This window comes from Gemmobacter megaterium (assembly GCF_900156815.1).
Taxonomy (GTDB): domain Bacteria; phylum Pseudomonadota; class Alphaproteobacteria; order Rhodobacterales; family Rhodobacteraceae; genus Wagnerdoeblera; species Wagnerdoeblera megaterium.
Genome location: NZ_FTOT01000013.1, coordinates 1 through 49120, shown reverse-complemented (window position 1 = coordinate 49120; position 49120 = coordinate 1). Strand labels below are relative to the sequence as shown.

At 63.8% G+C, this 49120-nt stretch carries 50 protein-coding genes; 31 read left to right on the top strand and 19 right to left on the bottom strand.

Annotated features, from left to right (window positions below):
* The first annotated feature begins 214 nt into the window (after positions 1-214).
* Positions 215-463, top strand: coding sequence for a hypothetical protein (locus BW970_RS18385; protein WP_076534192.1), 249 nt, complete (start codon positions 215-217; stop codon positions 461-463).
* 123 nt (positions 464-586) lie between these two features.
* Here the strand turns inward: BW970_RS18385 and BW970_RS18380 are convergent, their stop codons facing one another.
* The 7 genes from BW970_RS18380 to BW970_RS18350 all read right to left on the bottom strand — a co-directional run bounded on the left by BW970_RS18380 (position 587) and on the right by BW970_RS18350 (position 5402).
* Positions 587-1312 carry a ferric reductase-like transmembrane domain-containing protein gene (locus BW970_RS18380; RefSeq protein WP_159441477.1) on the bottom strand — a complete coding sequence of 242 codons (726 nt, stop codon included), beginning with the start codon at positions 1310-1312 and terminating at the stop codon, positions 587-589.
* Positions 1309-1764, bottom strand: a complete 456-nt coding sequence (locus tag BW970_RS20635; protein WP_076534177.1) for a hypothetical protein — start codon at positions 1762-1764, stop codon at positions 1309-1311. Before BW970_RS20635 ends, BW970_RS18380 begins: the two co-directional genes overlap by 4 nt.
* A 9-nt stretch (positions 1765-1773) precedes the next feature.
* Positions 1774-2169: a hypothetical protein gene (locus tag BW970_RS18370; RefSeq protein WP_159441476.1), complete on the bottom strand. Its 396-nt coding sequence runs from the start codon at positions 2167-2169 to the stop codon at positions 1774-1776.
* A 25-nt stretch (positions 2170-2194) separates the two neighbouring features.
* Positions 2195-2788, bottom strand: a complete 594-nt coding sequence (locus tag BW970_RS18365) for a L,D-transpeptidase (protein WP_076534173.1) — start codon at positions 2786-2788, stop codon at positions 2195-2197.
* Positions 2789-2845: 57 nt separating this feature from the next.
* A complete protein-coding gene (locus tag BW970_RS18360; protein ID WP_076534171.1) occupies positions 2846-3301 on the bottom strand; it encodes a c-type cytochrome in 456 nt (151 codons plus the stop codon).
* A gap of 78 nt (positions 3302-3379) precedes the next feature.
* Positions 3380-4891: a multicopper oxidase family protein gene (locus BW970_RS18355; protein ID WP_076534169.1), complete on the bottom strand. Its 1512-nt coding sequence runs from the start codon at positions 4889-4891 to the stop codon at positions 3380-3382.
* A 73-nt stretch (positions 4892-4964) separates the two neighbouring features.
* Complete coding sequence (locus BW970_RS18350; RefSeq protein ID WP_144039022.1) at positions 4965-5402, bottom strand: hypothetical protein; 438 nt, start codon at positions 5400-5402, stop codon at positions 4965-4967.
* Between the two features lie 807 nt (positions 5403-6209).
* Between BW970_RS18350 and BW970_RS18345 the strand changes: the two genes are divergently transcribed.
* From BW970_RS18345 to BW970_RS18300, 10 genes are all read left to right on the top strand, one after another.
* A complete protein-coding gene (locus BW970_RS18345; protein ID WP_076534166.1) occupies positions 6210-6953 on the top strand; it encodes a cupredoxin domain-containing protein in 744 nt (247 codons plus the stop codon).
* Complete coding sequence (locus BW970_RS18340) at positions 6950-8593, top strand: cbb3-type cytochrome c oxidase subunit I (protein ID WP_076534164.1); 1644 nt, start codon at positions 6950-6952, stop codon at positions 8591-8593. Before BW970_RS18345 ends, BW970_RS18340 begins: the two co-directional genes overlap by 4 nt.
* Positions 8594-8609: 16 nt before the next feature.
* Positions 8610-8807: a hypothetical protein gene (locus BW970_RS20960; protein WP_076534163.1), complete on the top strand. Its 198-nt coding sequence runs from the start codon at positions 8610-8612 to the stop codon at positions 8805-8807.
* On the top strand, positions 8804-11083 hold the full coding sequence (locus BW970_RS18330) for a heavy metal translocating P-type ATPase (RefSeq protein ID WP_076534161.1): 2280 nt from the start codon (positions 8804-8806) through the stop codon (positions 11081-11083). The genes BW970_RS20960 and BW970_RS18330 overlap by 4 nt, the downstream gene beginning before the upstream one ends.
* A complete protein-coding gene (locus tag BW970_RS18325) occupies positions 11080-11307 on the top strand; it encodes a DUF2933 domain-containing protein (protein WP_076534160.1) in 228 nt (75 codons plus the stop codon). The genes BW970_RS18330 and BW970_RS18325 overlap by 4 nt, the downstream gene beginning before the upstream one ends.
* Before the next feature lie 38 nt (positions 11308-11345).
* Entirely contained in the window at positions 11346-12254 is a 909-nt protein-coding gene (locus BW970_RS18320) for a WD40/YVTN/BNR-like repeat-containing protein (protein ID WP_083701373.1), read from the top strand.
* A 67-nt stretch (positions 12255-12321) separates the two neighbouring features.
* On the top strand, positions 12322-12948 hold the full coding sequence (locus tag BW970_RS18315) for a hypothetical protein (RefSeq protein ID WP_076534158.1): 627 nt from the start codon (positions 12322-12324) through the stop codon (positions 12946-12948).
* A 172-nt stretch (positions 12949-13120) separates the two neighbouring features.
* Entirely contained in the window at positions 13121-13507 is a 387-nt protein-coding gene (locus BW970_RS18310) for a DUF302 domain-containing protein (protein WP_076534156.1), read from the top strand.
* The gene (locus BW970_RS18305) at positions 13507-14031 is read left to right on the top strand and encodes a hypothetical protein (RefSeq protein WP_144039021.1); all 525 of its coding nucleotides are present in this window, start codon (positions 13507-13509) and stop codon (positions 14029-14031) included. Before BW970_RS18310 ends, BW970_RS18305 begins: the two co-directional genes overlap by 1 nt.
* Positions 14028-14498 carry a DUF6789 family protein gene (locus BW970_RS18300; RefSeq protein ID WP_076534153.1) on the top strand — a complete coding sequence of 157 codons (471 nt, stop codon included), beginning with the start codon at positions 14028-14030 and terminating at the stop codon, positions 14496-14498. Before BW970_RS18305 ends, BW970_RS18300 begins: the two co-directional genes overlap by 4 nt.
* Before the next feature lie 31 nt (positions 14499-14529).
* Here BW970_RS18300 and BW970_RS18295 read toward each other — a convergent pair whose 3' ends face one another.
* The 4 genes from BW970_RS18295 to BW970_RS18280 all read right to left on the bottom strand — a co-directional run bounded on the left by BW970_RS18295 (position 14530) and on the right by BW970_RS18280 (position 16314).
* Positions 14530-15189, bottom strand: coding sequence for a hypothetical protein (locus tag BW970_RS18295; protein WP_083701372.1), 660 nt, complete (start codon positions 15187-15189; stop codon positions 14530-14532).
* 51 nt (positions 15190-15240) lie between these two features.
* Positions 15241-15648: a c-type cytochrome gene (locus BW970_RS18290; RefSeq protein ID WP_083701371.1), complete on the bottom strand. Its 408-nt coding sequence runs from the start codon at positions 15646-15648 to the stop codon at positions 15241-15243.
* A gap of 46 nt (positions 15649-15694) precedes the next feature.
* A complete protein-coding gene (gene copM / locus BW970_RS18285; RefSeq protein ID WP_443093465.1) occupies positions 15695-16033 on the bottom strand; it encodes a CopM family metallochaperone in 339 nt (112 codons plus the stop codon).
* A gap of 86 nt (positions 16034-16119) precedes the next feature.
* Positions 16120-16314 (bottom strand): heavy-metal-associated domain-containing protein, encoded by a 195-nt coding sequence (locus BW970_RS18280; protein WP_076534148.1) that lies wholly within the window; start codon positions 16312-16314, stop codon positions 16120-16122.
* Positions 16315-16482: 168 nt separating this feature from the next.
* Between BW970_RS18280 and BW970_RS18275 the strand changes: the two genes are divergently transcribed.
* From BW970_RS18275 to chrA, 4 genes are all read left to right on the top strand, one after another.
* On the top strand, positions 16483-18954 hold the full coding sequence (locus tag BW970_RS18275; protein WP_076534146.1) for a heavy metal translocating P-type ATPase: 2472 nt from the start codon (positions 16483-16485) through the stop codon (positions 18952-18954).
* The gene (gene cueR / locus BW970_RS18270) at positions 18951-19433 is read left to right on the top strand and encodes a Cu(I)-responsive transcriptional regulator (protein WP_076534144.1); all 483 of its coding nucleotides are present in this window, start codon (positions 18951-18953) and stop codon (positions 19431-19433) included. The genes BW970_RS18275 and cueR overlap by 4 nt, the downstream gene beginning before the upstream one ends.
* A gap of 196 nt (positions 19434-19629) precedes the next feature.
* On the top strand, positions 19630-20451 hold the full coding sequence (locus BW970_RS18265) for a chromate resistance protein ChrB domain-containing protein (protein ID WP_076534142.1): 822 nt from the start codon (positions 19630-19632) through the stop codon (positions 20449-20451).
* Complete coding sequence (chrA, locus tag BW970_RS18260; protein ID WP_076534140.1) at positions 20451-21818, top strand: chromate efflux transporter; 1368 nt, start codon at positions 20451-20453, stop codon at positions 21816-21818. The genes BW970_RS18265 and chrA overlap by 1 nt, the downstream gene beginning before the upstream one ends.
* 96 nt (positions 21819-21914) lie before the next feature.
* Here the strand turns inward: chrA and BW970_RS18255 are convergent, their stop codons facing one another.
* Entirely contained in the window at positions 21915-22235 is a 321-nt protein-coding gene (locus BW970_RS18255; protein WP_076534138.1) for an H-NS histone family protein, read from the bottom strand.
* A gap of 425 nt (positions 22236-22660) precedes the next feature.
* Here BW970_RS18255 and BW970_RS18250 point away from each other — a divergent pair, with 425 nt between their 5' ends.
* The 3 genes from BW970_RS18250 to BW970_RS18240 all read left to right on the top strand — a co-directional run bounded on the left by BW970_RS18250 (position 22661) and on the right by BW970_RS18240 (position 24993).
* A complete protein-coding gene (locus BW970_RS18250; protein WP_076534136.1) occupies positions 22661-23065 on the top strand; it encodes a single-stranded DNA-binding protein in 405 nt (134 codons plus the stop codon).
* Positions 23066-23259: 194 nt separating this feature from the next.
* Entirely contained in the window at positions 23260-23913 is a 654-nt protein-coding gene (locus tag BW970_RS18245) for a hypothetical protein (protein WP_076534134.1), read from the top strand.
* A gap of 237 nt (positions 23914-24150) precedes the next feature.
* Complete coding sequence (locus BW970_RS18240; RefSeq protein WP_076534131.1) at positions 24151-24993, top strand: hypothetical protein; 843 nt, start codon at positions 24151-24153, stop codon at positions 24991-24993.
* Positions 24994-25559: 566 nt separating this feature from the next.
* Here the strand turns inward: BW970_RS18240 and BW970_RS18235 are convergent.
* Both BW970_RS18235 and BW970_RS18230 read right to left on the bottom strand, forming a co-directional pair.
* A complete protein-coding gene (locus BW970_RS18235) occupies positions 25560-26576 on the bottom strand; it encodes an IS110 family RNA-guided transposase (protein ID WP_076534129.1) in 1017 nt (338 codons plus the stop codon).
* A 97-nt stretch (positions 26577-26673) separates the two neighbouring features.
* A complete protein-coding gene (locus BW970_RS18230; RefSeq protein WP_076534126.1) occupies positions 26674-27138 on the bottom strand; it encodes an excisionase family DNA-binding protein in 465 nt (154 codons plus the stop codon).
* 403 nt (positions 27139-27541) lie between these two features.
* Between BW970_RS18230 and BW970_RS18225 the strand changes: the two genes are divergently transcribed.
* The 3 genes from BW970_RS18225 to BW970_RS18215 all read left to right on the top strand — a co-directional run bounded on the left by BW970_RS18225 (position 27542) and on the right by BW970_RS18215 (position 29468).
* Positions 27542-28744 (top strand): Fic family protein, encoded by a 1203-nt coding sequence (locus tag BW970_RS18225; protein ID WP_076534124.1) that lies wholly within the window; start codon positions 27542-27544, stop codon positions 28742-28744.
* Positions 28745-28914: 170 nt separating this feature from the next.
* On the top strand, positions 28915-29172 hold the full coding sequence (locus BW970_RS18220; protein WP_076534122.1) for a type II toxin-antitoxin system ParD family antitoxin: 258 nt from the start codon (positions 28915-28917) through the stop codon (positions 29170-29172).
* Positions 29169-29468 carry a type II toxin-antitoxin system RelE/ParE family toxin gene (locus BW970_RS18215; RefSeq protein WP_076534120.1) on the top strand — a complete coding sequence of 100 codons (300 nt, stop codon included), beginning with the start codon at positions 29169-29171 and terminating at the stop codon, positions 29466-29468. The genes BW970_RS18220 and BW970_RS18215 overlap by 4 nt, the downstream gene beginning before the upstream one ends.
* Positions 29469-29485: 17 nt before the next feature.
* On the opposite strand, the gene BW970_RS18210 is transcribed toward BW970_RS18215, so the two are convergent.
* Positions 29486-30553 (bottom strand): hypothetical protein, encoded by a 1068-nt coding sequence (locus BW970_RS18210; protein WP_076534118.1) that lies wholly within the window; start codon positions 30551-30553, stop codon positions 29486-29488.
* Between the two features lie 226 nt (positions 30554-30779).
* Between BW970_RS18210 and BW970_RS18205 the strand changes: the two genes are divergently transcribed.
* The 4 genes from BW970_RS18205 (at position 30780) to BW970_RS18190 (ending at position 35417) form a co-directional block, all read left to right on the top strand.
* Positions 30780-31664 carry a recombinase family protein gene (locus tag BW970_RS18205; RefSeq protein ID WP_076534116.1) on the top strand — a complete coding sequence of 295 codons (885 nt, stop codon included), beginning with the start codon at positions 30780-30782 and terminating at the stop codon, positions 31662-31664.
* 291 nt (positions 31665-31955) lie between these two features.
* The gene (gene repA / locus BW970_RS18200; RefSeq protein ID WP_159441474.1) at positions 31956-33101 is read left to right on the top strand and encodes a plasmid partitioning protein RepA; all 1146 of its coding nucleotides are present in this window, start codon (positions 31956-31958) and stop codon (positions 33099-33101) included.
* A complete protein-coding gene (locus BW970_RS18195) occupies positions 33091-34020 on the top strand; it encodes a ParB/RepB/Spo0J family partition protein (protein ID WP_076534111.1) in 930 nt (309 codons plus the stop codon). Before repA ends, BW970_RS18195 begins: the two co-directional genes overlap by 11 nt.
* A gap of 203 nt (positions 34021-34223) precedes the next feature.
* Positions 34224-35417, top strand: coding sequence for a helix-turn-helix domain-containing protein (locus BW970_RS18190; RefSeq protein WP_076534109.1), 1194 nt, complete (start codon positions 34224-34226; stop codon positions 35415-35417).
* Here BW970_RS18190 and BW970_RS20365 read toward each other — a convergent pair.
* Positions 35348-36117 (bottom strand): IS5 family transposase gene (locus BW970_RS20365; protein ID WP_234978505.1). Its coding sequence is split into 2 segments (ribosomal slippage): positions 35348-35781 and positions 35781-36117, totalling 771 coding nucleotides; the frame shifts between segments, so codons are not numbered across the junction. The genes BW970_RS18190 and BW970_RS20365 overlap by 70 nt on opposite strands.
* 212 nt (positions 36118-36329) lie before the next feature.
* Here BW970_RS20365 and BW970_RS18175 point away from each other — a divergent pair.
* The 5 genes from BW970_RS18175 (at position 36330) to BW970_RS18160 (ending at position 42975) form a co-directional block, all read left to right on the top strand.
* Positions 36330-38501 (top strand): ParB/RepB/Spo0J family partition protein, encoded by a 2172-nt coding sequence (locus BW970_RS18175; protein WP_076534181.1) that lies wholly within the window; start codon positions 36330-36332, stop codon positions 38499-38501.
* Between the two features lie 100 nt (positions 38502-38601).
* Positions 38602-39075: a hypothetical protein gene (locus BW970_RS18170; RefSeq protein WP_076534104.1), complete on the top strand. Its 474-nt coding sequence runs from the start codon at positions 38602-38604 to the stop codon at positions 39073-39075.
* Between the two features lie 392 nt (positions 39076-39467).
* The gene (locus tag BW970_RS20955) at positions 39468-39632 is read left to right on the top strand and encodes a hypothetical protein (protein WP_007803240.1); all 165 of its coding nucleotides are present in this window, start codon (positions 39468-39470) and stop codon (positions 39630-39632) included.
* Positions 39633-39821: 189 nt separating this feature from the next.
* Entirely contained in the window at positions 39822-40154 is a 333-nt protein-coding gene (locus BW970_RS18165) for a hypothetical protein (RefSeq protein ID WP_076534101.1), read from the top strand.
* A gap of 91 nt (positions 40155-40245) precedes the next feature.
* Complete coding sequence (locus BW970_RS18160; protein ID WP_076534099.1) at positions 40246-42975, top strand: cation-transporting P-type ATPase; 2730 nt, start codon at positions 40246-40248, stop codon at positions 42973-42975.
* A gap of 45 nt (positions 42976-43020) precedes the next feature.
* Here BW970_RS18160 and BW970_RS18155 read toward each other — a convergent pair whose 3' ends face one another.
* On the bottom strand, positions 43021-44850 hold the full coding sequence (locus BW970_RS18155; RefSeq protein ID WP_076534097.1) for an SLC13 family permease: 1830 nt from the start codon (positions 44848-44850) through the stop codon (positions 43021-43023).
* 56 nt (positions 44851-44906) lie between these two features.
* On the bottom strand, positions 44907-45761 hold the full coding sequence (locus BW970_RS18150) for a universal stress protein (RefSeq protein WP_076534095.1): 855 nt from the start codon (positions 45759-45761) through the stop codon (positions 44907-44909).
* A 397-nt stretch (positions 45762-46158) separates the two neighbouring features.
* Here BW970_RS18150 and BW970_RS18145 point away from each other — a divergent pair, with 397 nt between their 5' ends.
* A complete protein-coding gene (locus tag BW970_RS18145; RefSeq protein WP_076534093.1) occupies positions 46159-48654 on the top strand; it encodes a cation:proton antiporter in 2496 nt (831 codons plus the stop codon).
* A 28-nt stretch (positions 48655-48682) separates the two neighbouring features.
* Here BW970_RS18145 and BW970_RS18140 read toward each other — a convergent pair whose 3' ends face one another.
* The gene (locus BW970_RS18140) at positions 48683-49003 is read right to left on the bottom strand and encodes an H-NS histone family protein (protein ID WP_076534091.1); all 321 of its coding nucleotides are present in this window, start codon (positions 49001-49003) and stop codon (positions 48683-48685) included.
* Positions 49004-49120: the final 117 nt, after the last annotated feature.

Genomic DNA, 49120 nt, shown 5'->3' with positions numbered 1-49120 from the left:
TTCAGTCCTTTCCTGCCTGGGGTGCAGCATCGGCCCGCGGGGTCGTAACACCGCGGTCGATACGAGACAACATGAACGATAGCAAGGCAATAATACCGACTTGACGAAAATCGCCTTGCTCTGATAACGGTGCTACAGGACGAGATTGCAACATTAAAGGCGCAAAAGGAGTTTTGCCCTGCACATGTCATGTGCACGCAACGCTATTCTTGCGATGATGATCGTGGCGACACCGGCGCAAGCCGCTGTGGCTGCACCCTGTCTTGCCCCCGAACGCCCCTTCCTGCCGCAATCACGCGAAGACATGCGCCGCTACGCCGATCTGCTCCGCGCGGACTTCGAGACCTACATCGCTGAGGTCCAGACCTATTTCCGCTGCCTTGACGAGGAACGCGCAAGGGCGTTTGTTGAAGCACGAGAGGTTACTGAACAGTACGGGCAGTTCCAGCGCGCCCAGGAATAGCGTCCGAAATCCGCACGCGTCTGGTGCGGGGATTGCGTGGGCAAAGCCAATTCGAAGCGCAATCTCGAGCATCCCACGTTTGCTTGCTGTAAAGGAGCACGGAAGGGAACTACCAGTGGTTCATCAGTTGGGTTCCCTGCGCTGGCGATGGCGGGTCGTACTGGCGAAGGCGGAGACCCGGAGTGCTACAACTCCGAGGACCAGAATTGCGAAGGGGAGCCGCAACGGGTTCGGGACAGGTGTCGCCCGATGAAAGCTCAGGAAATGCGCGTAGAGGAAGTAGGCCGTATGCGCGACGACCAGCGCCCAGAAGACCAGCGCCGTCATCTGGACGGTCTTCCAGGACGCCGCGCCGAGGGTGCGCACTGCGCGATCATTGGACGTGATCAGAAGGATGAAGCCGATACCGAGCGCGAGGATGCCAATGGCATTGGCGAGCCCGAATCCGTGCTGCAGCATCACGTATCGCAAGTCGAACGGATGATATTCGAAACCGAACAGGCGAATGAGGTTCCATTCCACCCAACCGTCGAGAATGATCACCGTGTGTACCATGGCCAGAGCGACCGAGTAAATTCCGAGTTCCCGCCGCCAAGGAAGCCATCTCGCGCATGCGCGAAAAATACGTGGTGCGGCACCAAGTGTCATCGTCAGGGCAAGCAGCAGGACCGCCGCATCACCGAAAGCGCGGTTCCATCGATGCATCGGGCTCCACTGACCATGCACGAGCGAGAAGGCATACACGAGCGCTGCGGCAGTTATGACAACGACGACATGACGCATGAGTGTCCGCCACCGGTTCGCAGATGATGGTGACGGTGTAATGGGCGAGTTGGTGGCAGTGGTCATTGAGAAGCCTCGTTCGGGAAGTTTATTCTTCGCGTGTGAAATGAGCGCCATCTCCGCCATACGGCGATGGACAAGACAACGATTCCGCCGGCGGTGAGGTAAGGCCGCATCGGATCGAACCAGATCATCAGGGCTTCGCCGCCGAAGATCAGCATGAGGATCTTGTTGCAGGTCGGACAGGCAATCCCGACGAAACCCACCGTTCCTCCTGCTGCGGCGCGCCGAAGCCCGCAGGCGCTCGGAAGAGCGACGAAGGTTCCTGTCAATGCGGCGAGCAGTACCAGGGATGGAAATTCCCACGCACCGACAGGCGTCATCCGGACGAAGAGCGGGTTAGCCCAGACAGCAGAAACCGTTCCCATCGAAGCGAACACAAGCACTGCGCCCAACCAACCGCGCAGGAACGGGTGCCATACTTGCGGCCAGAACCAGATCGATTCTTTAACCGACATTACATTTCCTTATCGAGCAGTATGGTCCAACCGGACGATTTCGCCGTCGAAGGCGATCTGGAAGCGCCATCGCCCGCCCATGGAAAAGGTGCCGGCTCCCCTCCAGGAGCCGTCGGATCGGCGGAGCATTTGCACCGGCGTCCGCCCCATGTCGTGGCCGACCATGGTCATTGATACACTTGGTTGAATGAGCGTCGCGTCGTTGCTGCCCTCGTCGCTTTCGAACCTTACGGTGATCTCGAAGGCATATGCCTGACCATCCTCCACTGCGACCAGAAGGCGACCGCCGGCGACATCCACTGCTCGGGCAGACCCGGTGGAGCCGGGCTCCCGTTCGCCCGAAAGGCCGAAGACCAGGAACGCCGCCACCGTTGCCGCAACCAGGGCGAGTGGTATGGCGAGCAACGCTACGCGAAGGGTCCTCATGGTCCTAAAGTACGACGACCTGGGTTCCGACGCGGACCAGGTCATAAAGTTGCTCAACGTGATGGTTGTATAGACCGAAGCAACCGTTCGAGGCCCGTCGGCCGATCTTGGCTACATTGTCGATCCCGTGGATGCGGTAGTATTGCCAGGACAGGTTCAGCGCGCGCGTTCCCAGCGGGTTGTCCGGTCCCGGGTGCACTATTGCCGGCAGCGTCGGGTCGCGTTGGCGCATGCTCGGGGTCGGTATCCATGTCGGATGCATGCGCTTGAGCACGATCTCCGTGCGGCCGCGACGGGTGAATTCCTCGGTCATCGGTCCCGAGCACGGGAAGACCAGATACGTGGCTTCGTCCTGCGACCAGAAGTGAACAGCGCGAGAGTCGCTGTCGCAGATGATCGCCCCGTGTCTCAGGCTGTCGAAATGGTCGCGCCACTGCACGGTCCGGAACGCCATGGTATTGCGCCGGACGCGTGTGGCGGCATCGGCCTCGATCTCACCAACAAAGCTTTGGGCAAGAGAGGTGCTTGCGCTCAAAGAAACCAAACCGCCTCCTGCCAGTGTCATCACCTGGCGCCGATTGAGTATAGTATTCCTCATTTTGCTTCTCCTATGTGATGTAGCTGCTGTTTGATCGAGCAAGCGTTGCTTCCGTTGTCACTCGATCCCGTTCGCGCGCTGAAGCGCACGGACAAAGGCAATTATGGTGGTCACCTCAGCGCGAGTGACACCCTCGATCGGGGGCATATTGCCAAACCGCCAGTGATGCGCGCGAACGCCATGCCGAGCAGCAATGTGGAAGGCTTCATCGGAGTGATGCGCCGGGTGATAGATGCGGTGCACGAGCGGCGGGGCGATACCTTCGCGGCCTGCTGCATTCGACCCATGACACGCCGCGCAAAAGGTCGTGAAGGCGCGTTCGCCCATGACCTCGGTCGGGGTGAAGCTGGCGGGAAGGACGACCTCGACCATCGGGGGTGGAACGAGATCGGCGGGCAGATCGGGCAGGCCCGCGACCGTAGTCGGAGGTGGGGCGCGTTCGCGCGACAGGGTCCAGACGCCGGCGACGGCAATGGCGATGGCGATGACAAGGCCCAGGCTGGTCGGGTTCATTCCGGTTTTCCATTCCAGAGCGCCCCCGGTGCATCGGTCTGGTTCCGAGGCACCGGAGGCGGAGGTCCATGGCAAGGCTCAGACCGAGACGACCAGTTCGGTCATCATGCCCGTGATAAGATGTGGCATGTGGTGGCAGTGCAGCATCCAGCGCGCCGCCTCGCCCGCATCGAAGGCGATGGTGACCATCGACATCGGCGGGATATGTACCGTGTCGCGCACCGCGCCATTGATCCGCCTAGGCGGGCCGATGTTCCGGCCACCGACGCCCAGGACCTGAAACACATGCCCGTGCAGATGCATCGGATGGGCCATCATCGACATGTTGTGGAACATCAGCTCGACGCGTTCGCCCGACCGCACATGGATGGGGGCGTGGCCACCCCAGGTGCGGTCGTTGATCGTCCAGCGATAGGGGGACATGGTGCCGTCCAGCATGACCATTTCGCGGCGCGCCGCAGCGCGCTGCGGCAGCGAAGCCCGCGCGCGCAGGCTGGCTTCCTGTGCGAGGTCGTAGTCAAAGGCCGGCGCGGCTTCGTCTCCCAGTTCGGCGATCTTTGAGATCTGCCCTGCCGGGGTGGCAAGGATGATCCCGGTCCGCTCGCGCTCGCCCTCGCGCAGGGCCAGGATCGGCCAGGCGCCTTCCGCTGCGGGCAGATCGAGTTCGATATCCAGCCGCTGTCCCATCGCAAAGCCGAACCGACGGCCGGAGAGCGGCTCGACGGCATGGCCGTCCACAGCCACCAGACGCCCTTCAATACCGCCCGTATCGATCCAGAACACGGTTGCCGAGGCTGCGTTGATGATGCGCAGCTTGACCCGGCCGCCCCGCTCGACGCTGACGATTTCGGGGTCGGCGAGCGTTCTGTCGTTGGCCAGATAGGCATCGAAGTCGATATCGTTGAGATCCATCTCCATGCCATTCATTCCGGCCATGCCGCCGTGATCACCCCCCATCATCCGGCTCATCATGCCGCCACCCATCGCGCCGTGATCCATGGCCCCGTGATCCATCGCACCATGATCCATGGCACCATGCCCCGGCCCGTGATCAATATTCGCCATCAGCTCATCGGGAGATGCGAAGGAGAAATCCTGCAGGATCAGGACGACCTCTTGCCGGTCCTCAGCGAGATCTTCGTCTGAGCGGACGATGAGCGGCGCGGCGAGCAGCTGCATTTCCTGAACGGGCATGTGGCTGTGCATCCAGTGAGTGCCCGCCAGCGGCGCAAAGTCATAGTCCCGCGCCTCGCCCGGCCGCAGGGCGGGCATGGGGGCGTCGGGCACGCCATCCTGATCATTGGGCGGGATCTGCCCGTGCCAGTGGATCATCGTCTCGATATCGAGCGCGTTTTCCAGCCGGACGCTGAACCGCTCGCCGGGATCGAGGATCAGCCCCTGCCCGCCCCGGGCGTTTTCCAGCCCGAAGACGTTCGCGGCCCGACCGCCGATGTCCAGCACACGGCTGGCGGCGCGAAGCAGGTGCTGGGGTGCTGCGGTCTGCGCGCGCAAAACGGTAGGCAGCGAGAGCGCGGCCATCGAGGCAGCACTTGTCGCCATGAACCGGCGACGGGTGTAACGAGTGGTCATCAGATAAGCTCCTGTTTGCCGACGGATTTGTCGGCGATCACTTGTCCCGGCCATGCGACCGGAGGGCGATGTTTCAGGAGCGCGTTTTGGGAGGTCTCAGATCGGGTGCGGCCGCAAGACCGCCCATGATTTGTCCGCCGGAGAGGAGGTAAGGCACGGACGCGAAGACCGTTATCGAGGTCGGGTCCGGTAGCAGCGAATGCAGCGTTGACATACAAGGGAGGATGCAAGAGCTGCACTCAGCATCCAGAGCGTGGTCCGGGTTCTCGCCATCAACACAGCAGTTTGCGCGCTGCGTGTCGGCATGTTCTTGTTGCAGTTGAACGTCGAAGTTATTCGGATGCGCTGCCAGGGCATGACCCTGCAGGATCGGCGCAAAAACCAACATCGCGACGAAGATTGCCGCGATCCAGGGCCGCCAGAAACTGTACGTACAATGATCGTTCATAGGACGACGATAAGCGCGTGCCCTTGCTCCGTCCAGCAGGGATGCTTGTCTCAGCTTCAACAAGAGCGTGAACCCCGCTGGCTGGCAAGCGCTGCAGCCAGCCCCTTCGCAGGCAGGCCATGCCCTTATGGCAAATTGAAGGGCCGTCCGTATCGGGACCGCGAAATCAGCGCGTTTGATCTTGATCAAGGCAAGACCAGGCCGGGGAGGTGTACTGGGCGATCATACTTTCGGACGAGACAGCATGACAGGGGTTCGGATCAACAGCGAGACGGGGGCATGGAGCTGGCGCTGGCTGCGTTGGTTCATGGTGTCGTTGATCCTGCTGTCCCTCGGACTTGCGACGATCTATATGGCAGATGCCCATCCCGTCCAGCATCATTCCGATCATGGTCTGACGACAGCCTTGTCCGATGTCGCGTCTGGTAGCCCGGAGTGCTGTGACGATGCGGATCCCGGGCATGCAGCCGGTGCTTGCTCAACTTCCGGACATTGCGTTGCCTGTGCGACTTCGACAGCGGGAACAATCGCGCCAACCTTGTCGCCTGAGGCACGTCCTGACCCGCGCCTGATCGTCCTGCCTGCGGGTTTGACCTCGGATCCGGCCGGACGCCCTCCGAAATCTGCCTGAACGGTCTGACAGGAGCACGGTCGCGTTGCATCGCGCTCCTGCCGCACGAGCGGGCAGTAGAGCCTATCCGGCACCTCGACCTGCTTCGTGAGCAAAGCGACCGCATTCCGGTTCACTGCGTGCAGTGAGGCCCCTTGCGGTCCGGCAATGCCGTTCCGGTGACGCAGGCAGCCCAGCCCGAGATCAGGATTCCACGCTGCCGCGATACCCGGAACCCTCAGCGATGAAGGTTTCCATCAATGCACGACACTTCCCATTTAACCACCAGGTGCGGCTTTATCGCGGCGACCGGCTTCGGCGGCACGGCACTTTATGCCCTCTGGGTCGGCTATGGCGCAGCGCCCGGCCCGTTGGCGCTCTTTGGCGAAACGCATGCCGAGGACGCAGGGGGCCATGATGATCATGCGGCCCATTCGGCGCCCGAGGGCCAGTCGCTGACACGCCAGGAGTTCGAGGCGCAGGTGCAGGACTTTGTTGCCCGCTTCGGCGAGGCTGACGGCAGCGTGCGGCCGCGTCATCCTGACGTTTCAGGCTCCGCCATGGCCGAGGACGCGCATGAAGACCAGACGGCGGATCATGCTGGGACGGGGCATGTTGGTCATGGCGGCCACGGTGACCACGGCGGCCATGGTGCGGCAGCGCATGCCCCCCAGCCCGTTACGGACGCGCATCGCCACGACCCGAGCGCGCCTTTCGACATCTGGCTGCAGGCCGGCCAGTTCTTCTTCGAGCCCGCACATCTGCGGCTTGAAACGCATCAAGCCTACAGGTTTCGCATGATGGCAACCGATGTGTCACACGGAGCCTCGATCCATTTCGGCCGCGGCGGGCGGATGATCCGGCTGCGACCGGGGCAACTGGTCGAGACCGACATCACCCTGCACCGGCCGGGCGAGTTCCTGATCTATTGCACCTACTATTGCGGCGCAGCCCATGACGTGATGCAGGCGCGCCTCAGCGTGACGGAAGGGGGTGCGGCATGACCGCCTCGCTTCGTGATCGGCTGGACCGTCTTTCTCCCGGTGACCGCAGGTTGCTGATCGCGCTCTCTGGCCTGGCCATCCTCGCGCTCCTCACCGGTATCGGCGGTGGCACCGGTGTGGCGCTGGCGCGTGCCGGCTGGATCGACCTCATCCCTGAGACGGGCTACCAGCTTCTGACCCTGCACGGGGTCGGGATATTCTTCTACTGGCTCTATCTTGTGCAAGGCGCCATCCTGCTGGCGCTTGCCGCGATTGAGGCCGGGCGGGGGCTTGCCGCACGCGGCTTGGCCTGGGGCGGGTTCGCGCTGATGCTGGGCGGCATGGCGCTATCGCTGGGCGCGATTTCGGGCGGCACGCCGCTTCTCTATAATGGCAACCCCGAACTTGCCGAATACGAGTTGGGTCGGCTTGGCGTCTTCAATGCCGGCTATATCCTGCTGGGGCTCGGGTTGATCGCGCTGCCGGCGGCCGGGGTGGCGACGCTCCTGGCTGCGGTGCGGCGGGCGGGGGAATTCTCGGCGGTCGGCTTCGCGCTCTTCGCCTGGGCGGGGTTCCTGATGGTGACGGGCTTTGCGCTGGTCTATGTCTTCGCGCCGGGGCTCCTCTGGGCGCTGGGGCTGGGCGGGATGCCCGCCAATCACAGCACCAACTGGCACATCGTCTTTCACAACATGCATTACCTGCCGCTGATGGCCACGGTCATCGTCTGGTATGTGCTGATGCAGGAACTGATCGGTGTGAAGTCAGTCTTCGGCGCACGGTTCTCCAAGCTCGTCTTCGCTGCCTACCTGGTCTTCGTGCCGCCGACCTCGCTCTACCACATGTTCCTGGAGCCCGACCTGCCGGGCGCGGTGCGTATCGCCGGCTCGCTCCTGTCGCTCTTTGTCAGCGTGCCGACGCTGACCGCCTTCCTGATCATCGTCGCCTCGCTTGAGGTGCATGCCCGCACGCGCGGTGGCCGGGGCCTGTTCGGCTGGATCCGGGCGTTGCCCTGGCGGGAACCAGCGATGGCGGCGGCGGGGTTTGCAGTGGTCAACATGGCCTTCGGGATCGTGCTGGCCTTCGTGCTGATCCAGGCGGGCCTGGCGCCGCTTCTGTCGGATACGTTCTTCGTGCCGGGTTATTTCCACTTCTTCACCGTCGGCACGGTTTCGCTGAGTTTTCTGGCCGCACTGGCACTGATCCTGCCCGCGCTGACCGGGCGCGGTCTGGCCGTGCCGGGGCTGGCGCGCTTCACCCCGCATCTGGCGACCTTGGGACTTGTGGCCTTTGGCGGGGCCGGGGTGGCGGCGGGCTACATGGGTGTGCCGCGGCGCGTGATTGATGCCGGCTATGGCGGGGACGCGCCCGCGCTCTGGCCCGCGCTGATGGGCTGGGTCGCGGGGGGCGGGCTGCTGATGGCCCTGGCTCTGGCCACTTTCGCGTTCTCGGTTGGCGCGACCTTGCTGCCCGGGCGCGCGACGGTGCCCTCCTTGCCGCAATGGGATGCGGCCTGCGCATCGCGACCGGGGACTGCCGCGCTGGTCGGGCCGCTTGCCGTGCTGGTGATCGTGATCGGCATGTATGCCGCAACCGCTGCCGGGTTCGAGCTGATGCGCGCGCTGCCGATCGAGGCGGCGGGCGGCGGCCATGCCCACTGAATGAAAGGAAAAGACCATGAAATTCGACATCACGCTCATCTTCACCGTCGCCGCAGTCTGGGCGGTGCTGGCGCTGGCCTATGCGCTGGCGCCCTGGTCGGGCATGATCGGCTATGCCTGGGTCTGGGGTTTCGGCGCGGCGCTGTTCCTCGGACTGGGGCTGGCGCTGCGGGCGGCATCTGCCGCCCACCGCAAGGCGGAGGGCAGACCATGACGGATCAAGCCAAAGCCCCCGCCCTCAGCGCAACGGTCACCCTTACTGTGCCCGGTATGGGCAGCGATCATTGTGCCGGAATCGTCAAGACCTCGCTCAGCCGTCTGACTGGCGTAGCTGCGGTTCGGACAAGCATTGCCAGCCACCGTGTCGAGGTGTCCCACGATCCGGGCAAGGTGGATGCCGCCGCGATGCGGCTCGCCGTCGAGCGCGCTGGCTATGAGGTCGATGCGATCGAAACCGCGGAAGGCCGGTCGCCAGCGGGAGCCGCCGCATCCGAAGATCGCTACCTGTCGCAGGCCTGGAACCAGCTGGTCTTTGCCGCCGTTCCGGCCACGCTGATCATGCTGATCATGGTCCCGCACATGTTCTGGGCGAAGATCCCGGGGTATCTGCTGATCGTCGCGGTGCTGGCCTTTCCGGTCGTCTTCCTGCGCGGTGGCTGGGCCACACATGTCTCGGCCTGGCGGTCACTGACCAACCGCACCGCCAATATGGACGTCCTGATCTCGATGGGCAGCCTGCCGCCCTATCTGATCGGGTTGATCGGCTTCGTCTATCCGATGACCTCGTTCATCGAGATGGCGGCGACGATCATGACTTTCCACTTGCTGGGCCGCTATCTGGAAACCCGCGCCAAGGGCCGCGCCAGCCAGGCGATCAAGCGGCTGATCACCATGGGCGCCAAGACCGCCTCGGTGCTGCGCGACGGTCAGGAGGTCGAGCTACCGGTGGCCGAATTGCAGCCCGGCGATGTGATGGTGGTGCGCCCCGGTGCCAAGGTGCCCACCGATGGCGAGATCGTGGAGGGCAACAGCCATCTGGACGAATCCATCGCCACGGGTGAATCCGTGCCTGTCGAAAAGGGCCCGGGCGATGCCGTGATCGGCGCCACGATCAACAAGGAGGGGCTTTTGAGGGTGCGCGCCACGCGCGTCGGTGCCGATACCTTCCTTGCGCAGGTCATCCGGCTGGTCGAGGAAGCACAGGGATCGAAGGTGCCGATCCAGGAGTTCGCCGACTGGTTGACCGGCAAGTTCGTGCCGGCAGTGCTCATCATCAGCCTTGCCAGCTTCGCCATGTGGCTGGTTCTCGGTGAGAGCCTGCGGCCGGTGCTCGGCTGGGGGGCGGGGTTCCTGCCCTGGGTCAATCCGGACCTTGCGCCGTTGATGGTGGGGGTTCTTTCGGGCGTCGCGGTGCTGGTCATTGCCTGTCCCTGCGCGCTGGGACTGGCAACGCCGACGGCCTTGATGGTGGGCTCCGGCATGGGGGCCGAGCGCGGTGTGCTGATCCGCTCGGGCGAGGCAATCCAGACTCTGAAGGACATCAAGGTGGTGGTGCTCGACAAGACCGGCACCGTCACCAAGGGCAAGCCCGCGCTGACCGATGTCCACGCGCTGGAAGGCTTTGACGAGGCACAGGTGCTGCGCTCTGCAGCCTCGGTCGAGGCCGGGTCCGAACACCCGCTTGCGCAGGCCATCGTCGCGGGCGCGCGAGAACGCGGGCTGGACATTCCGGAGGTTGCGAAGTTCCGATCCATCACCGCGCGCGGGGTTCAGGGCGAGGTCGAGGGCGGCATGGTTTGCGTTGGAAGCCGACGGCTGCTGACCGAGGCTGGCATCCCACCCGAGGCGCTGGAGAGCCGGCTGGTCATACTGGAGACCGAGGGCAAGACCGCGATGCTGGTCGCGATCGGCGACCGGCCGGCGGGGCTGGTGGCGGTGGCCGACACGATCAAGGAAGACTCCAAGGCCGCCATCGCCGCGATGCAGGCGCTTGGCATCCACGTTGTCATGGTCACCGGCGACAACGAGCGCACCGCGCGTCATGTCGCGGCGCAGGTGGGTCTGGACGAGGTCAAGGCCGGTGTTCTGCCCGAGGGCAAGGTCGAGGCGATCCGCGCATTGCAGGCCCAGCATGGCGAGAAGGTCGCCATGGTCGGTGACGGGATCAACGATGCCCCGGCGCTCAAGCAGGCCAATGTCGGCATCGCGATCGGCGCAGGCGCCGATGTGGCGATCGAGGCGGCCGATGTCACCCTGGTCACCGGCGAACTGACCAAGGTGGTCGAGGCAATCCAGCTTTCGAAAGCCACGTTCCGCAAGATCGTTGAGAACCTCTTCTGGGCCTGGTTCTACAATCTCGCGGCGATACCTGTCGCCGCGCTCGGCCTCCTGCATCCGATGATCGGCGTCATCGCCATGACCGCAAGCTCGCTCTCGGTGATCGGCAATTCGCTGCTCTTGCGGCGAGCCAGAATCGGGGTGGGCAAATGATGGATCCCTCAGAGCAGAAATCCGGTGATGCCTCCCCGAAGCCGGGCTGGCACAGCTCGCCACCTGTGGTTGCCGCCTGTGTGGTGCTGGCCGGGCTGGGGCTGGCACTGGCTTTCGAGCATCGCGTGCATCTGATGGCTAGCCTGCCACTGATGCTGCCGCTTGGGATTTGCCTCGCGATGCATGTCTTCATGCATCGCGGCCATGGCGGCGGCGGCCGATGACACCGCCGCGGCGAATTAGGAAGACGGAGAATGACCAAATGAGAACCAATATCAAGATCACCCGCCGCAGCATGCTCATGGCCTCGGGTCTGGGCGCACTTGGTCTGGGCGGGGCATTTGCTCTCGGCTTCGGTGCACCTGCCCGTGCCGAAACACCGCTTGCCACTTTGCTTTCGCGCACGCATGTCCATGGGCTGGCGGTCGACCGGCAGGACCCGCACCGCCTGCTGATCGCCACGCATCACGGGCTGCACGCGCTCGATATCGACAGCGGGTTGACCATGCAGGTCTCCGATCACCGCGACGACCTGATGGGTTTTGTCGCCCACCCCGTGGAGCCCGGTGCCTTCCTCGCCAGCGGCCATCCCGCGCGCGGCGGCAATCTGGGGGTCATCGCCAGTTCGGACGGCGGCGAGCGCTGGGTGCAGATTTCGGCCGGCGTGAACGGGCCGGTGGATTTCCACCAGATGGACATCAGCAAGGCCGATCCGGCCGTGGTCTGGGGCAACCATGGCGGGCTCCAGCGCAGCCGCGACGGCGGTGCGACCTGGGAGCGGGTGGCCGATGCGCCGACCGGGCTGATCGACATCGCCGCTTCGGCACGCGACCCGGAACGGCTCTATGCTGCGACCGAGGGCGGGCTCTGGGTCAGCGCCGGCGATGCACGGAACTGGCAGCGCGCCCATCCCGCACAGGCGCCGGTGAGCTTTGTCGAGGTGACGGCCGATGGCATCCTTCATGCCTTCATCCTAGGCGAGGGCCTCGTGCGCCGGGCCGAGGATGAAACGGCTTGGGAGAGCCTCCACCCCGGCTTCCAGGATCGGTTCCTGCTTTATTTCGCCGCCGATCCGCTGACACCGGAACGCGTCTTCGCGGCAACCCAGCACGGCGAATTGCTGGCTTCCGAGGATGGCGGACGCAGCTGGCGCCGACTGGGCATCGAATAACCCCGCCGCGCGCGGTCCTCATCCGTGCGCGACTTCCAAGACCAACCCCGATGAATGGAGAGAGACCATGACGACCAGAACCGCACTGACCGGCCTTCTCGCTGGCGCCGCCCTGTTTGCGATGAGCATGAGCGCCACGGCGCAGACCACTGATGACGACCATGCGGCCCACCACCCCGAGGTCGAGGCGACGGCGCCCGAGGGGGATGCGGGACCTGCCGACGCCTCCGGGATGCCTGGCATGATGGGCATGATGACGCCCGAGATGATGCAGATGATGATGCGCATGATGGGCGAGGGCGGGATGCCCGGGATGATGGGTGGCATGCGCGGCGGCCCGATGGCCGAGGGAATGCCGGGCCGCGGCATGATGGGCCAAGGCATGATGGGGATGCACGGCATGCCGATGGGCCCGATGATGCACGGCCTCCATGGGCAGATGGGCGGCCACGCCCTCGGCCCCGGCGCGCTCTATGGCATGCACCACAGTGCGCCCAGCGAGATGACGCCGGCCCGCGTCGAGACGTACCTCGCGCATCTTCTCGAGCGCCACGGCAACCCGCGCCTCGAGATCGGCGAGATCACCGAGGCCGAGGATGGCAGCATCATCGCCGAGATCGTCACGGTGGACGGCTCGCTCGTCCAGCGCCTCGCCTTCAACCGATATCCGGGCCTGTTCCGGCAGATCGACTGACGCGGGCCTGCCCGGCCAAGGGCCAACAGTAGCACCAACCCGAAAGGAGACTGCCATGATGAACGGATGGGGAATGGGGTTCGGCGGGATCTGGATGATCCTGATCCTGATCCTTGTCGGCCTCGCGATCGCGGCGCTGATCAAGTATCTGATGAAATGAAAGGAACGGACCATGAGCTACACGCATGACCGGACGATCACGGATGCTTCGATCGACGCAGTGGACGCGCGCATCCGCAAGGCGCTGAGCGAGCAGGGCTTCGGCGTGCTGACCGAGATCGACGTCAAGGCCACCCTGAAGGCCAAGATCGGCACCGAGGTCGATGATTACCGCATCCTCGGCGCCTGCAGCCCGGCCATGGCCTACAAGGCCATTCAGGTCGAACCGCGGGTTGGCGCGATGCTGCCGTGCAATGTGATTCTGCGCGCAGTGAAGGGTGGCGTGGAGATCAGCGCCATCGACCCCGTCGCCTCGATGCAGGCCATCGACAACAAGGACCTGCAAAGGATTGCCGACGAAGTGCGGCAGATGCTGGTCGAGGCGGTCGAGGCCGCCTGATGGGCACGGGTTCCAGAAACGCGGCGCGCGCCGAGGCTACTGGCACCGGCGCGCGCCCGGCCGGTCTTTGGGAGGCGCCGGAATTGCCGGTCGCTTTCTTTTCCTTCCTGCTGCACTTCGTCTGGGAGTTCGTGCAGGTGCCGGTCTTCGCAGACATGGCCGAGATGGCGCATTGGGAGGCGATCAAGCTCTGCATGTCGGCAACCTTTGGTGATGTCGGTTTCGCCCTGACGGCTTTCTGGATCGCAAGCCTCGCGGCGCGCAGCCGGGACTGGCTCTTTGGACCGGCGAGGCTACCCATCGTGATCTTTATAGGTATCGGCATCGCCCTGACGGTCGGGTTCGAATACTATTACACCAACGTCAGCCTGCGCTGGACCTATTCGGACGCGATGCCGCTGGTGCCGCCCTTCGGCACCGGATTCAGCCCGCTCATGCAATGGCTGATCCTCCCGCCGCTCGTGATCTGGCTGACCCGCCGGCACCTGCTGGGGGCGCGAGCGATCCGGGAAGGCAATGCATGAACCATGGTGATCTGCCGCCAGCCTTGGGCCTGCTGCGACCGCTGGTCACCGCAGTCCTCGCCGGGCTTGCCGGGTTGGCGGTGCACAGCACGCTGATGCTGGTCAAGGACGCCTTTGGCATTCTGCCGGGCTTTCAGCCCTACGACGATTTCCAGCGCCTGCTGGGGGGCTGGGCGGGTGCGCAGCTGGGAAGCCTCGTGCCCTATCTGACCGGCGCGATGATCTGGGGGTTCCTCTATGCCCGGCTGCACCCCCATCTCCCCGGCGGGAGTTTCTGGGCAAAGGGTCTCGGTTTCGCGCTCATTGCCTGGGGCGCGATGAGCACGGGGTTCTTCCTCCTGGCAGGGCATGGCCTGTTCGGACTACGCATGGGTTATGGGATCTGGCCGGCCCTTTTCATGTTGCCGATGCTGGCGACTTTCAGTCTTGCGTTGAGTTTCACCCATTCCCGTCTGCGGGCAGCATGATCTCGTCTGTGCCAGGCAGCATGGTGCCGGATCAGAAATACCCAGCCAGCAGTGCCGAGAACCCCGTAAGCAGCAGCGCCTGCAGCCCGAAGATCGCCAGCGCCAGCGCGATCAGCAGCGGCATGGTTGGCGTCGACAGGGCACGCGCCTGCATCGCCCCGCCAACCATCGCCATATGCAGCGGGAGGGCACTGATGAGCGTGGCATAGAGATAGACGCCTGAGAGATTCGCGAAGGCGGCTGACTGGGTCAGCGTCGGCCCGACGACGCGAAGCCCTTGCACCGGGTCGCCGCCGAACGAGCCGAACATGAGCGCCGAAGCCGGATAGATCACCACATGCAGCGCGATGAAGGCGCCGATGCGGGCAGGAAGGTCGATGGCAAGTGCGCACGCCGGGCTCAGCCGGCGGCTCCGAAGTTGCGCAAAGAGGATCAGACCGAAGGCATTGACGACAAGGACAACCGGCAGGCCATTGGTGGCGATCTGCCGCACGAAGCGCGGTAGTGCCGCGTCTGTGGCCAGCAGATGCGGCCACAGTCCTGGCGACAGCGCGATGTAGAGCGCGAGAGTCGGCGCGAGGCCGGCGAGCGAGAGCAGAACGACATTCCGGGCAAATCGCAGGAATGGCAGCTCGACCGAGAAATGCCGGTCGAGCCAGGCGAGCACAGCAGATTGCGGCTTGGTTGCCACGTCGTTTTCTCCTGCGTCGGGCGGCCCCTCGGCTCGTAATCGGTGCCTTACCTAATCTGCGCCCTCCGCTGCGGTGCGCTCTGCCTGAAACGCGCGCATCCGCTCGGGCCAGGTTGACCTGATATAGGCCAAGATCGCCTCGATCTCGGCGTCACTCAGTACGTCGTCGAAGGCGGGCATGCCGGAATCGAACCTCACCCCCAGGTCGTCGAGAAAAGCCTGCCCGCCGCGGCGCGTGTAGTCGAACAGCATTGCGTCGCCATGATGCCAGGTGTGGCCGGTCTCGTCATGCGGCGGGGCGGGAAAGCGGCCATCCGGTCCACGGCTTTGCCAGTCGGGGGCACCTTCGAGATTTACACCATGGCAGGCCGCACAATGTTCAACGTAGAGCGCTCGGCCTTCAGCAATCTCGTCTGCGCTGACCGGAGACACCAGGACCATGGTGCCGAGCAGGGCCATAAGGACGAAGGCAGCGCCCGGCGCTCCAATGCCGGGCGCGTAGCGTTCACTGCAAGCCACGGGCGGCCAACCATGCGCGCATCATGGCGATCTCGCCTTCCTGGGCACCGATAACCTCTTCGGCGAGGGCCCGGATCTCGGGGTCGGAGCCATGTTCCAGCACCACGCGGGCCATGTCGATGGCGCCCTGGTGGTGGGGGATCATGCCGCGAACGAAATCCACATCGGCATCGCCGGTGAACTCGATGGCCATATCGGCGTGCATCCGGTCATTGGCGGCCATGTAGGCGGCGATGACCGGATTGTCGCTGGTCGCGACCTGGGCGCCGTGCGCTCCATGATCCATGGCGCCGTGGTTCATGGCCCCGTGGCCACCCTGGCTCATCTGTGACTGCGCGTAGGTCAAGCCGCCGGCCGCAATCGCGGCACCAAGCAGAAATGCGAAGGACAGTTTTTTCATCAGGTTTCTCCTTATTGGATCGTTGCCGAAAACCCGGCCGCTTCAAGGGCGGGCAGGAAGGCGGTACTGGGCTGGCTGGACTGGACCGTGACCCTGCGCGAGGCAGGATCGGCGTCGACGGTCGCGGTCGGATCCACGGTCTGAATGGCCCGGGCGACGCCCCGAACGCATCCGCCGCAGGTCATGTTCTCGATATGAAACTGCATAAGGCGCACCTTTTATCTGGTTGATGAAAAGGCAGATAGGGCTTCCCACCGTTGGAAGGTCAAGGGCGCAGAAGCAAGTTTCAGCTTTTCTGACACAGGGCTTGACCTTCCCATTGTTGGAAGGCTCATCTTGGGCGCTGACACCTTCCCTGCTGCGGCGAGAACCCCATGAACACCGCCCTGAGACCGCTTCCAACGCAAGTTCTGGATATCGAAGGGATGACCTGCGCTTCCTGCGTCGGGCGAGTAGAGCGTGCTTTGCTGGCTGTCCCGGGTGTCGCGGAGGCCAATGTGAACCTCGCCACTGAAAAGGCCGAGGTCAGGCTGTCCTCCCCTGTGAGCCGCGCCGATCTGGTCAAGGTGATCGAGGGGGCGGGCTATGACGTGCCCGCCGCGCGGGTGGAACTGGCCATCGAGGGGATGACCTGCGCCTCCTGCGTCGGCCGGGTCGAGCGCGCGCTGGCCGCCGTGCCGGGCGTGACCGAAGCGCAGGTCAACCTTGCCACCGAACGCGCGAATGTCACCGGCACCGCCGACATCGCCGCCCTGATCGCAGCGGTCGAGGGCGCTGGTTACACCGCCCGCCAGCGGCAGGCGGCCAGCGACGGCAGTGCCGCCGAGCGGCGCGAGGCCGAGGCGCAGGGGCTGCGCCGCGATGTGCTGATCGCCGGGGCGCTGACCCTGCCGGTCTTCGTGTTGGAGATGGGCGCGCATCTGTTCCCGCCCGTGCACCATCTGATCATGGCCACCATCGGCATGCAGGCAAACTGGCTGATCCAGTTCGCCCTGACCACGCTGGTCCTGGCCTTTCCCGGCATCCGCTTCTACGCCCTCGGCTTTCCGGCGCTGGCGCGCGGGGCGCCAGACATGAACAGCCTGGTCGCGGTCGGCACAATGGCCGCCTATGCCTATTCCATGGTCGCGACCTTCGCCCCCGGCCTGCTGCCGCCGGGCACGGTGAACGTGTATTACGAGGCTGCGGCGGTGATCGTCACCCTGATCCTGCTGGGCCGCTATCTGGAGGCCCGCGCCAAAGGCCGCACGTCGCAGGCGATCGGGCGCCTGGTCGGGCTGCAGGCGAAGACCGCGCGGGTACGACGGGACGGGGTCACACAGGAAATCGCGGTCGATCAGGTGCTGCCCGGCGATCTGGTCGAACTGCGCCCCGGCGAGCGGGTGCCGGTGGATGGCGAGGTGATCGAGGGCGAGAGCTGGGTCGATGAGTCGATGATCACCGGCGAGCCGGTCCCGGTGGAAAAGCGCGTCGGCGCGGTGGTCGTCGGCGGCACCGTCAACCAGACCGGCGCGCTGGCCTTTCGTGCCACCGCGGTCGGGGCCGACACGATGCTGGCGCAGATCATCCGCATGGTCGAGGCCGCGCAGGGCGGCAAGCTGCCGATCCAGGCGCTGGTCGACAAGGTGACGATGTGGTTCGTCCCCGCCGTCATCGGGGTGGCGCTGCTGACCTTTGCCATCTGGTTCGCCTTCGGCCCCGAACCGGCGCTGACCTTCGGGCTGGTCAATGCCGTGGCGGTGCTGATCATCGCCTGCCCCTGCGCGATGGGGCTGGCTACGCCGACCTCGATCATGGTTGGCACCGGGCGCGGGGCTGAAATGGGGGTGCTGTTTCGCAAGGGTGAGGCGCTGCAACTCTTGTCGGGCACCCGGGTCGTGGCCTTTGACAAGACCGGCACCCTGACCGAGGGCAAGCCGCGCCTGACCGATCTGGAGCTTGCGCCGGGGTTCGAACGGGCGGAGGTGCTGGCCCTTGTCGCGGCGGTCGAGTGCAAGTCCGAGCACCCCATCGCGCAGGCTATTCACAGGGCGGCGCTGGAAGAGGGTCTATCTCTACCCCCGGTGACGGAGTTCGAGGGGCTGACCGGCTTCGGCGTCGCGGCCGAGGCCGGGGGCTCCCACATCCAGATCGGCGCGGACCGCTACATGGCGCGGCTGGGCCTCGATGTCGCGGCCTTCACTGCTGCGGCCGAACGGCTGGGGGACGAGGGGAAGACCCCACTCTATGCCGCCATCGACGGCAATCTCGCCGCGATCATCGCCGTGGCTGACCCGATCAAGGAAACCACCCCCGCCGCGATCCGCGCCCTGCACGGGCTTGGCCTGCGCGTGGCTATGGTGACGGGCGATAACGCCCGCACCGCACAGGCCATCGCGCGCAAGCTGGGCATCGACGCCGTGGTGGCCGAGGTCCTGCCCGATGGCAAGGTGGAAGCTGTGCGCGAGTTGAAGGCCGCACATGGCCGACTGGCCTTTGTCGGTGACGGGATCAACGACGCACCCGCGCTGGCCGAGGCTGACGTGGGCATCGCCATCGGCACCGGCACCGATGTCGCCATCGAAGCCGCCGATGTGGTGCTGATGTCGGGCTCGCTCAAGGGTGTGCCAGCTGCGATCGCGCTGTCAAAGGCAACGATCGGCAACATCCGGCAGAACCTGTTCTGGGCCTTCGCGTACAACACCGCGCTGATCCCGGTGGCGGCGGGGCTCTTGTGGCCAGCATTCGGCATCCTTCTGTCGCCAATCTTTGCGGCGGGGGCGATGGCACTGTCGTCAGTCTTTGTGCTTGGTAATGCGCTGCGGCTCAGGCGTTGGACACCCCCGGTGCAGGAGGGCACGGCATGAACATCGGCGATGCGGCCAGCGCCTCGGGCGTCTCTGCCAAGATGATCCGGTATTACGAGGAAACGGGGCTGATCCCACCTGCTGCGCGGACAGCTTCGGGCTATCGGATCTATTCGGATCAGGACGTGCACATGCTGCGCTTCATTCGCCGTGCGCGGGATCTGGGTTTCAGCGTCGAGGGCATCGGCGAGTTGCTGGGCCTCTGGCGCGATCGCGCGCGGCAAAGTGCAGACGTCAAACGTCTGGCTCTGGCCCATGTCGCGGACCTGCGCCTGAAGATTGCCGAGCTTCAGGACATGGCCGCCACCCTCGAAAACCTCGCTGACTGCTGCCACGGCAACGATCGTCCTGATTGCCCTATCCTTAAGGAGCTGGAGGCGCCCGAAGAGGAGTCCAACAGGCTGGAGAAACGCACTGGTGCAATCGATTCCGGGCCGCGGGGCAGGCAACGGGCAGTCCGGCGCAGTTTGCCCGGCTGATGTCGGCTTTCGCATCGGCGTTAACCTCTTGCGATTGTTTCGATGTGCCGCACGGGCGCGCGCCTCCTCCCCTGGCGACCTTGGTTGACAATCCTGTCCTGAAATTGGATTTTCCGTTCATGGGGTTTGCGACCGCCCCACGAGGCGCCAGCCGAAGATCGCGTTCCCGCATATCCTGACCTGAGGAGGAACGCAGATGCCTGCGCCTAACGCTATTTCATCCGAGAAACTTGCCCGCATCATTGGAACACCTCGCGCGCCGCTCTTGCTGGATGTGCGGTCCGAGGAAGACTTCGCCACCGATCCGCGCCTGTTACCCGGATCCATAAGGACTGACGACCGGGATCTTGCTGCACTTGCCGTGCAGCTTGGCGGGCAGACGTCCATCGCCGTTTGTCAGGCCGGCCATCGGCGCAGCCAAGGCACAGCCGCGATCCTGCGCGCCGAAAGCTGCCCTTCGGAGTATCTCGAGGGTGGGTTCGAAGCCTGGCGAACGGCCGGGCTGCCGCTGATCGATCCAGCGAAGCTGCCCGCGCGCGATGCGCAGGGCCGAACCACCTGGGTCACGCGCTCGCGCCCCAAGATCGACCGCATCGCATGCCCCTGGCTGATCCGGCGGTTTCTGGATCCTCGCGCCATCATCCTGTTCGTGGCGCCCGCCGAGGTTATCGGCGTCGCCGAACGCTACAACGCCGCGCCCTTCGACATCGAAGGCGTGTTCTGGAGCCATAGGGGCGAACTCTGCACCTTCGACGTGATGCTGGCGGAGTTCGGCCTCAGCATTCCCGCGCTCGCCCGCCTCGCGACTATCGTGCGCAGCGCCGATACCGCCCGGCTCGACCTCGCGCCCGAGGCGGCGGGGCTGCTGGCGGCCTCGCTTGGCTTGTCGCGCATGTTCTCCGACGATCTGGAGCAGCTGGAGGCCGGGATGCTGCTCTATGACGCCTTCTACCGATGGGCGCGGGACTCAACCGACGAGACCCACACCTGGCCCACCAACAAGCCGAAGGCAGACTGATGCAGGACCGCGCTTATCCCACCTTGGCCGAGGCCACGCGCATCTGGGCCCGCATCGGCCTTCTGAGCTTCGGTGGCCCCGCCGGACAGATCGCGCTGATGCATCGCATACTTGTCGAGGAACAGCGCTGGCTGGGCGAGAAGCGGTTCCTGCACGCGCTGAACTACTGCATGCTGCTACCCGGCCCGGAGGCGATGCAGCTGGCCGTCTATATCGGCTGGCTGATGCATCGCACGCTGGGCGGGATCATCGCGGGCGTCCTGTTCGTGTTGCCCGGCGTCATCGCCATCATGGGCTTGAGCTGGATCTATGCGCTCTATGGCAATGTCGGACCTGTCGAGGCGCTGTTCTTCGGGCTCAAGGCCGCGGTGCTGGCGATCGTGGTGCAGGCGGTCATCCGCATAGGCTCGCGCGCGCTGAAGAACGGCGCGATGATTGCCATCGCCGCCGCATCGTTCGTGGCGATCTTCGGTTTCGCGGTGCCGTTTCCGCTCATCATCCTGATCGCTGGTTTGATCGGGTTCTTCGGCGCCCGCGCCGGCTTGCCCGCGTTCCATGGGGGCGGCGGACACGGCAAGGTCGGCAAGGTCCTGGTCGATGATGCCGACACGCTGCTTGGCGAGGAGTCGCCCGAGCATACCGAGGTCAGCCGGGGCTACGCTTTCCGTATCTCGGCAGTGTTCCTTGTGCTCTGGCTGGCGCCGGTCACCCTTTTCTTCGTCTTGCTCGGCCCGGCCAATGTCTTTTCCCAGATTGCCGGCTTCTTCAGCGTCATGGCTGTCGTCACCTTCGGCGGCGCCTATGCGGTACTGGCCTACGTGGCGCAGGAGGCGGTGCAGAACTACGGCTGGCTCGCCCCCGGCGAGATGCTTGACGGCCTCGGCATGGCCGAGACCACGCCCGGACCGCTGATCATGGTCACGCAGTTCGTGGGCTTCATGGGCGCATTCCGCGAAGCGACCGGCCTGTCGCCGCTCGCGGCCGGCACGCTGGGCGGTCTGCTGACCACGTGGGTCACCTTCACGCCCTGCTTCCTCTGGATCTTCCTCGGCGCCCCCTTCATCGAGCGCCTGCGTGACAACTTGGTGCTGACAGCCGCGTTGACCGCCATCACCGCAGCCGTGGTCGGCGTCATCCTGAACCTCGCTGTCTGGTTTGGCCTCCATGTGGTTTTCGACGAAGTGCGAACGATCGCATCCTTCGGGCTCGATTTCGATGTGCCCGTCTGGTCGTCGATCAATCTGGCGGCTGCAGCACTGGTGCTTGCCGCGCTTGTGGCAGTGTTCCGATTCAAGCTTGGCCCGGTGATGGTGCTGGCAGGCTGTGCGCTCGCGGGGATGGCGCTTGCTGCGTTCGGCTGGACATGAGCCTTCAGATTATCCACCGCGGAGATGTCGGGCGCCGTGCATATCTCGTCGACGGTTTCGCGATGGCATGGGCTTGCCAGTGTCCTGCTGCGTCCTTCAAGTGATCCCTAATTCCTCTGCGGTCTTTCCCGCCCCCAACGCCTCAACGAACCACTGCGGTTTGCGCCCCCGACCGGACCAGGTGAGTGCCGGGTTCTCAGGGTGCCGATATTTCGCCGCTGCCGGTGCACGGGAGGTTTTCGTCTCGGTGCCGACAAGTTCGGCCAGGGAGAAGCCCAGATCCCGGGCGAGAGCCTCCACCTTGGCGCGGGCTTCCGCCTTCTGCCGATCTTGATAGGTGGCAATCGCCTTGGCGACGTCCTTCTGCATTTTCTTCAGCTCGCCGAGCGACAGTGCCTCGAGATCGTAATCAGCCATTGATGCGGTCCGTGTCCTGAATGTCCCGGTATCGATAGCCTGTCGCGGTAAGGCGCCGCAACTCCCGGAAGGCCAGGGAAGGGGTGGCGGAGGCTGGTGATCGCAGTTTTCGTCGCCAAGGAGGTGCGGAACTGGGGGTCAGACTGTCCCGATTGGCAGGGTGACGGGTTCTGGCATGGGCTCCCCGCGCATCTCTGTCTCCCGGGCCATCCCTTCGACTGACAATCCCCTAATCCCGTTCGGGCTCCTGCGCGCAACCCCGCGTCAGTCCGGGCCGTGTTGCCCCTTCGGGGCTGCCCGCTCCACCCCGGTCCTCTGGGGGTTTCCGGCGTCCATGCTGTCCACCGTGCACGCGTCACCCGACGGGCTTTCTCCGGGTCTTGTCGAAGGGACGGTCCCGAAGACAGGACACACAGGAGCTTATCATGCAGAACATCGTCATCCTCGCCGGCAACATCGGTCAGACCCCCGAAGTCCGCACCACCCAGGGCGGCACCAAGATCACCAACTTCAGCCTCGCCACCTCCCGCCCCCGCCTCTCGGAAGGTCGCGTCCTGCGCGACGAAAACGGCTACCGGGTCATGGACACGGAATGGCACCGCATCATCTGCTTCAACGGTCTCGGCAAGACGGTCGCGGAGCATTGCGAAAAGGGCATGAAGGTCCTCGTCCACGGCCGCATCCACTACACCAAGTGGATCGATAGCATGGGGAACGACCGCTACGGCTGCGAGATCATCGCCGAGAAGGTCGACTTCCTGAGCCGCCCGAAGTCGGCCGAGACCGAAAACCCCGAGCTGGTCGACCGCGACGACGAGATCCCGTTCTGAAAAGAACGGGGTCTCCCCCTCGGCCCCGGCGAGACAACCCGCCGGGTTCGGGGCGTTCAGGACGAGACGTCGAACGCTCCGTGCCGGATCACCTGAGTTGCCCTGCGATCTCGCAACATCGCTGTTGTTCAAATCAGGTTGTAGTCGTGCATGTTGTATCGTATCGAGCGACCAATTTCGCAGGGAGTCGATACATGAAGCATCCGTTGACGTCACTCGCAACAGCCGGGCTCGCGCTCGCGATGGTCACGCCGGAGCCCGCTTCTGCGCAGGGCTACCAGGTCGACTGCGCCATCCTCCTGTGCCTCGCGGGCGGCTGGCCAGCATCTGCGCCCTGTGCACATGCGCGGGCTGTTTTCATCCGCAGGATCACGCCTTGGCCCGTCGAGCCGCCGCTGCAGATCTGGCGTTGCCCAATGGGAGCCTCGTTTGATGCCCCTGCCCCACTATCGCCGATGGAGCGCCTCTACGATATCACTTTCCGGGCTGCGCCTGGGAGCAGCGTCGCGGATGCGACAGTTCCGTTCGTGTTGGCGCAGGCCGATGAGCGTGCGGATATAGACATCTCCGGCAGCGCCTTTGACTTCGTTCGGAGCATCCGCGTCTACCATATCCAGTTCAGCCAACATCAGGATCGTGACGGTGATTGCATCCGCTACGACTCGACCAGGCTCGGCTCCTACGGTGTGCAGGGCGATTATCGCTGGCAGCGCTCGAGCGTGGGGGCTGTTCCACCTGCCTCGCTTCTGCCCCGTCCCGAGCACTGTGGTTGGGTGAGTTATCGCTCGGTCTTCGTCGATTGGCGCGACCATGAAGGAAACTACGGCTTCGAAGAGGTCCGATACTGAACCCCGTGCGCGCCAGCGTAACACTGGCCCGCTCCGATCAACTTGCACCGGAGGCAGTGCATCACCCCAAAAAAGGGAAACGACGCCAGACCGAGAAGCCTGACGCCGCGCTAGAAAAAAACCCCTGAACACGGTTCTTCTAGCGCAGTGTCCGAACCTCTGCAACCAGCAAAGTGTTTTTGCTGGCAATAATGTTGTTTGCTCTCGACATGGCTTCGTCTCTTAGGAGATACGACCATGGAACCAACGACTGGCCTGATCCTCAGGCGGATCACGCAGACTGACCTCTCGGTTTCGGCGCACAAGCTGGCCACGCTCATCCTCGACGGAATAGCATGGAAAGACGGGTATAACGGCCTGCCCCGCGGCACGGCTGCCTTCACCCTGTCCTCTCTGGCAGCGAAGATGGGCGTCTCGCGCCAGTACCTGAGCGTTCTGCTGAGTGAGCTTGAAACTTCCGAACTGAAGCTTGAGCGCGAGAAGTCGAACGGCAAGTTCGCCCCCTGGCTTTTCCGCTTCGCGGCCTTTGACGACGGCGAACAGACCCTCGATCTCGTGTCAGACGGAGGCGACACATCGCTATCTAGAGAGGAATCTAACAAAACTATATTCACAGGACAGATCAACATTGACGGTTGCTCGAACGTATTCCGAACATGCTGGGCCGAGCTGATCAAGGCCGCGAAGAGCGCCCTACCCTGCTGGAACGTCGACACGCAAGTGATCTGGGAACGATTCCTTGCCTTCAACCGGGCACGCGGGAACAGCAAGGTTCCGGCCGGTTTCCTGCTCGGCTTCATGCGCCGGTGGCGTACCTCGCCTGGAGAAGCGACGCGCCCACCGGCTCTCCCCGCTCCACAGCCGGTTCAAGAGCCACGAGAGCGCGAACTGCACGAACAGATCAAGGCTGCGCCAAGCTCGAACCGCCAGTTTCACGCGTCAGACCTGTGTCGCGTCATCGGGCAAGCCGCGTACGATGCGCGCATTGCCGCCGTGATCCGGCAGTTCGGTTGCCCGAGGTTCACTGCGACGCTTGCGGTCCACGGGCGTGCAGTCCTGGCAGGCGAAATTTCGCGGTGACGAGGGATCCGGTGCCGCAACTCTGGCCAGAACGTATTCAGTCAGGGGAGTTCCGGGATCAAAGCAAGTCGGCGAACTGCTCCAGATCGGCAACCGTGGCGACGTTCGCATCGAACAGGACTGAACTGATGCGGTGGATGCCCCCACCCAGCGGCATCTCGTATGCCATGATTGTTCCATCGGAACCGAACGGAGGGCACATCGATGACGACACCAATCAGCATGCTGGCGATCGACCTGGCGAAGGGCAGCTTCCAGGTCTGCGCAATCGGAGCGGATGGGGCGTGTGTGGATGCCCCCTGTTTGGCAAGCATGATCTTCGATCTTTTGGCGAGGTCTTCGATCGGACGTGTGTCAGGCCTCTGAGCGTGGCCTTCGATGACGCCACGGGCCGGTATGCTGTTCGGAAGGCCGGGTTCACATCGGTTCAGAGAGCTGCAAGCGCTCGAGCGCCGGGTCTGAATCTCCCGCCTTGAACTTCGAAGTCCGTGTCGCCTACTCCTCGTCGATCGCTCACCCCGGCCTTGCGGCCATGCCGTGCCCTCGTCCTTTCTCAGGGAATGGGGTCACGCCATCCTGTAGTCCTCCTGCTTCGTCGTCACCGCCCAGATCGTCCGGGCCATCTTGTTCGCCAGCGCCACGGCGGCGACCATCTTCGGCTTGCGCGCCACGAGAGCGGCGAGCCAGCTGTTCGCGCTGCCGCCCTTGCGGACCACCCATCGGATCACGCTCATCGCTCCGACGATCAGCAGCCGGCGGATGTCGGTCTGGCCCATCTTGCTGACCGAGCCCAGCTTCACCTTGCCGCCCGTGGACCTTTGCCGTGGCACGAGGCCGAGCCAGGCGGCGAAGTTCCGTCCGCTGTCGAACGTGTCGAGATCAGGGGCAAACGCCGCCACCGCCCCCGCAATGACGGGGCCGATCCCCGGGATGGTGCGAAGCCGCCGAAGCGCCGGGTCCATCTTCGAGGCTGTCTCCAACTCGGCCGCCAGCCGTTCGATCGTTTCCGTGAGCCGCGCGATCTGCTCGAGATAGATCGCGCCCATCTGCCGGACCGCGTCGGGCAACGTGCTGGTCTCGTCGGCCAGCGCGCTCTCGAGCACCTTCAGGCTCGCAGGCCCCTTCGGCGCCACAAGCCCGAACTCGGCCAGATGTCCTCGGAGCGCGTTGATCAGTTGCGTGCGCTGCCGGACCAGGCATTGGTGCGTCCGGAACGCCACCGCCCGACCCTGGGTCTCGACGCTCTTCACCGCAACAAAGCGCATGGTCGGACGCGAAGCCGCCTCTGCGATGGCTTCCGCGTCCGCGCGGTCGTTCTTCTGGCGCTTCACAAACGGCTTCACGTAGGCCGCCGGCACGAGCCGCACCTCATGGCCGTGCCCTTGCGCAACCCGGCCCCAATGATGCGACGTCGCGCAAGCCTCCATCGCCACCACGCAGGCCGGTTGCTCGGCCAGAAGCACCGCCAGCCGTGTGCGCGATAGCACGCGGTTATAGAGAACCGCCCCATCCGCGCCGACAGCGCAGACCTGGAAGCTGCCCTTCGCCAGGTCGATCGCCAGCATGCTGATTGGTGTCGTCATCGATGTGCCCTCCGTTCGGTTCCGATGGAACAATCATGGCATACGAGATGCCGCTGGGTGGGGGCATCCACCGCATCAGTTCAGACCGTGTCCTGGCTCATTTCGAGCTGTAGCCCATGTCCTGCTCTTGAGCGTCGGCGGCCAGTTGATCGAGCACAGCTTCACGCTCGGTATCAATCGCGGCCTTGTAGGACATCACGTCTTCCATGCGGACGCGGCGATGCTTGCCGACCTTCCGATGCGGTATGGCACCATCCTCGAGCAGCTTGATCAGGAACGGACGCGAGACGTTCAGAACCTCGGCGGCCTGTACGGTCGAGAGTTCGGCGTTCTCGGGGATGATTGTGACCCCCCGCCCCGCTGCCATCGTCTCGAGGATTTCCATGAGCAGCGATACGGCGCCCGCAGGAAGCTCGATCGGCTCCATCTGCTCGGGGTCCGTCACACGAAGCTTCAACGGCACGCGCGCTTGGGCGAAGCGTGACAATGCCTGGCCAGAGACGCGCGCAATCGCTGCGTCCTGCGGCGTGGGCGGAAGATGTCGGTGTGCCAGCATGTTCATGGTGGTCTCCTCTCCGGTTTCTGTTCTCTACCACCATATATGAAATAAGTGCAACAAATGCATTAAGTGTTCATGATTATCTGCGCGCCCTGCCGCGTGCTCGCGGTCATCGCTGCTGCCGAGTGAGCCGGTGACACCCACGCTAACCTTCAGTTTGTCGCCTTCCACATCCTGAACCGCCCTTGCCCTGTGACCTCGCGGATCAGACCCCGCTCTTGCATCCATGCAAGGTTGCGCGCGATGGCCGCGCGACTGGTGCAAACTGAGGCGGCGAATGCCCCACATTTAACGGTGCGGACATCGGCACCAAAGATCGGCAAGGAACTTCGGCAAAACTCTACCCGCGAGGGTCAATAAGGGGTAAGAGAGGATGATAGTTACGCTGTCTGAAGATCGGCAAAGAATGTTTGAGACACCCGGCAGGATCGAGCCATGCTTCTTCGAGGAGCACATACCCGCCAGCTTGGCCGACCTGTCGGTCGAGATCCAGCGCGAGGCAGCAAACCTCGGTCAGGGTCTCCACCCGGACAGTGCGGCCGAACTGGCTGACCTGGTTAGGGTGATGAACTGCTACTACTCGAACTTGATCGAGGGGCACAACACGCGCCCGCGTGACATCGAGCGCGCTCTCGCCGGGGCTGAGTTGGAAGCCGAGACGCGGCCCCTTGCACTTGAAGCCCGCGCCCATGTCATCGTCCAGCGCTTGATCGACAAGATGCATCGGGAAGGCACCTTGCCCCGGCCCACGTCCGTCGCGTTCCTCACCTGGGTGCACAAGACCTTCTACGACGAGATGCCCGACGAGTTCCGGCGCATCGAACACCTGGATGGCACGATCGAGCCGATCATTCCGGGCCGCATGCGGCAGGAGGGTGACAGCGAAGTCGCTGTCGGCCGCCATCTGCCCCCCTCCTCCGGTCGGGTCGCGGCCTTCATGGACCATTTCGACAGGCGGTTTCAGATCGCAGCTCGCTCGGCGAGCGGCCGGATCATCGCCATCGCCACGGCGCACCACCGGCTCAACTACATCCATCCGTTTCCCGACGGAAACGGGCGGGTCAGCCGCCTGATGTCCCATGCGATGGCGCTCGAGGCCGGTATCGGAGGTCAGGGGCTTTGGTCTGTCTCCCGCGGATTGGCGCGCGGGCTGGCGGACCGGGGCGAATACAAGCGCATGATGGACATGGCAGACAGCCCGCGGCGCGGCGATCGCGACGGGCGGGGCAATCTGTCCGAGGCCGCTCTGAAGACCTATTGCGAATGGTTCCTGAAGGTAACGCTGGATCAGATCACCTTCTCGGCCAAGCTCTTCGACCTTCCGGGTCTGGAAAAGCGTTATCGGCGACTGGTCGCAGACACGATCGATGACAAGCGTGCCCCTGATCTCATCTCGGCGGTCTTGCGCTATGGCACGCTCGAACGCGGCGAGGCACAGATCGTGCTCAAGACGTCCGAGCGCACGGCGCGTAACACGCTGAGCAAGCTGACCTCAGCCGGCTACCTGGCATCCGCCTCGCCGAAAACGCCCGTGCGACTGGCATTCCCTCTCGACTACCGGGAGCGCCTCTTCCCGAACCTGTTCGCTGACGGGGAGCTGCCAGGATAAGCGAGCGGGCCCGATTCCACCCAAGGGTGGGGCGGAGAGCGCTCAGTTCTGCCGGCCTCTGACCGATCAGACACGCGCACGAGGTCGCTACTTGTCCGCGTCGCCCCTCATTTCCTTGATAACTGTTATCAAGTCAACTAAGCTGAAATCTCTCGAAACGGATGGCCGACATGATCAGCGCAGACCTTGGACCCAAACTCGAGAGCTTCGTTGCGAAGCTGGTCGAGAGTGGTCGATACAACTCGAAAAGCGAGGTCCTGCGCGAGGGCATCCGTTTGATCCAGGAGCGCGAGATGCGATTGGCGGTGCTGGACCAGGCATTGACGCGTGGCATCGACGATGAAGCGGCAGGACGGACAAAGCCGCTGGCAGATGTCGTCGCACGCCTCGAACGCAAGTATGAAGGTCCAGGTCGGCCCTCGGAATGAAGGTCGTCCTCACCGCCGAGGCTGAGGCGGACCTTGAAGCGATTAGCGATTACATAGCTCGAGACAACCCGGCGCGCGCGCTGAGTTACTTGCGTGAACTCTACCAGCTCTGCCTCGACATCGCCGACATGCCGCAAGCCTGGCCGGTGGTGTCCCGGTACGAGCATCACGGCATCCGTCGCAGGGTGCATGGTCGATACCTGATATTCTACCGGATCAGGGCTGACCGCATTACCATCCTGCACATCCTGAATGGTGCGATGGACGTCGAGGCAATCCTGTTCCCCGACGGCTAATGCCCCAGTCGGTCCCTTCAGTTTGTTGCCTTCCACATCCTGAACCGCCCCTGCCCTGTGACCTCGCGGATCAGACTCCGCTCTTGCATCCATGCAAGGTTGCGCTGGACAGCGGCGCGGCTGGCACCCGTCAGGGCCTCGGCCATCGGCGCAGAGACGAGCGGCCATTCGGTCAGCACTGCGCGCAAGGCCGGGGGCGTCCTGCCCGAGAGCGGTATCATTTCGGCTTCCGTCCGCGCCGACCATGCCTCGATATCGTCAAGTTGTCGCATCGCGGTCAGACAGGCCTTCTCCATCCCGTCGAGCCAGCGCGCCAGACGATCAGACGGTGAACCACCGGCCCGTAACCCCTCTGCCCCGCCCATGGCCAGAGGCGCGAAGACTGCGCCTCTCCCCTCGCTGGCAGCGATCCGCGCAGCTACGACAGCGGCTTCCATCTGGTCACCGTGCTGCCCGAGCCCCGCGAGGCGCCAGAGGTGAAAGCCTGCGCAAGCGCGAGTGATCGGGTGCAGGTCCGTGGCCTGCCCCATCAGATCCAGCCAACCGCTCGCGCGATCCACGAACGGCTCGGTCTCATCACTGATGTTCTCGGGGTCGCGACGGTCGAGGAAGGCGGCCAAGTCCTGCTCCGGTCCCGGTCCACCCGTCAGTCGCCGAACCGCCCACCCGACCCGCGCCAGCGCCGCCGTGTCGTCCTGGACACCGGACAGGCGCAGCGAGATCCAGAGCGCCAGCCGATCCTGGCTGATGCGGTCACCGGTGTGCCAGCTCAGATCTGCGGCCTCCATCAGCGCCAGCCGATGCCGCCATCCTTCCGGTCCGCGCTTCAACCGGTCGTCCAGCGCGCCGACGCGACCAGCCACACGGGCTAGACGCGCGGCCTGCCCCCCCTCTGCCTTCCGCCAATCGTCGAGGATTTCGGTTTCACGCAGTTCGGCCCGTGGTCCCGGCGGCAAGTAGTCCGGCTCGTCGTCCATCGGACCGGGTAGGAACCACAGGTCGTCCTCGGACGCCTGTTCGACCTCCTCAGCATAAATGCCGAGCGCGTCGGATTCATCATACACTGTGGAGGTTTCAGGCTTCATATGCGCAAAATACAGCTATTTTGCACTTTACCCAAGGGTTTTGTCAGAGCGCGTCTGCACACCTTACATAGCACGCGCGCGCGATGGTCCGCGAGAACTCTCTGATCGCGCTCTGCGTATGGAAACCAAGGGCATTCTGTTGAGCAGGGCCACAGTGAGCGCCCTTGCATTCGTTTACAATCGGTCGTTTATCAGCGGTATATGAAACTGCAAACGGCCTGTTTTGATGTCCCTGATCGGCTATGCGCGCGTCTCGACGGAGGATCAGACCCCCCTGCCCCAGTCGCAGGCCCTGAAATCCGCGGGCTGCGCAGGGATCCATGAAGAGCAAGCTTCGGGCGGAAACCGCGCGCGGCCCGTGCTGGCCCGCGTGCTCGAGCGGATCGCCAAGGGCGACACGCTGGTGGTGGTGCGTATCGACCGTCTGGCGCGGTCGCTTTCGCATTTGCTGGAAGTGGTCGAGCGGCTGGAGGCGAAAGGCGCCTTCTTCCGCTCGCTCATGGACCCGATCGACACGTCCTCCCCGCAGGGCAAGTTCACCCTCCAGGTCCTGGGCGCCGCCGCTGAGTTCGAGCGCGCCCTGATCCGCGAACGCACCAAGGCCGGGCTGGCCAGCGCACGAACCAAAGGCCGGGTTGGCGGCAATCCGGGCCTGCGCGTCCGGGATCCAGCAGCGCTGCACAAGGTGCGGCTGGCCCGGCAGGACGGCTATATGGAGCGGCTGAACGAGACAGCGCAGGACTGGGTGCCCCATGTCCGTCGCCTGCGGCCCGACATGGCCAGGGAAGACGTGGTGCGCATCGTCAACGGCCCCCTGCCCCGCGAGCGCCAATGGACGCAAAGCCGGCTTTTGCGCGCGGTCAACGCCTATGTCCGGGACGGCTTCCTACCGCCCACAGTACTGGACCGCGCTGGCCGCCGCGAAACCGACGACCGCCTACCCGCCATCGTCGCCGCCATCAAAGGCGCGGACCCGGACGTCACGCTTCAAGCGATCTGCACCCGGCTGGAGGCGATGCGTGAGCGCACGCCCCGCGGGCGGACAAGCTGGCAGCCGTCATCCGTGAAGATGCTGCTGGAGAGGGCTGAGAGGCTGGGGCTGCTTGCGTGAAGTCGTGGGAATCGGCCGCGCGATTCTGAAGATCTGCGTTACATAGGCGTCGACAATACATGTTGTGGCCATGACATCGCGGGCTACGAACTGTTGAAGTGCTCTGCGAACAAGGTCGCCCAAGACGCTGATACTTCACGTTTTTCTCGTCAGAAATCGGCCGCCTCAACACCTCTAGGCCGCTCAACGGATTGGGCTGGATTTACTCACCAAAACTGTTAAGGTCTACAAAACAATAAAGACTTGAGGGCAGTGATGAGCGGGATACGGGCATCTCAAAGATTCGATGTCATGTCCAAGCGGCTCGGTAGCCGGTTGCGTGAACACGCGCAGGAGACGTTCCCACCGGATGCCCAGAAGGGTCTCCGTCGCTTCGCGATGCGGGAAGCCGCCGATCTGCTTCGGATCAACCAGAACACCTTCCGCCATCATGTGTCAAATCTCGAAGGCTTTCCGGAAGGCATCCTCGAGGGTGGCAACCGCCGCAGCTTCACTGCCGAGGACATGGTCGAAGCCCAACGCGTCCTTCTTGAGACGGGTAGGATCAAGCCCGATGAACACCCTCACAGAAGAGCTGGCGAACCGTGCCAGGTCGTGACGATCTTCAACCTGAAGGGCGGCAGCGCAAAAACGTCAACCGTTGCTCATGTTGGTCAGCTTCTGGGCCTTCGCGGCTATCGGGTCCTGCTTATCGACCTCGACAGCCAGGCAAGTCTGACAAACCTGTTCGGGGTTACCCCTGAGCTCGATCCGGACATGCCGACCTCCTACGATCTGATCCGATCCGAGGGGCCCCTGCCCGCCTCAGATATCATTCGCAAAACGAACTTCCCGACAGTGGATCTGATCCCGGCCTCCATGGACATCATGGAGTACGAGTTCGAGGTCGCTTTGAGCTTCAGACACGGCGCCACCACCTTCCACAGTCGGATCCGTGAAGCGCTTGAGCCTGTCCTGAGCCGATATGATGTGGTGATCTTCGACACCCCGCCGCAGCTGAACTTCTCGGTGATCTCCGCCCTCTTTGCTTCCACTGGGGTCCTGATCCCGCTCAACGCGTCCATGCTTGATGTGATGTCTCTGGCTAGCTTTCTCGGCATGGCGAGCAACCTGATGGGCGTCGTCGAGGCGCATGCCCCCGAGCACGGCCTGAACTTCGTTCGGGTGCTGATCACCCGGTACGAGAACACCGACGGTCCACAGGTCCAGATCTCTTCTCTGCTTCGGACGGTCCTTGGCGATGCGGTCCTCCCTGCCGAGTTCCTGAAGTCGACGGCGGTAGGTGATGCCGCAAACACCCAGCAGAGCATCTTTGAGGTCGAACCTCGCGACGTGAACCGCAGAACATACGAGCGTGCGATCGAGTCGGTTTCACGCGTGACCGACGAGGTTGAGCGCGAAATCCTCAAGGCATGGGGGCGTAGTCATGGCGCGTAAGGTCTTCGGGGACTCACTCAAGAACGCGATGGGTAAAGCGTCAACGTCGGATGAGGATGCGGATATCGATCTGAAGCGCACGAGCCCAACTGTCGCTCGAGCGCAAGCATCGGTGTTGGAAGAAGACAAACACGCCACGCGCTTGATCGACCCGAGCACTGTGCGAATGTCCGCGGTCATGGATCGCATCGATCCGAGCGATGGCCTCGAGGAGCTTGTCGCGTCGATCCGTGAGCACGGGCAAAAGGTTCCGGTTCTTGTCCGCCGAACCCAAGACGGGGCACTTGAGATCGTCTATGGACGCCGCAGGCTTCTCGCCTGTCGTGAACTTGGTCAGAAAGTGCGCGCCACGGTCATGGAGATGACCGAAGAGGAAGCACTGATCGCCCAGGGCGTAGAGAACAATGCCCGCCAAGACCCCTCGTTTATCGAGAGGGCCCTGTTCGTCGCTGGGATCATACGGGAACTTGGTAAAACTGACGAGACACGCAAGAACGCCCAGACCATCGCCTATCGGGCACTTCAGATCGACGAGTCGCTCGTCTCGCGGATGAACCGTATCGCCACCGGCATTCCGATGGAGCTGATCCATGCAATCGGACCTGCACATGGCGTTGGTCGGCGAGTCTGGGAGAAGCTTTTCAGGCTGTGCGAGAAGGACGTCGCGAGAGCCAGAGAAGTTGCCCGTGAAATTCCCCGCAACTTGCCAGGCCCAGACCGACTTGACGCAGCGGTTACGCTGCTCACGGCCACCAAGGCAACTACACCCAAGGTTGAGCAAGGTGAGCGCGTGAAGATCGGCCGCAAAGGCAACCGCATCACCATCGATGTGGACGCTGACCTTGCCCCGCGCGTTGAAGACGCCATCCGGAAGCTGATCAGCGAGCTTCTTGACCGCGGTCAAGATGGCCCAGAGTGACGACCCCATGTCTTGACCGCGGTCAAGACATCAAGAGCAACGAGCAGAAAACGAAAGGAGGACCGGCTAGAAAAGGAAAGACCCCCCGAAAGCGGTGCTTCCGAAGGGCCTCAATCAGTCTCGACACCTGATTGATACCCCCAAAACGAATCGAGTTCAACACCGCTCGCGGTGACCGGGGAAGCTTTTTCTTCCGAAACACCATGAGACATGTAACCCAAACACGAACCGCCATGGCGGAACCGAGAGCTATTGCCTGCCCTACTATCTACGAACTTCTGGGACCGGTACGCGCCCTGCGGAAAGAACTTGGCCTGACGAGCAACGACATCACAGTCTTGACGGCCCTGATCAGCTTTCTTCCCCGTGATCGACAAACCACAAATGGTGAGACCCCACCCAAACTTACCGTTGTGTTCCCCTCCAACGCCTCCTTGTCTGAGCGCGCAAACGGCGTCGATGAGAGGACCCTACGTCGCTGCTTGGGCCGTCTTGACGCAGCCGGCCTCATCGACCGGAAGAACTCGGCAAACGGCAAACGCTTCCCCCTGCGGTATGGCGGCATCATCCGGGACGCGTTTGGGATCGACCTGAACCCACTGATACAGAACCACGGCGCACTTGCAGCCAGAGCATCGAAGGTCACGGAAGAACGTGAACGCCTTCGCTCCCTTAGGGCAGAAGCACTAGCACTGCGCGCATCCCTCCTTCAGGACCAGCGCCTCGACAAAGTGCGGTTGTCCTCACTCGGAGCGATCAGGAACATCCTTCGACGAGCAACCCTCACGGTTGAATCAATCTTGCAGATCATCGCTGATCTCCGCGAACTCGGCGCCAACGCAGCGCAGAGCTACGGAGAGTGCGAGAGTTCAAGCGCGGCCGTGGACGAAATCCAATCACGCGACCAAGCCCTCAGCCATGATTGCACGCGCGAAATGTCCGCCAGAAACGGACAAAATGACCGGCAGATAGAGTCCATAAAAAAAGAATTTAATAAGAAAGACGCGCAGGCAAAGCAGACCAGCGCTGACCAAAACATTGCGGGGCCTTCCATGAACCGAGACCCTGCAAAAATGTCATGGACAGACTTCACACATGTCTCTGACTACTTTCCAGACCCACCTCGAACAGGAGAAGCCCTCAACCGTGTTCTCTTCGATATCGGGCGATTGCTTAGAATACGCCAGGAAAAGCTGATGCGTGGCCTCCAGAAAACCGGCGCTGGACGGCTTCTAGTGATCTTAGATTACCTGTTGGGGAAAGGAGAAACGATCAGGCAGCCCGAGGCATACTTTGAAACGATCCTAGGGTCCAGACTCATTGATTTTCAAAGCCAGAACATGACGGTGGCCGCGAGTGCTACTGCGGACAGGAAGGTCTTGGCGCATCTGTCATAGCGTGTTGCGACTCTGCGCCAGTCTTTCAACCGACCGAACATGATTTCGATGCGGTTGCGTCGGCGATAGCGCCGCTTGTCGTATCGGACGGCCTTGCCGCGTGACTTCCGACCGGGGATGCATGGACGTATCCCCTTGTCTTTCAATGCATCTCGGAACCAGTCGGCGTCGTAACCGCGGTCCGCGATCATCCATTCGGCGGCTGGCAGACTGCCCAGCAGGGCGGCGGCTCCGGTGTAGTCACTCACCTGGCCAGCGGTCATGAAGAACTTCAGGGGCCGCCCCTTCGCGTCGGTTACGGCATGCAACTTGGTGTTCAGCCCGCCCTTGGTCCGCCCAATCAGACGCCCGCGCTGATCGCCGGCCCCCCCTTTTTCACCCGCAGGCTCGAAGCCGTGCGGTGTGCCTTCAGGTAGGTCGCGTCGATCATGATGGTATTCTGGTCGCCACCCTCGGAGGCCAGTCCCTCCATCATCCTTGCGAAGACCCCCATGTCACCCCACCGCTTCCAGCGATTGTAGAGGGTCTTGGGCGGGCCATACTCCCGAGGCGCGTCACACCAACGCAAGCCATTGCGATTGATGAAGATTATGCCGCTCAACACGCGCAGATCATCTACCCGCGGCTTGCCATGGCTCTTCGGGAAGAACGGCTTCAACCGCTCCATCTGCTCGTCGGTCAGCCAGAAAAGGTTGCTCATCATCACCCCCGTCAGTTCGGGAGCTTGAATCACGCAGACCGGGCAGCCTCAAGTCAATTAATGGGTCCAGAGCCTAGGCGCATAGAACATGCAGTTTGGACTTCTTGACCGCGGTCAAGAATGCCGAAGAGAGAGAAAGGTTGGGGGTTTGAGGGGTGACGGGAAATGAGATCGGGAGAGTGGCTTCCGGTGCCCGTCGTGGAGAATATCTGATGGCGAAAGCAGCCCAGAAAGTCACCCTGTCCCCGTCGCGGGACATCCCCTTCGACAAGCTCGTGCTGAGCCAGTCCAACGTGCGGCGCATCAAGGCCGGCGTCTCGGTCGAGGAACTGGCCGAGGACATCGCGCGGCGCGGCCTGCTGCAGGGCTTGAACGTCCGGCCCGTGCTTGATGCCGACGGGGTCGAAACCGGCACGTTCGAGATCCCGGCCGGCGGCCGCCGCTTCCAGGCGCTATCGCTCCTGGTGAAGCAGAAGCGTTTGGCCAAGACCGCGCCGATCCCCTGCATCGTGCGGGATACGGCGTCGGAGATCCTCGCCGAGGACGACTCGCTGGCGGAGAACATGCAGCGCGTCGCCCTGCACCCGCTGGACCAGTTCCGCGCGTTTCAGGCCCTGCGCGAAAAGGGTCAAGGCGAGGAAGCGATTGCGGCGGCCTTCTTCGTCACGCCGCAGATCGTCAAGCAGCGCCTGAAACTCGCGTCCGTGGCCCCTGCCCTGCTCGAGGTCTATGCCGAGGATGGCATGACGCTGGAACAGCTGATGGCCTTCACCGTGAACCCCGATCATGCGCGTCAGGCGCAGGTCTGGGAGGCTGTGAAGAACTCGTGGAACAAGGAGCCCTATGCCATCCGGCGCATGCTGACCGAGACCTCGGTCCAGGCGTCTGATCGTCGCGCGGTCTTTGTCGGTGTCGATGCCTATGAGGCGGCAGGCGGTATCGTGCTGCGCGATCTCTTCCAGGGCGATGACGGCGGCTGGCTCGAGGACCCTGCCCTCCTCGACCGGCTGGTCGCCGAGAAGCTCCAGGCCGAAGCCGAAGCGCTCGTTTCCGAAGGCTGGAAGTGGATCGAGGTGGCGACCGACCTGCCCTATGGCTACAGCCACGGTCTGCGGCGTCTGGCCGGTGATCCTGCGCCGATGACCGAGGAGGAAAGCGCGGCCCACGCTGTGCTCCTCGCCGAGTACCGCGCGCTGGAGGAAGAGTATTCCGGCCAAGACGAATACCCCGAGGAGATCGACGCCCGGCTTGGCCAGCTCGAAACGGCGATGGAAGCGCTGGAGCAGCGGCCGCTGATCTACGACCCGGCCGAGATCGGGCGCGCTGGCGTCTTCGTCACGCTGGATCGGGATGGCAGTCTTGCGGTCTACCGTGGCTATGTCCGGCCCGAGGATGAGCCGTGCGAGGAGACCGCGGTCCAGGATGGTGATGGCGCGGATGCCATGGGGCAGGGGGGTGATGTCGGTGTTTCCAGTTGGAAACCGTCGGCGACCTCCGCCGGGGGCACCGTCATCACTTCGGGTGGTCAGCCGATCGGCGCCGATCCGACCGAGGATGAGGACGACAGCGCGCTGAAGCCGCTGCCCGAACGGCTGGTCATGGAATTGACCGCCCACCGGACCCTCGCGCTGCGTGAGGCCATCGGGCGTTCGCCGGACGTCGCGTTGACACTCCTGCTCCTGAAGCTGGTGAAGGACACCTTCCGCACCTCCTCTGCGATGGGCAGCTGCCTCGAAGCCTCGGTGCGCCACGTCTACATGTCGGCGCAGGCGCCCGATCTCAAGGACAGCGTCGTCGCAAAGCTGGTCGATGAGCGTCACGCTGCCTGGGAGTCTGATCTGCCCCTCGGTGACGATGCCGCGCTCTGGGACTATCTGGCGGTCCTCGACCAAGGCAGCCGTTTGGCGCTCCTGGCGCATTGCCTCAGCTTCGGCATCAACGCGCTCCATGAGAAGGTGAACCCCTATGGTGCTGGCATCTCGGCCAGCGGCCTGACCCGACGCATGGCCCATGCCGATCTGGTAGCCCGTGCGGTCGATCTCGACATGGTCGAGGCGGGATGGGAGCCGACGGTCGATGGCTACCTCAACCGTGTGCCCAAGGTACGGATCCTCGAGGCCGTGCGCGAGGCGAAAGGGGAGGGGACCGCACAGCTTCTCGATCACCTGAAGAAGGGTGAGATGGCCACAGAAGCCGAGCGGCTCCTCAAGGGAAGCGGCTGGTTGCCCGAGGTCCTGCGCCGGACTGATGTCGTGGCGCTCGACGGCGAGGCGGTCGGAGAAAGGCAGGGGGAGGACGCGGGCGAGCCTGAGGATGTCGATCTCCCGGCCTTCCTGATGGTCGATTTGCCGGACAGCGCCGCGGCGATGATGGCCGCGGAATGATCTGAGCCATCCGGGGGCGGGGAAACCCGCCCTCTTCTCTCACAAAACACAGCAATATCAATATGATGAATGCGGATACTCGCATTCGGGATGAGGAATCATGTCTGCAACAAACATCATCGACACAGCCCCTTTGGGGGCGCTGATCCGTTACACCGACGGCAGTCCCAAGCCGCCGGCACGTTTCACCAAGAAGCTCGCAGCCTGGGAGCGCTCGAACGGCGTTGGCCGCCTTGTGAAGAAGGAACCGCCCAAGGTCTATCCGACATGGACGGCACCGGCCTCCTTCACGCTGCATGAGGGCAACTTCTCCTCGGACGGGGTGATCCTCGTCACGATCATGCGCAGTCATTCGGCTGACAGTCGACTGATCTTCCAGGTGGCCGAGGAACCGAAGCCCGGGCAGGTCCGCGTGCTGCTGGATTTCGGTGGTAACACCGAGCTTCTGCATCTGGCGGAGTCCATTACCGCGGCCGAGCTCTGGATCTCGCGGGAGGGCTATAGCAACGCGCGGCTCGAGATCGTCGATGCCGACGACGGCGATAGGGCAGGGGGCGCGGATCTGGCCGCCTGAGCCCTGACAAGGCGTGAGGGGCCTGCCGAAGAGCCGGCCTCTCACCGACCACTTGAACCTCTTCCCGCGCTGTCGCGGGGCACCAAAGGATCCATCCCCCAATACGGAAGTCTTCAACCAAGAGCCTGCCCGGGAGGCTGGCGGCGTTAGAAGCATCAGCGGGACAATTGGCTCCAGTCGTCAGGGCACCATCCCCCGCTCGCCATTCCCTTCCTTGCCCCGAATCCTGTCTTCGAGATCAACCCGCAAAGGGGTCGGACTACGGGCGAGCCCGTGCCGCCGGGTGGATTCGGGCGAGCCGAACGCACCCGGTGATGTCAGCCAGTCTTCGGGCCTGCGGGGTCCTGTCGCGCGGGGGATGGTCCCCCGCCTCCAAGACAGGAGCCAAACAGATGTCCCGCAAAGATGCTCACGCCTTCGCCGCCTCCCTCGCCGCCACGCTCATGGTCTCAATCGTCGTCTTCCAGGCAGGGGATGGAACCTTCGGCGCCGTCCCCGCCGATGAAATCGACGGCGACGAGGTCGTGATCGTCTCGGAATACGATCCCTTCGGGTGAGGCTTCGGCCTCACTTGCCGAAGGCCCGGCACGGCGAAGGTGCGCCTCCGGGCGTTGTATCGTCCAACCGGCGTGACCAGCGGCTTCGTATCGTCGCCTTCTCATCATAAGGTCACCCGTTGGTGGCTCACATGTGGCCAAAGCAGTGCGCGGTGGCGCAGTGTGAGACTTCATGGTAAAAAAACCTGCATGAGAGAGCTGCGCCCTTCCGACAACATTCTGAGAAGACTGGCAGAGACTGGCCTACACCAAGGGGGGTTGGCGGCTGCTGGGAGCCTGATGTGGCGCGCCGTTCTATTGGGTACTGCCCTTTACTTGATGCTCGGCGATGACCCCGATGCCAACCTCAAACTGAATGGCGTGTCCTATATCGTCGCCGTCGTCTGGTCATATTACGATGGAGTCTTTGCAAAGCGCATGTGGTCCATCGCCTTCCTTGAGGCGATCTTTCTGCATCTCGCCGGCATACAGGTCGGCAATCTGATTGCCATAATTTTCGGCAACCCCCTCTTCGGGTCTTAATCGTCCCAACCCAATCAATTTGCTCGCAGAAATGTGACGGGTGTCTATGATTGGACGACCCGTCTTTTCTCGCCCGTCGTTGGAGTCTTGAATGCTCGATCTTGCTGATTCCGCCGCTCAAGAAGGCTATCGGACGTTTCGCACCGCGCACGACCGGGATGCGGCGCATGTCGTGGAAGACCTTGCTTCGACCACGCATGGGCTGAGCGCTGATGAAGCCGATCGGCGCCTGCGACAGCATGGTCCCAATTCGATCCCCACCGGCACGCGGCGCCACCCGGTCCTTCGCTTCCTTGCCCATTTCAATAACGCGCTGATCTATTTCATGCTGATGGGGGCCGCAGCAGCTGCGGTGCTGGGGCATCTCATCGATACGGGCGTGATCCTGGCGGTTGTCCTGGTCAACGCAATCGTGGGCTTCCTGCAAGAGGGCAAGGCCGAGGATGCGCTGGCCGCGATCCGCAGCATGATTGCGCCACGCGCCAGTGTGCTGCGCGACGGCCAGCGCGTCAGCGTTCCCCAGGCCGATCTTGTCCCCGGCGACGTCGTCCTGATCGAGGCGGGCGACCGGGTTCCTGCCGACTTGCGCCTGTTGCGCGCCCGCAGCCTGCGGATCGATGAGGCCATCCTGACCGGCGAGTCCGTGGCGGCGACGAAACATACCGATCCGGTCGACGCGAACGCGGCTCTCGGTGACAGGCGGTCGCTGGCGTTTTCCGGCACATTTGTCGCCACCGGGCAAGGAACCGGCATCGTTTTCGCGACCGGGCTGCAGACCGAGATCGGGCGCATCAGCGAGCTGCTGGGCGGCGTCGAGGAACTCACCACGCCGCTTTTGCGGCAGATCAACCGTTTCGGCCAGCGCTTCACCCGTTTCGCCTTTGTCGGTGCTGCGGTGCTGTTCTTATTTGCGATCACGCTACGCGGCTACCAGTGGGACGAGGCGCTGATGGCTGTTGTCGCATTGGCGGTCAGCCTGGTGCCCGAGGGATTGCCAGCCGTCATCACCATCACGCTGGCCATCGGCGTGCAGCGGATGGCGGCGCGAAACGCCGTGATCCGCCGCCTTCCGGCGGTCGAGACGCTCGGGGCCACCTCCGTCATCTGTTCGGACAAGACCGGGACGCTGACCCGCAATGAAATGACCGTCCGCCGGGTCGTCACACCGGGGCAAGCGATTTTCGTGGAGGGCTCGGGCTACAATCCCGGTGAGCATCGGCTGTTTGAAGACACTGGCCCCCGCAGTCCTGCGGGCCACGCTACTTCCCTGTCGCTGATCCGCACAGGCCTGCTGTGCAACGACGCCCGGCTGCGCGCCGACGGGGCGGAATGGCATGTCGAGGGCGACCCTATGGAGGGGGCGCTTGTCACCCTGGCGATGAAGGCCGCTTTCGATCCCGAGAACGAGCGTGCGGAATGGCCGCGTCTGGACGAGATCCCCTTCGATGCCGCGCATCGCTTCATGGCGACCTTGCACAAGATGTCGCTGGCCGAGCCCGTGGTGCTGATCAAGGGCGCGCCCGAGGCCGTTCTGGCCATGTGCACGAGACAGGAGGCCCCGGACGGGCCGACCGCGCTGGATGCGGAGTACTGGTCGGACCGGATCGCGGAAGCCGCGGCGCAGGGTGAGCGGGTTCTTGGCTTTGCCATGCGGCATCTACCCGAAGGAACGGAGCGCATCGATTTTCCCGATGTCGAAACCGGGCTGACGTTCCTTGGCATCGTGGGTTTCATCGACCCGCCGCGGGACGAGGCGATCCGCGCGATTGCTGAATGCGCCTCGGCTGGGATCGCGGTGCGCATGATCACCGGCGACCACGCCGCCACCGCCAAGGCCATCGCGCGTCAGCTTGGGCTGGGTGAGGATCCGGTCGTGCTGACAGGACATGACCTTGACCAGGTGTCGGGGGAGGACTTCGCCCGGGCCGTCCGTGAAACGGTCGTGTTCGCCCGTACCAGCCCCGAGCACAAGCTGCGCATCGTGCAGGCGCTTCAGGCCGAGGGGCGGGTCGTCGCCATGACAGGGGATGGCGTCAACGACGCGCCTTCGCTCAAGCAGGCGGATGTCGGCATCGCGATGGGCGTCAAGGGCACCGAGGCCGCCAAGGAGGCCTCGGAAATGGTGCTGATGGACGACAACTTCGCCTCGATCGTCGCGGCCGTCCATGAAGGCCGCACCGTTCATGACAACATCCGCAAGGTCGTGGGCTGGACGCTGCCAACCAACGGTGGCGAGGCGCTGACCGTGGTCATCGCGATCCTGTTCAACTTCGCCATGCCGATGACACCGGTCCAGATCCTTTGGGTCAACCTGATCCTTGCCGCGACGCTTGGCCTTGCGCTTGCTTTCGAACCTTCCGAACCCGGGGTCATGCGCCGCCTGCCGCGCCGGCCGAACGCGGGCCTGCTCACGCCCTTCATCCTCTGGCGGGTGATCGTGGTCTCGCTCCTGTTTGCGGCGATCTCTCTGGGCGTGTACTTCTGGGCGCTGAACCTGGGTCGCGATCTGGAAACCGCCCGGACCATGGTGGTGAACACGCTGGTGGTGCTGGAGATCTTCTATCTCTTCAGCGTGCGGTTCCTGCACATGACGTCCTTCACCTATACAGGGGTGAAGGGCACGACGCCGGTGTGGATTGCGCTGGCGGTCGTTGTGGTCGGGCAGCTTGCCTTCACCTACCTGCCGGTCATGAACACGATCTTCGGATCGCGCCCGCTGACACTCGGCGAGGGGGCATTGATCATCGCGCTCGGGGCGGCGAGCTTCGTGCTTCTCGAGGTCGAGAAGCACTTCATCCGCGACCGCTTTCAGGATGACTAGCCACCCCGCTAGCCTCGACAGGCTGCGCCCAGAACGCCCCCGCTGTCAGAACGGCATGATCACGGGCACCAGCAAGACACTGGTGAGCAGGCAAATGCCCGCGAATGGTACGCCGATCCGAAGGAAATCGGTGAAGCGGTAGTTGCCCGGCCCGACGACCAGCGTGTTCACCGGTGACGAGACGGGAGTCATGAAGGCTGCCGAGGCAGCGAGCGCCACGGTCATGGCAAAGGGATAGGGAGAGGCGTCGAGAGCGCTGGCGACAGCCAGCGCCACCGGGGCCATCAGGACAGCCGTTGCCGTGTTGGAGATGAACAGCCCCAGCAGCCCGGTAACCGCGAAGATCGCGGCCAGCACCACCTGCGGCGAGGCCCCGTCCAGCGCGCCGAGCAGCGCCAGTGCCGCAATCTCGACCCCGCCGGTGCGCTGCAGCGCCAGCGAGAAGGGCAGCATGCCGACGATCAGGATCAGGCTCTGCCAGTGGATCGAGCGATACGCGCCCGCCATGTCGATGCAGCGGAAGAGCCCCAGCAACAGGCAACCGAACAGCGCCGCCTGCACGTTCGGCACGATCCCCCAGACCATCAGCACCACCACCAGCGCCAGCACGCCCACGGCCAGCGGCGCACGGTGGCGCGCGGGCACGGCCTCGTCCGACTCGGCCGGCAGATCGAGCAGAACCAGATCGCGCCGCTCGTCCGCCAGCTTGCGGATCGCGCGCCAGGGACCGACGGTCAGCAGCGTGTCGCCAGGGCGCAGCGGCTCGTCGATCACGCTGTCGGGCACGGGTTTCGTGCCGTGCTTCATGCCGATGACCGACAGATCATGGGTGCTGCGGAACCGGGCCTGCGTGACCGTCTTGCCGATCAGGCGCGACGTCGGCGGCACGATGATCTGCGCCATGCCGATTTCCTGCGCCGTGTCTGTGAACCACCGCCCCGAGACCGGCAGCGCGATCAGATCATGCGCCTGCGCGAAGGCGTCGAGATCGAAGCCCGATGCCCCGTTTGCGCGCCGGTCGATCAGCAGGATGTCGCCAGCTTCCAGCGCCGTCTCGGCGCGGGGGTGGATCAGCTTGCGGCGGAACCGGCTGTCGCGCTCGATGGCGATGATGTTGATGCCCGCGCTGGCGCGCAGGTCCAGCGCGTCCAGCCGTTGGCCCACGAGGTCGGACCCCGCGCGCAGCTGCAGCCGGTGCTCGCGGCCGGCAAGGCCGTAGTCCGCGACCCAGCCGGTCAGCGCTGCGCGTTCGGGCAGTTCGGGCGCGGGGCCCGGCGCCAGAAACCGACGCGCGACCAGCATGTAGAGGATCGCCAGCACCAGGATCGGGACGCCGAAGGGGGTGAAGGCGAAGAAACCGAAGCCCTCGTGCCCCTGCCGCATCAGTTCGGAATGTACGACCAGATTGGGCGCAGTGGCGACCAGCGTCATCATCCCGCTGATCAGCGCGGCCATCGAGAGCGGCATCATCAACCGGCCCGCAGGGATGCGGGCATTGCGGGCGATGCGCAGCACGATTGGGATGAAGATCGCCACCACCCCGGTCGAAGACATGAACGACCCGACGCCTGCCACGATCACCATCAACAGGAAGATCAGCTTCGCCTCGCTGGCACCGGCGCGTGCGGTCAGCCAGTCGCCCAGACGCTGCGCAACGCCGGTGCGCACCAGCGCCTCGCCGATCACGAACAGGGCCGCGATCAACACGATGTTCGGGTCCGACAGGCCCACCAATGCCTCGGACATGGTGATCACGCCGGTCATCGGCAGCGCGACCATCATGATCACCGCCACCACATCCATGCGCGGCCGGTTGAGCGCGAACATGACCACAGCCGCGCCCAGCAGGGCCAGCACCATCGCAAGCGGGGACATCGGCTACACCCCGCGCAGTGGCGCGGTTCGGCTCGGGAAATGAGTGATGGCGCAGATCATGCCTGTGGCGGAACTGCGAGCACGTCGATCTCGACACTGCCCATCAGTTCCTGTGCCACGCTGCCCAGAAACAGCCGTCTGACGCCGGACAGCCCGCGCGTTCCGATGACAAGAAGGTCGGGCTTCGCCTGTTCCACAAGTCCGGCGATGGCGTCCGCGCCGACACCCTCGATGATCCGGGCATTGTAGCTCAGATCTCCAAGATCGAGGCTCTGAATGAACCGACCAAGCTCGCGACGTGTCGACTGGAATTCTTTCTCGGCTTCCGCATGGACCCGCTCGGTCGGGATGCCGGCATGGGTCATCATCTGGCGCGTGATCGGCGCGTAGCCATGAACGAAGGTGACATCGGCACCGTCCAGCAGGCCCAGCTCATGTGCCTTGCGGGCGGCATAGCCCGATGCGTCCGACATGTCGGTGGCGATGAACACCTTCCGCCAGCGCTCGCCGGTTTTGGAGTTGGCCATCAGGACCGGCCGCCCCGCTGTGCGGGTGACACGCTCGATCGTCGTGCCGACGAAGACATCGCGCAGGAATTGGCGCCTGTGTGCACCCATCACGATCAGATCCGCTTCGCGGGCCCGGGCTTCCTCCCCTATGGTGTGAAAGGCATGGCCCGTAACAACGGCGACCTCTACGTGCGATGGGGCGCCAAGGCCTGCGATCTGGTCCGACAGGAAGGTCTCGGCGTTGGAGATTTCCTCGCGCACTCGGCTCTCGACAAGATCATCCTCGACGACATGCAACACGGCAAGTTTCGCGCCGGTCGCATCTGCTAGTTGAACGGCCCGCTGTACTGCGGGTTTCGCGCGGGAGGAGAGATCGGAGGCGACGAGGATGGATTTGAGCATGGCTCCGGCGGATTCTGGTTAATTTCTCGGCATTCCCTTAGTATGACATTGAAATTCCCGCATGAAAACCCGGAAACCCTGACCAGCCAAAGGTGTCAGCGGGCGCCTTTGTCACAGTCATGATGGCAATCACCCGGGCCATGCTGGCAATAGTGGCTTGTATGACCGGAAGCTGCATCGCGCCGCGGAACCTGGTGGAGCCCGTATCGTCCGGTCAGAGGGCGCGCACGTCGGCTGGGATGCCGCGGACGCCACCGGATTGATGCGTGAAATCAAGCATCTGGTGTCAAACCCTGACGGGCGCGGGGATTGACGATAGCCCGAAAAAACCGCATTCAGGAAAGGGCTTCCCAACCATCTTTCCACCAAAGCCGCGCCTGCGGTCATCGGCCATGTCATGGATGTCATCTCGCTCGTCGGCATCGTTGCCGCGCTCTTTGTTGTTATCTCCCTGAGCGAGCCTCTGGCCGACCGCGCCCGGCTGCCCTACACGGTGGTGCTGGCACTTATCGGAACCCTGATTGGCCTTGCAGCCGTTCTCCTGGTCGATCACGGCCGCGAACTTCTGGGCTTGCCTCTGGCTGTCGAACTGTTCGAGTTCAACATCCGCGCCAGCGTCTTCCTTTACGTCCTTCTGCCAACTTTGTTGTTTCAGGTCTCGTTGGGGCTGAACCTGCGCCGGATGGCCGATGACTGGGTGCCGATCCTTGTCATGGCAGTGCTCGCAGTGGTGGTCGCGACCTTCGCCATCGGCTTCGCGCTGACCCCTTTCACCACACTGCCGCTGATGGCCTGCCTGATGCTGGGCGCGATCGTCGCGACGACCGATCCTTCGGCGGTGGTCAGTATCTTCCGCAACATCGCCGCTCCCCAACGCCTGACCCGGATCGTCGAGGGCGAGAGCCTGCTGAACGACGCCGCTGCCATCGCGCTGTTCGGCTTCTTCCTGACCTTCGTCATGCTGGGCGTGCCCAACCCCACGCTGCGCGACGCGCTGGTGGGCTTTCCGACGCTGGTCTTCGGCGGGATCGGCATCGGCTGGATCTTCGCGCGGATCTGCATCGCACTGTTCGGGCTGATGAGCCGCTATCCCCTGGCGCAGGTCTCGCTGAGCGTCGCCCTGCCTTATGTCACCTATCTGGTGGCCGACCAGATCCTCGGCGTCTCGGGCGTGATCGCGGTGGTCATGGCCGGGATGACCTTGAACTACCTCGGCCCCGGCCGCCTTTCGCCCGGCAACTGGACCAACCTGCGCGAGGTCTGGGATGTTCTGGCGCATTGGGCCGGTGCGCTCATCTTCCTTCTGGCCGCGTTCCTTGTGCCGCGTCTTCTGGGGGACGTGCAGCTTCGCGACCTCGCACTGATCGGGGTGGTGATCCTGGCGGCCACGGCGGCCCGGCTTTTCATGCTGTATCTTGTTCTTCCGCTGCTGACCGCAATGAAGCTCTCGCCACGGGTGGACCGACCTTACCGGGTCGCCATCCTCTGGGGTGGCCTGCGCGGCGCCGTTACCCTGGCTCTTGCGCTGGCCGTGACCGAAAACCTGCGCGTGCCAATCGAGATCAAGCGCGAGGTCGGCATTCTGGCAACCGGATTCACGCTCTACACGCTCCTGTTTCAGGGAACGACCCTGCGCTGGATCATCTCGCTTCTCGGTCTCGACAAGCTGTCGCGACTGGATCGCGCTCTGTCGAACCAGGTGATCGCCGTCGCCCTCGAAAACGTGCGCGAGGAAGTTGCGAACACCGCGCAGCGCCATGAACTGACGCGAGAGATCGTACGATCCGAGGCTAAGCGCTTTGCCGAACGTCTGGACAGCGCGATGTCGAAGGCGGAGGGGGTCGACGAGATCCCGGATCGCGACAGGATCACCCTTGGCCTTGTCGCGCTTGCCGGGCGCGAGCGGGACATGATCCTCGAGGCATTTCGGGAACAGCAGATATCGGCACGACTGGCCGAACAGATGCTGTCAGACGCCGACCGGTTGATCGAACGTACACGGGCAGGCGGGCGCGATGAATACCGAACGACGGGGCGCCTGAGTCTTGCGCAGGGCCGCTGGTATCGCTTGGCGATTTTCCTTCACAACCGGCTGCGGATTTCGGGCTCGCTGGGCCGGATGACAGCTGACCGCTTCGAGATTCTGCTCAATCAGCGGCTCACCTTGCGGGATCTGCACGGGTATATCGATGGCAAGATCCGGCGCATCCATGGCCGCCGTGTGGCCGATCTCCTGCATGAGCTGCTGAAGCGTCGCGAGGAGGAAACCCAATCAGCGCTGGACGGGCTTCGTCTGCAATATCCCGGTTATGCCGAAGAGATCGAACGCCGCTTTATCCGCCGTACATCGCTCCGGCTGGAAGAGCGCGAATACGACATTCTCTATCAGGATGGCCTTATTGGCCGCGAACTGTACACCACGCTCAAGCAGGAGCTGGGCGAGAAGCGGAAACGCGCGGAAACCCGCCCCGCGCTCGACCTTGCAGTGCAGAAGACCGAACTGGTGCGCCAGTTTCCGCTTTTTGCCAACATGGAGGATCAAAGCCGTGCCCGACTCGCCCGCACGCTCAGGGCACGTTACGTTCAGCCCGGCGAAGTGCTCATGCGCAAAGGTGACATTCCGCGCGAAGTCTGCTTCATCGCGTCAGGGGCCGTGGAGGTCGAGACGGCGGGTCAGAAAAGCAAGCTCGGTCGCGGCGAGATGTTCGGGCAATTGTCGCTTCTCAGTCGACAGGTTCGAAGGACCCAGATCACCGCGATCACCCATTCGACCCTGCTTGTGTTGGACGAGGCACGCTTTCGCCGCTTGCTGGAGAAGAGCGATGCACTGCGCTCTGCCGTCAGGGAAAGCGCCGAGAAACGGGGGCTTTCAACGGAAGCGTTGGGGCTGTAGGCACGCAGAGATCGTCTGCCTATGACGTTTACCCGGCGGACAGGCTCTCAGCCGTTTGTCCTACCGCTAGAGCCTCAACGAACCACTGCGGTTTGCGCCCCCGACCGGACCAGGTGAGCGCCGGATTCTCAGGATGCCGGTATTTCGCCACGGCAGGCGCACGGGAGGATTTCGTCTCGGTGCCGACAAGTTCGGCGAGGGAGTAGCCCAGATCCCGGGCGAGAGCTTCCACCCTGGCGCGGGCTTCCGCCTTCTGCCGATCCTCGTAAGTGGAAATCGCCTTGGCGACGTCCTTCTGCATTTTCTTCATCTCGCTGAGCGACAGTGCCTCGAGGTCGTACTCAGCCATTGATGCGGTCCGTGTCCTGAATGGCTCTGTTGCACAAATCCCGTGTGGGATTCATCTCATGAATCCAGCGTGGTAGCTGGGATACATGAGCAGACCTACACCCCCGACCTACAGGAC

Excerpts from the sequence above, each read along its gene's own strand:
- BW970_RS18385 (WP_076534192.1), top strand. The coding sequence starts at position 215 with ATGATGATCGTGGCGACACCGGCGCAAGCCGCTGTGGCTGCACCCTGT.
- BW970_RS18380 (WP_159441477.1), bottom strand. The coding sequence starts at position 1,312 with ATGACCACTGCCACCAACTCGCCCATTACACCGTCACCATCATCTGCG.
- BW970_RS20635 (WP_076534177.1), bottom strand. The coding sequence starts at position 1,764 with ATGTCGGTTAAAGAATCGATCTGGTTCTGGCCGCAAGTATGGCACCCG.
- BW970_RS18365 (WP_076534173.1), bottom strand. The coding sequence starts at position 2,788 with ATGAGGAATACTATACTCAATCGGCGCCAGGTGATGACACTGGCAGGA.
- BW970_RS18360 (WP_076534171.1), bottom strand. The coding sequence starts at position 3,301 with ATGAACCCGACCAGCCTGGGCCTTGTCATCGCCATCGCCATTGCCGTC.
- BW970_RS18355 (WP_076534169.1), bottom strand. The coding sequence starts at position 4,891 with ATGACCACTCGTTACACCCGTCGCCGGTTCATGGCGACAAGTGCTGCC.
- BW970_RS18345 (WP_076534166.1), top strand. The coding sequence starts at position 6,210 with ATGCACGACACTTCCCATTTAACCACCAGGTGCGGCTTTATCGCGGCG.
- BW970_RS18340 (WP_076534164.1), top strand. The coding sequence starts at position 6,950 with ATGACCGCCTCGCTTCGTGATCGGCTGGACCGTCTTTCTCCCGGTGAC.
- BW970_RS20960 (WP_076534163.1), top strand. The coding sequence starts at position 8,610 with ATGAAATTCGACATCACGCTCATCTTCACCGTCGCCGCAGTCTGGGCG.
- BW970_RS18330 (WP_076534161.1), top strand. The coding sequence starts at position 8,804 with ATGACGGATCAAGCCAAAGCCCCCGCCCTCAGCGCAACGGTCACCCTT.
- BW970_RS18325 (WP_076534160.1), top strand. The coding sequence starts at position 11,080 with ATGATGGATCCCTCAGAGCAGAAATCCGGTGATGCCTCCCCGAAGCCG.
- BW970_RS18320 (WP_083701373.1), top strand. The coding sequence starts at position 11,346 with ATGAGAACCAATATCAAGATCACCCGCCGCAGCATGCTCATGGCCTCG.
- BW970_RS18315 (WP_076534158.1), top strand. The coding sequence starts at position 12,322 with ATGACGACCAGAACCGCACTGACCGGCCTTCTCGCTGGCGCCGCCCTG.
- BW970_RS18310 (WP_076534156.1), top strand. The coding sequence starts at position 13,121 with ATGAGCTACACGCATGACCGGACGATCACGGATGCTTCGATCGACGCA.
- BW970_RS18305 (WP_144039021.1), top strand. The coding sequence starts at position 13,507 with ATGGGCACGGGTTCCAGAAACGCGGCGCGCGCCGAGGCTACTGGCACC.
- BW970_RS18300 (WP_076534153.1), top strand. The coding sequence starts at position 14,028 with ATGAACCATGGTGATCTGCCGCCAGCCTTGGGCCTGCTGCGACCGCTG.
- BW970_RS18290 (WP_083701371.1), bottom strand. The coding sequence starts at position 15,648 with ATGGCCCTGCTCGGCACCATGGTCCTGGTGTCTCCGGTCAGCGCAGAC.
- copM (WP_443093465.1), bottom strand. The coding sequence starts at position 16,033 with ATGAGCCAGGGTGGCCACGGGGCCATGAACCACGGCGCCATGGATCAT.
- BW970_RS18280 (WP_076534148.1), bottom strand. The coding sequence starts at position 16,314 with ATGCAGTTTCATATCGAGAACATGACCTGCGGCGGATGCGTTCGGGGC.
- BW970_RS18275 (WP_076534146.1), top strand. The coding sequence starts at position 16,483 with ATGAACACCGCCCTGAGACCGCTTCCAACGCAAGTTCTGGATATCGAA.
- cueR (WP_076534144.1), top strand. The coding sequence starts at position 18,951 with ATGAACATCGGCGATGCGGCCAGCGCCTCGGGCGTCTCTGCCAAGATG.
- BW970_RS18265 (WP_076534142.1), top strand. The coding sequence starts at position 19,630 with ATGCCTGCGCCTAACGCTATTTCATCCGAGAAACTTGCCCGCATCATT.
- chrA (WP_076534140.1), top strand. The coding sequence starts at position 20,451 with ATGCAGGACCGCGCTTATCCCACCTTGGCCGAGGCCACGCGCATCTGG.
- BW970_RS18255 (WP_076534138.1), bottom strand. The coding sequence starts at position 22,235 with ATGGCTGATTACGATCTCGAGGCACTGTCGCTCGGCGAGCTGAAGAAA.
- BW970_RS18250 (WP_076534136.1), top strand. The coding sequence starts at position 22,661 with ATGCAGAACATCGTCATCCTCGCCGGCAACATCGGTCAGACCCCCGAA.
- BW970_RS18245 (WP_076534134.1), top strand. The coding sequence starts at position 23,260 with ATGAAGCATCCGTTGACGTCACTCGCAACAGCCGGGCTCGCGCTCGCG.
- BW970_RS18240 (WP_076534131.1), top strand. The coding sequence starts at position 24,151 with ATGGAACCAACGACTGGCCTGATCCTCAGGCGGATCACGCAGACTGAC.
- BW970_RS18235 (WP_076534129.1), bottom strand. The coding sequence starts at position 26,576 with ATGACGACACCAATCAGCATGCTGGCGATCGACCTGGCGAAGGGCAGC.
- BW970_RS18230 (WP_076534126.1), bottom strand. The coding sequence starts at position 27,138 with ATGAACATGCTGGCACACCGACATCTTCCGCCCACGCCGCAGGACGCA.
- BW970_RS18225 (WP_076534124.1), top strand. The coding sequence starts at position 27,542 with ATGTTTGAGACACCCGGCAGGATCGAGCCATGCTTCTTCGAGGAGCAC.
- BW970_RS18220 (WP_076534122.1), top strand. The coding sequence starts at position 28,915 with ATGATCAGCGCAGACCTTGGACCCAAACTCGAGAGCTTCGTTGCGAAG.
- BW970_RS18215 (WP_076534120.1), top strand. The coding sequence starts at position 29,169 with ATGAAGGTCGTCCTCACCGCCGAGGCTGAGGCGGACCTTGAAGCGATT.
- BW970_RS18210 (WP_076534118.1), bottom strand. The coding sequence starts at position 30,553 with ATGAAGCCTGAAACCTCCACAGTGTATGATGAATCCGACGCGCTCGGC.
- BW970_RS18205 (WP_076534116.1), top strand. The coding sequence starts at position 30,780 with ATGTCCCTGATCGGCTATGCGCGCGTCTCGACGGAGGATCAGACCCCC.
- repA (WP_159441474.1), top strand. The coding sequence starts at position 31,956 with ATGTCCAAGCGGCTCGGTAGCCGGTTGCGTGAACACGCGCAGGAGACG.
- BW970_RS18195 (WP_076534111.1), top strand. The coding sequence starts at position 33,091 with ATGGCGCGTAAGGTCTTCGGGGACTCACTCAAGAACGCGATGGGTAAA.
- BW970_RS18190 (WP_076534109.1), top strand. The coding sequence starts at position 34,224 with ATGAGACATGTAACCCAAACACGAACCGCCATGGCGGAACCGAGAGCT.
- BW970_RS18175 (WP_076534181.1), top strand. The coding sequence starts at position 36,330 with ATGGCGAAAGCAGCCCAGAAAGTCACCCTGTCCCCGTCGCGGGACATC.
- BW970_RS18170 (WP_076534104.1), top strand. The coding sequence starts at position 38,602 with ATGTCTGCAACAAACATCATCGACACAGCCCCTTTGGGGGCGCTGATC.
- BW970_RS20955 (WP_007803240.1), top strand. The coding sequence starts at position 39,468 with ATGTCCCGCAAAGATGCTCACGCCTTCGCCGCCTCCCTCGCCGCCACG.
- BW970_RS18165 (WP_076534101.1), top strand. The coding sequence starts at position 39,822 with ATGAGAGAGCTGCGCCCTTCCGACAACATTCTGAGAAGACTGGCAGAG.
- BW970_RS18160 (WP_076534099.1), top strand. The coding sequence starts at position 40,246 with ATGCTCGATCTTGCTGATTCCGCCGCTCAAGAAGGCTATCGGACGTTT.
- BW970_RS18155 (WP_076534097.1), bottom strand. The coding sequence starts at position 44,850 with ATGTCCCCGCTTGCGATGGTGCTGGCCCTGCTGGGCGCGGCTGTGGTC.
- BW970_RS18150 (WP_076534095.1), bottom strand. The coding sequence starts at position 45,761 with ATGCTCAAATCCATCCTCGTCGCCTCCGATCTCTCCTCCCGCGCGAAA.
- BW970_RS18145 (WP_076534093.1), top strand. The coding sequence starts at position 46,159 with ATGGATGTCATCTCGCTCGTCGGCATCGTTGCCGCGCTCTTTGTTGTT.
- BW970_RS18140 (WP_076534091.1), bottom strand. The coding sequence starts at position 49,003 with ATGGCTGAGTACGACCTCGAGGCACTGTCGCTCAGCGAGATGAAGAAA.